55 protein-coding genes are annotated in these 54624 nt (G+C 71.8%); 26 read left to right on the top strand and 29 right to left on the bottom strand.

Annotated elements, in window-relative coordinates:
* Nucleotides 1-72 precede the first annotated feature (72 nt).
* Complete coding sequence (locus AB0B50_RS41495) at nt 73-501, bottom strand: SRPBCC family protein (RefSeq protein WP_362342226.1); 429 nt, start codon at nt 499-501, stop codon at nt 73-75.
* Between the two features lie 305 nt (nt 502-806).
* On the opposite strand from AB0B50_RS41495, the gene AB0B50_RS41490 reads away from it, so the two are divergent.
* Complete coding sequence (locus AB0B50_RS41490; protein WP_362342224.1) at nt 807-1649, top strand: putative protein N(5)-glutamine methyltransferase; 843 nt, start codon at nt 807-809, stop codon at nt 1647-1649.
* 82 nt (nt 1650-1731) lie between these two features.
* On the opposite strand, the gene AB0B50_RS41485 is transcribed toward AB0B50_RS41490, so the two are convergent.
* The gene (locus AB0B50_RS41485) at nt 1732-1920 is read right to left on the bottom strand and encodes a hypothetical protein (protein WP_362342221.1); all 189 of its coding nucleotides are present in this window, start codon (nt 1918-1920) and stop codon (nt 1732-1734) included.
* A gap of 189 nt (nt 1921-2109) precedes the next feature.
* Here AB0B50_RS41485 and AB0B50_RS41480 point away from each other — a divergent pair, with 189 nt between their 5' ends.
* The 3 genes from AB0B50_RS41480 to AB0B50_RS41470 all read left to right on the top strand — a co-directional run bounded on the left by AB0B50_RS41480 (nt 2110) and on the right by AB0B50_RS41470 (nt 5034).
* Nucleotides 2110-2691 (top strand): Clp protease N-terminal domain-containing protein, encoded by a 582-nt coding sequence (locus tag AB0B50_RS41480; protein ID WP_362342218.1) that lies wholly within the window; start codon nt 2110-2112, stop codon nt 2689-2691.
* Between the two features lie 108 nt (nt 2692-2799).
* A complete protein-coding gene (locus tag AB0B50_RS41475) occupies nt 2800-3822 on the top strand; it encodes an EamA family transporter (RefSeq protein ID WP_362342279.1) in 1023 nt (340 codons plus the stop codon).
* A 270-nt stretch (nt 3823-4092) separates the two neighbouring features.
* A complete protein-coding gene (locus tag AB0B50_RS41470) occupies nt 4093-5034 on the top strand; it encodes an EamA family transporter (protein WP_362342216.1) in 942 nt (313 codons plus the stop codon).
* Between the two features lie 125 nt (nt 5035-5159).
* Here the strand turns inward: AB0B50_RS41470 and AB0B50_RS41465 are convergent, their stop codons facing one another.
* Together AB0B50_RS41465 and AB0B50_RS41460 are read right to left on the bottom strand one after the other, a co-directional pair.
* On the bottom strand, nt 5160-5801 hold the full coding sequence (locus AB0B50_RS41465) for an FMN-binding negative transcriptional regulator (RefSeq protein ID WP_362342214.1): 642 nt from the start codon (nt 5799-5801) through the stop codon (nt 5160-5162).
* Nucleotides 5801-6529, bottom strand: a complete 729-nt coding sequence (locus AB0B50_RS41460; RefSeq protein ID WP_362342211.1) for a pyridoxamine 5'-phosphate oxidase family protein — start codon at nt 6527-6529, stop codon at nt 5801-5803. The genes AB0B50_RS41465 and AB0B50_RS41460 overlap by 1 nt, the downstream gene beginning before the upstream one ends.
* A gap of 110 nt (nt 6530-6639) precedes the next feature.
* Between AB0B50_RS41460 and AB0B50_RS41455 the strand changes: the two genes are divergently transcribed.
* Entirely contained in the window at nt 6640-7971 is a 1332-nt protein-coding gene (locus AB0B50_RS41455; RefSeq protein WP_362342208.1) for an aminotransferase class I/II-fold pyridoxal phosphate-dependent enzyme, read from the top strand.
* Between the two features lie 33 nt (nt 7972-8004).
* Here the strand turns inward: AB0B50_RS41455 and AB0B50_RS41450 are convergent, their stop codons facing one another.
* The gene (locus AB0B50_RS41450; RefSeq protein ID WP_362342205.1) at nt 8005-9006 is read right to left on the bottom strand and encodes a DMT family transporter; all 1002 of its coding nucleotides are present in this window, start codon (nt 9004-9006) and stop codon (nt 8005-8007) included.
* 95 nt (nt 9007-9101) lie between these two features.
* Here AB0B50_RS41450 and AB0B50_RS41445 point away from each other — a divergent pair, with 95 nt between their 5' ends.
* Complete coding sequence (locus AB0B50_RS41445; protein WP_362342203.1) at nt 9102-10004, top strand: LysR family transcriptional regulator; 903 nt, start codon at nt 9102-9104, stop codon at nt 10002-10004.
* A gap of 196 nt (nt 10005-10200) precedes the next feature.
* Here AB0B50_RS41445 and AB0B50_RS41440 read toward each other — a convergent pair whose 3' ends face one another.
* Nucleotides 10201-10668 carry a pyridoxamine 5'-phosphate oxidase family protein gene (locus tag AB0B50_RS41440; RefSeq protein WP_362342200.1) on the bottom strand — a complete coding sequence of 156 codons (468 nt, stop codon included), beginning with the start codon at nt 10666-10668 and terminating at the stop codon, nt 10201-10203.
* 181 nt (nt 10669-10849) lie between these two features.
* On the opposite strand from AB0B50_RS41440, the gene AB0B50_RS41435 reads away from it, so the two are divergent.
* Complete coding sequence (locus AB0B50_RS41435) at nt 10850-11494, top strand: cysteine hydrolase (RefSeq protein ID WP_362342197.1); 645 nt, start codon at nt 10850-10852, stop codon at nt 11492-11494.
* Here AB0B50_RS41435 and AB0B50_RS41430 read toward each other — a convergent pair.
* Together AB0B50_RS41430 and AB0B50_RS41425 are read right to left on the bottom strand one after the other, a co-directional pair.
* Nucleotides 11491-11967 carry a Rieske (2Fe-2S) protein gene (locus tag AB0B50_RS41430; protein WP_362342195.1) on the bottom strand — a complete coding sequence of 159 codons (477 nt, stop codon included), beginning with the start codon at nt 11965-11967 and terminating at the stop codon, nt 11491-11493. The two genes, AB0B50_RS41435 and AB0B50_RS41430, sit on opposite strands and share 4 nt — an antisense overlap.
* Before the next feature lie 32 nt (nt 11968-11999).
* On the bottom strand, nt 12000-14138 hold the full coding sequence (locus tag AB0B50_RS41425; protein WP_362342192.1) for a prolyl oligopeptidase family serine peptidase: 2139 nt from the start codon (nt 14136-14138) through the stop codon (nt 12000-12002).
* Nucleotides 14139-14217: 79 nt separating this feature from the next.
* Between AB0B50_RS41425 and AB0B50_RS41420 the strand changes: the two genes are divergently transcribed.
* The 6 genes from AB0B50_RS41420 (at nt 14218) to ung (ending at nt 19660) form a co-directional block, all read left to right on the top strand.
* A complete protein-coding gene (locus AB0B50_RS41420; protein WP_362342189.1) occupies nt 14218-15006 on the top strand; it encodes a HipA family kinase in 789 nt (262 codons plus the stop codon).
* Nucleotides 15007-15017: 11 nt separating this feature from the next.
* Complete coding sequence (locus AB0B50_RS41415; protein WP_362342276.1) at nt 15018-15401, top strand: DUF3037 domain-containing protein; 384 nt, start codon at nt 15018-15020, stop codon at nt 15399-15401.
* A gap of 148 nt (nt 15402-15549) precedes the next feature.
* Nucleotides 15550-16311 (top strand): 3-oxoacyl-ACP reductase FabG, encoded by a 762-nt coding sequence (gene fabG / locus AB0B50_RS41410; protein WP_362342186.1) that lies wholly within the window; start codon nt 15550-15552, stop codon nt 16309-16311.
* A 17-nt stretch (nt 16312-16328) separates the two neighbouring features.
* Entirely contained in the window at nt 16329-17084 is a 756-nt protein-coding gene (locus tag AB0B50_RS41405; protein ID WP_362342183.1) for an SDR family oxidoreductase, read from the top strand.
* A 182-nt stretch (nt 17085-17266) separates the two neighbouring features.
* The gene (locus tag AB0B50_RS41400; protein WP_362342180.1) at nt 17267-18841 is read left to right on the top strand and encodes an ABC transporter substrate-binding protein; all 1575 of its coding nucleotides are present in this window, start codon (nt 17267-17269) and stop codon (nt 18839-18841) included.
* A gap of 135 nt (nt 18842-18976) precedes the next feature.
* Nucleotides 18977-19660: a uracil-DNA glycosylase gene (ung, locus tag AB0B50_RS41395; RefSeq protein ID WP_362342177.1), complete on the top strand. Its 684-nt coding sequence runs from the start codon at nt 18977-18979 to the stop codon at nt 19658-19660.
* Between the two features lie 66 nt (nt 19661-19726).
* Here ung and AB0B50_RS41390 read toward each other — a convergent pair whose 3' ends face one another.
* Entirely contained in the window at nt 19727-20155 is a 429-nt protein-coding gene (locus tag AB0B50_RS41390) for a DUF3224 domain-containing protein (RefSeq protein WP_362342174.1), read from the bottom strand.
* Between the two features lie 101 nt (nt 20156-20256).
* Between AB0B50_RS41390 and AB0B50_RS41385 the strand changes: the two genes are divergently transcribed.
* Both AB0B50_RS41385 and AB0B50_RS41380 read left to right on the top strand, forming a co-directional pair.
* Entirely contained in the window at nt 20257-21219 is a 963-nt protein-coding gene (locus tag AB0B50_RS41385; protein ID WP_362342172.1) for a WYL domain-containing protein, read from the top strand.
* Between the two features lie 97 nt (nt 21220-21316).
* Complete coding sequence (locus AB0B50_RS41380; RefSeq protein WP_362342169.1) at nt 21317-21805, top strand: hypothetical protein; 489 nt, start codon at nt 21317-21319, stop codon at nt 21803-21805.
* Nucleotides 21806-21826: 21 nt separating this feature from the next.
* Here AB0B50_RS41380 and AB0B50_RS41375 read toward each other — a convergent pair whose 3' ends face one another.
* Both AB0B50_RS41375 and AB0B50_RS41370 read right to left on the bottom strand, forming a co-directional pair.
* On the bottom strand, nt 21827-22297 hold the full coding sequence (locus tag AB0B50_RS41375) for a hypothetical protein (RefSeq protein WP_362342166.1): 471 nt from the start codon (nt 22295-22297) through the stop codon (nt 21827-21829).
* A 183-nt stretch (nt 22298-22480) separates the two neighbouring features.
* Nucleotides 22481-23074, bottom strand: coding sequence for a TetR family transcriptional regulator (locus AB0B50_RS41370; RefSeq protein ID WP_362342163.1), 594 nt, complete (start codon nt 23072-23074; stop codon nt 22481-22483).
* Nucleotides 23075-23197: 123 nt separating this feature from the next.
* Here AB0B50_RS41370 and AB0B50_RS41365 point away from each other — a divergent pair, with 123 nt between their 5' ends.
* Together AB0B50_RS41365 and AB0B50_RS41360 are read left to right on the top strand one after the other, a co-directional pair.
* Nucleotides 23198-24442, top strand: a complete 1245-nt coding sequence (locus tag AB0B50_RS41365; protein WP_362342160.1) for an FAD-dependent monooxygenase — start codon at nt 23198-23200, stop codon at nt 24440-24442.
* Between the two features lie 31 nt (nt 24443-24473).
* Nucleotides 24474-25385, top strand: a complete 912-nt coding sequence (locus tag AB0B50_RS41360; RefSeq protein WP_362342157.1) for a Gfo/Idh/MocA family oxidoreductase — start codon at nt 24474-24476, stop codon at nt 25383-25385.
* On the opposite strand, the gene lnt is transcribed toward AB0B50_RS41360, so the two are convergent.
* The gene (lnt, locus tag AB0B50_RS41355) at nt 25303-26970 is read right to left on the bottom strand and encodes an apolipoprotein N-acyltransferase (protein WP_362342155.1); all 1668 of its coding nucleotides are present in this window, start codon (nt 26968-26970) and stop codon (nt 25303-25305) included. The two genes, AB0B50_RS41360 and lnt, sit on opposite strands and share 83 nt — an antisense overlap.
* Before the next feature lie 152 nt (nt 26971-27122).
* Nucleotides 27123-27623 (bottom strand): nuclear transport factor 2 family protein, encoded by a 501-nt coding sequence (locus AB0B50_RS41350; RefSeq protein ID WP_362342152.1) that lies wholly within the window; start codon nt 27621-27623, stop codon nt 27123-27125.
* A gap of 69 nt (nt 27624-27692) precedes the next feature.
* Between AB0B50_RS41350 and AB0B50_RS41345 the strand changes: the two genes are divergently transcribed.
* The gene (locus tag AB0B50_RS41345; protein ID WP_362342150.1) at nt 27693-28355 is read left to right on the top strand and encodes an HAD family phosphatase; all 663 of its coding nucleotides are present in this window, start codon (nt 27693-27695) and stop codon (nt 28353-28355) included.
* Between the two features lie 21 nt (nt 28356-28376).
* Here AB0B50_RS41345 and AB0B50_RS41340 read toward each other — a convergent pair whose 3' ends face one another.
* Nucleotides 28377-28556 carry a hypothetical protein gene (locus AB0B50_RS41340; RefSeq protein ID WP_362342147.1) on the bottom strand — a complete coding sequence of 60 codons (180 nt, stop codon included), beginning with the start codon at nt 28554-28556 and terminating at the stop codon, nt 28377-28379.
* Between the two features lie 355 nt (nt 28557-28911).
* Between AB0B50_RS41340 and AB0B50_RS41335 the strand changes: the two genes are divergently transcribed.
* A complete protein-coding gene (locus AB0B50_RS41335) occupies nt 28912-29874 on the top strand; it encodes a pentapeptide repeat-containing protein (RefSeq protein ID WP_362342144.1) in 963 nt (320 codons plus the stop codon).
* Nucleotides 29875-29880: 6 nt separating this feature from the next.
* On the opposite strand, the gene AB0B50_RS41330 is transcribed toward AB0B50_RS41335, so the two are convergent.
* Both AB0B50_RS41330 and AB0B50_RS41325 read right to left on the bottom strand, forming a co-directional pair.
* On the bottom strand, nt 29881-30753 hold the full coding sequence (locus AB0B50_RS41330; protein ID WP_362342141.1) for an undecaprenyl-diphosphate phosphatase: 873 nt from the start codon (nt 30751-30753) through the stop codon (nt 29881-29883).
* 132 nt (nt 30754-30885) lie between these two features.
* Nucleotides 30886-31356 (bottom strand): helix-turn-helix domain-containing protein, encoded by a 471-nt coding sequence (locus AB0B50_RS41325; RefSeq protein ID WP_362342138.1) that lies wholly within the window; start codon nt 31354-31356, stop codon nt 30886-30888.
* 104 nt (nt 31357-31460) lie between these two features.
* Between AB0B50_RS41325 and AB0B50_RS41320 the strand changes: the two genes are divergently transcribed.
* Entirely contained in the window at nt 31461-32630 is a 1170-nt protein-coding gene (locus AB0B50_RS41320; protein WP_362342135.1) for a thiolase family protein, read from the top strand.
* A 10-nt stretch (nt 32631-32640) separates the two neighbouring features.
* Here AB0B50_RS41320 and AB0B50_RS41315 read toward each other — a convergent pair whose 3' ends face one another.
* Nucleotides 32641-33345, bottom strand: a complete 705-nt coding sequence (locus tag AB0B50_RS41315) for a TVP38/TMEM64 family protein (RefSeq protein WP_362342132.1) — start codon at nt 33343-33345, stop codon at nt 32641-32643.
* 49 nt (nt 33346-33394) lie between these two features.
* Between AB0B50_RS41315 and AB0B50_RS41310 the strand changes: the two genes are divergently transcribed.
* A complete protein-coding gene (locus AB0B50_RS41310) occupies nt 33395-34093 on the top strand; it encodes a DNA alkylation repair protein (protein WP_362342129.1) in 699 nt (232 codons plus the stop codon).
* A 57-nt stretch (nt 34094-34150) separates the two neighbouring features.
* On the opposite strand, the gene AB0B50_RS41305 is transcribed toward AB0B50_RS41310, so the two are convergent.
* Entirely contained in the window at nt 34151-34546 is a 396-nt protein-coding gene (locus tag AB0B50_RS41305; RefSeq protein ID WP_362342127.1) for an SgcJ/EcaC family oxidoreductase, read from the bottom strand.
* Between the two features lie 334 nt (nt 34547-34880).
* Here AB0B50_RS41305 and tuf point away from each other — a divergent pair, with 334 nt between their 5' ends.
* Nucleotides 34881-36062 carry an elongation factor Tu gene (gene tuf, locus AB0B50_RS41300; RefSeq protein WP_362342124.1) on the top strand — a complete coding sequence of 394 codons (1182 nt, stop codon included), beginning with the start codon at nt 34881-34883 and terminating at the stop codon, nt 36060-36062.
* 359 nt (nt 36063-36421) lie between these two features.
* Here the strand turns inward: tuf and AB0B50_RS41295 are convergent, their stop codons facing one another.
* The 7 genes from AB0B50_RS41295 to AB0B50_RS41265 all read right to left on the bottom strand — a co-directional run bounded on the left by AB0B50_RS41295 (nt 36422) and on the right by AB0B50_RS41265 (nt 43186).
* Nucleotides 36422-37612: a thioester reductase domain-containing protein gene (locus AB0B50_RS41295; protein WP_362342121.1), complete on the bottom strand. Its 1191-nt coding sequence runs from the start codon at nt 37610-37612 to the stop codon at nt 36422-36424.
* Complete coding sequence (locus AB0B50_RS41290) at nt 37609-38469, bottom strand: SDR family oxidoreductase (RefSeq protein WP_362342118.1); 861 nt, start codon at nt 38467-38469, stop codon at nt 37609-37611. Before AB0B50_RS41290 ends, AB0B50_RS41295 begins: the two co-directional genes overlap by 4 nt.
* The gene (locus AB0B50_RS41285) at nt 38466-39746 is read right to left on the bottom strand and encodes a beta-ketoacyl-[acyl-carrier-protein] synthase family protein (protein WP_362342116.1); all 1281 of its coding nucleotides are present in this window, start codon (nt 39744-39746) and stop codon (nt 38466-38468) included. Before AB0B50_RS41285 ends, AB0B50_RS41290 begins: the two co-directional genes overlap by 4 nt.
* The gene (locus AB0B50_RS41280; RefSeq protein ID WP_362342114.1) at nt 39743-41002 is read right to left on the bottom strand and encodes a beta-ketoacyl-[acyl-carrier-protein] synthase family protein; all 1260 of its coding nucleotides are present in this window, start codon (nt 41000-41002) and stop codon (nt 39743-39745) included. The genes AB0B50_RS41285 and AB0B50_RS41280 overlap by 4 nt, the downstream gene beginning before the upstream one ends.
* A complete protein-coding gene (locus tag AB0B50_RS41275) occupies nt 41002-41298 on the bottom strand; it encodes a phosphopantetheine-binding protein (protein ID WP_362342112.1) in 297 nt (98 codons plus the stop codon). The genes AB0B50_RS41280 and AB0B50_RS41275 overlap by 1 nt, the downstream gene beginning before the upstream one ends.
* Before the next feature lie 152 nt (nt 41299-41450).
* Entirely contained in the window at nt 41451-42197 is a 747-nt protein-coding gene (locus tag AB0B50_RS41270; protein WP_362342109.1) for a 3-oxoacyl-ACP reductase family protein, read from the bottom strand.
* On the bottom strand, nt 42197-43186 hold the full coding sequence (locus AB0B50_RS41265; protein ID WP_362342106.1) for an ACP S-malonyltransferase: 990 nt from the start codon (nt 43184-43186) through the stop codon (nt 42197-42199). The genes AB0B50_RS41270 and AB0B50_RS41265 overlap by 1 nt, the downstream gene beginning before the upstream one ends.
* 524 nt (nt 43187-43710) lie before the next feature.
* Between AB0B50_RS41265 and AB0B50_RS41260 the strand changes: the two genes are divergently transcribed.
* Complete coding sequence (locus AB0B50_RS41260; RefSeq protein WP_362342273.1) at nt 43711-44535, top strand: fused MFS/spermidine synthase; 825 nt, start codon at nt 43711-43713, stop codon at nt 44533-44535.
* Here the strand turns inward: AB0B50_RS41260 and AB0B50_RS41255 are convergent.
* From AB0B50_RS41255 to AB0B50_RS41240, 4 genes are all read right to left on the bottom strand, one after another.
* Nucleotides 44497-45834, bottom strand: coding sequence for an MFS transporter (locus AB0B50_RS41255; protein WP_362342104.1), 1338 nt, complete (start codon nt 45832-45834; stop codon nt 44497-44499). The two genes, AB0B50_RS41260 and AB0B50_RS41255, sit on opposite strands and share 39 nt — an antisense overlap.
* A gap of 155 nt (nt 45835-45989) precedes the next feature.
* Nucleotides 45990-47084: a hypothetical protein gene (locus AB0B50_RS41250; RefSeq protein WP_362342102.1), complete on the bottom strand. Its 1095-nt coding sequence runs from the start codon at nt 47082-47084 to the stop codon at nt 45990-45992.
* Nucleotides 47085-47196: 112 nt separating this feature from the next.
* Nucleotides 47197-48246 (bottom strand): hypothetical protein, encoded by a 1050-nt coding sequence (locus AB0B50_RS41245; RefSeq protein WP_362342100.1) that lies wholly within the window; start codon nt 48244-48246, stop codon nt 47197-47199.
* Between the two features lie 80 nt (nt 48247-48326).
* On the bottom strand, nt 48327-49259 hold the full coding sequence (locus AB0B50_RS41240; protein ID WP_362342098.1) for a hypothetical protein: 933 nt from the start codon (nt 49257-49259) through the stop codon (nt 48327-48329).
* A gap of 104 nt (nt 49260-49363) precedes the next feature.
* On the opposite strand from AB0B50_RS41240, the gene AB0B50_RS41235 reads away from it, so the two are divergent.
* From AB0B50_RS41235 to AB0B50_RS41225, 3 genes are all read left to right on the top strand, one after another.
* A complete protein-coding gene (locus tag AB0B50_RS41235) occupies nt 49364-49816 on the top strand; it encodes a DUF4442 domain-containing protein (protein ID WP_362342095.1) in 453 nt (150 codons plus the stop codon).
* Between the two features lie 359 nt (nt 49817-50175).
* On the top strand, nt 50176-51447 hold the full coding sequence (locus tag AB0B50_RS41230; RefSeq protein WP_362342094.1) for a DUF5933 domain-containing protein: 1272 nt from the start codon (nt 50176-50178) through the stop codon (nt 51445-51447).
* 523 nt (nt 51448-51970) lie between these two features.
* Entirely contained in the window at nt 51971-54460 is a 2490-nt protein-coding gene (locus AB0B50_RS41225) for a glycoside hydrolase family 3 C-terminal domain-containing protein (RefSeq protein WP_362342091.1), read from the top strand.
* Nucleotides 54461-54624 lie beyond the last annotated feature (164 nt).

The raw sequence follows: 54624 nt of genomic DNA, 5'->3' as shown, positions 1-54624 counted from the left end.
GGCGCCTCGTTGCCTTCGTCGAGAGGTTGGGGGGCGAGAGGTCGAGCGGTGGGCTCCTCGGTGTCGGGAGCGTCAGGTCACCAGGCCGTCCAGTTTGCGTAGCGACTCGTTCAGGGCGGCGGTCGCCGAGTCCTTCAGCTTGCCCGCCATCAGGGACACGGCCGCGCCGGTGAACTCCCCCTCGATGCGGACCAGGGTGCCGGACCCGTCCGGAGAGAGGCTGTAGCGGGTCCCCACGTTCACGCCCATCGGGCCCTTGCCCGCGATCGCCAGGACGCGGGCGGCCTCCAGTTCCTCGATGGTCCAGTTGACCTCGGCGGGGAAGCCCATCAGCTTCATGTTCTCCACGAAGGTGCCGCCCACCTCCAGGGCGGTGGGGCCGCCCTTGGGAAAGCTGGTGTGCGTGGCGTTCCACTCGCCGTACGAGGCGAAGTCGGTGAGTTGGGCCCAGACCTTCTCGGCGGGTGCCTCGATCCGTGCTTCCGCGCTGACTTCGGCCATGCGGCCACCCCTTCCCGTCGGGTGCTGCGACAGCCGCAGCTACGGTGTCGCGGAACGTAGCCGCAGGGCCTGGAACATTCAATACTGATGAACCGTCAGATGTTGTGGAGGGCCGGGCCTTCGTCGGCCCTGGTGGGGGTGGGGTACTGTTCCCTTGCCCTGCGACCGGCGCAGGCGACGAATGCGGGGAGGTGAGACCCATTACCGCAGTGGCAGGTCGGGTGCTCTCCTCTCGCGACCGCGCGGTTCACCGGGCATAGGTGAGCCGGGGGAGCCCCATCGGGATCCCGGAAGGTTTTCTTCGCATGTCGGTTTCGCCCCTCTCAGGTTTCTCCTCTTTCTCCTCTTTCTCCTCTTCACATCGCTCCTCCGCCGTCACCGCGCTGCGCGCCGCCGGCTGTGTCTTCGCCGAGGACGAGGCGGAGTTGATCCTCTCCACCGCGCGCACCCCCTACGAGCTGGCCGCCATGGTGGAGCGCCGTGCCGGTGGGCTGCCGCTCGAACACGTCCTTGGCTGGGCCGAGTTCCGTGGGCTGCGCATCGCCGTCGACCCGGGGGTCTTCGTGCCGCGCAGGCGCACCGAGTTCCTCGTCGGGCAGGCCGCCGCGCTCGCCGGGGGCGAAGCCGTCGTCGTCGATCTGTGCTGCGGATCCGGGGCACTCGGGGCCGCGCTCGCCGCGGGGCTCGGGCGGGTCGAGCTGTACGCCGCCGACATCGACCCGGCGGCGGTCCGCTGCGCCCGCCGCAACGTCGCCGACGTCGGGGGCGAGGTGTACGAGGGCGACCTCTACGAACCGCTGCCCGGCGCGCTCCGGGGGCGTGTCGACATCCTGCTCGCCAACGTTCCCTACGTCCCCACCGAAGAGGTCGGCCTGCTGCCTGCCGAGGCCCGCGTCCACGAGGCGCTGGTGGCGCTCGACGGCGGTGCGGACGGGCTCGACGTACTGCGACGGGTGACCGAGGAGGCGCCGGTGTGGCTCGCGCCCGGTGGTCATCTGCTGTTCGAGACGAGCGAGGGTCAGGTGCCCGCGGCCGTCGCCGCCGTCGAGCGGGCCGGTCTGGTGGCGCGGGTGGTGGACGACGAGGAGATGTACGCGACGGTCGTCATCGGTACCCCGCCACAGGTGTACGACGGTGAGGCGGGGTAGACGTACGACTAGGTAGCGAAGACCGGAGTTTCGGCTGGGAGGGCCGGGTGCTCGCGTTCGCCGGGGCGTTCGTCGGGGAAGCTCAGCCGACCCGTCGTATCACCGCCGCGTCGAACAGGTCCGACGCCCTCGGGAACGGGCCCTCGTCGTGGCAGTGCCAGGCCTCCCAGAACAGGTCGGCGGGCAGCGCGTCGTCGGGTGCGTACACCCGGTACACGTACTGCCTGCCGTCGATCGCCGGCAGGGCGACCATCCAGCACCCGTTCTCCATGCCTGTGAGGGACGTGTGGCGATGCGTCGCGGTTGCGCACGGGGCGCGGAGCAAGGCGGCGCGCGCCCCCGGTGGAACTTCGGTCAGATCTCATCCGTAAGGAGGACAACCAGCGCGCGGATGCCCAACCTGTGTCGGACGCGGAAATGCTTCCCGCCGCCGATGCATATGCCGCTGGGGGTTGATGTGGTGGGAGATGTGCAGAGCCGTACCCCGCCGGGCGCCGAATCCGGTCCGACCCGAGCTGACCTCGACTCCCGACTCAGCGCAGAGCTGGCGTCGGTGGTCGCCGGCGCGCGCCGGCGTGCCGTGCGGGACGGGGACCGGCAGATCGACACCGCGCACCTGCTCCATTCGCTTCTGGAGAGCGACCCCGAGGTCCGTGCCGTCTTCGAGAGCGGCGCGCACGTGGTGCGGCTCCTCGGCTATCTCGTGCAGCGCAGCATCGGCTACGGCCTCCAGTGGCAGGGCACCGTCGAGGACTCCGGCGCCGTGCCGGTGGTGACGTCCGTGAAGGAGGCCGGCTGGTCGCCCGCCGCCACCACCGCGATGGAGGCGGCCCTGGAGCGCGCCGAACTGCGCGGCGAACCGCGGGCCCTCGGCATGGATCTGCTCGCGGGGCTCGTCGCCGACCCGGACTGCCGCGCCGTCGAGGTCCTCGCGCGGGCCGGGGTCGACGTCTCGACGCTGCTGCACCGCGTGGAGGCGGAGTGCGGGCAGTACGCGTCCGGGAGCCACGGGTACATCGGCGGCCAGGGCGCGGGCCACTGAGTACGGCCCCGGTCAGGGGCCCGGCGTCCGCCCGTTGAGACAGGCGCCATCCGGGGTGACGCTCATGACACTGCCTGCCATGATGTGCCGGTGCGAGCGTCTGACGGGATTCAGGAGAGCCGGGCGAGCCGGGGCGACGCGGGGGCTCAGGGGGAGCGGGGGAGCGGCGGCAAGGGTGTCGGGCTCGGGCTCGCCCTGGTGTCCGCGGTCGCCTTCGGTGGCTCCGGTGTGGCGGCGAAGCCGCTGATCGAAGCGGGACTCGACCCCCTGCACGTGGTGTGGCTGCGGGTCGCGGGCGCCGCCCTGGTGATGCTGCCCGTGGCCTGGCGCCACCGCGGACTGCTGCGGAGCAGGCCCGCGCTGCTCGCCGGGTTCGGCCTCCTCGCCGTCGCGGGCGTCCAGGCCTGCTACTTCGCCGCGCTCTCCCGTATCCCCGTCGGTGTCGCGCTCCTCATCGAGTACCTCGCGCCCGCGCTCGTCCTCGGCTGGGTGCGCTTCGTGCAGCGGCGGCCCGTGACGCGGGCGGCCGCGCTCGGCGTGGTGCTCGCGGTCGGCGGCCTCGCCTGTGTCGTCGAGGTGTGGGCGGGGCTGAGCTTCGACGCGGTGGGTCTGCTGCTCGCGCTCGGGGCCGCCTGCTGCCAGGTCGGCTACTTCGTCCTGTCCGACCAGGGCAGCGACGCGGGCGACGACGCTCCCGATCCGCTCGGCGTCATCGCGTACGGCCTGCTCGTCGGCACCGCCGTGCTGACCGTGGTCGCGCGGCCGTGGGGCATGGACTGGTCGGTGCTCGCGGGCGGTGCGGACCTGGACGGCTCGACCGTTCCCGCCTGGACCCTGCTCGCCTGGATCGTCCTCGTCGCGACCGTCGTCGCGTACGTCACCGGGGTGCTGTCCGTGCGCAGGCTCTCGCCCCAGGTCGCCGGTGTCGTGGCCTGCCTCGAAGCCGTCATCGCCACCGCGCTGGCCTGGGTGATCCTCGGCGAGCACCTCTCGGCGCCGCAGATCGTCGGTGGCGCCGTCGTGCTCGTGGGAGCGTTCATCGCACAGTCGTCGGCGCCGGCGGAGCCTGCGGCGCGGGACGAGATCCCGCGATCCGAAACGGAGTTGTCGCGCAGCGGGAGCCGGTCCTAGGGTGCCGATCATGGTTCCGCACGTGCTCGTTCTCTCGCCGCCGCCCGCCGCTTAGCGCGGGGCGCCCACGCATCATGCCCAGGCCGGTGGCCGGGCCGAGCGGTGCTGCCCGCAGACGGAGTCAGAGATCCTTCTCTTCTGCGGAGAACTCACGTGTCGAATGTTTCTGGTACTTCCAGTACTTCTGTTACTTCCGGTACTCCGGGCACTTCCAGTGCTTCTGGTACTTCCAGTACTCCGGGTACTTCCGGTGCTTCTGGCGTTTCTGGTGTGTCCACCGAGTCACCTGTGTCGGTCGCGCGGGGCCTGTTCTATCTGATCTGCGCCGGGACCGCCTGGGGCACCGCCGGTGCCGCCGCCGCGCTGGTGTTCCGGGCCGGTGACATGGGGCCGGTCAGTCTCTCCTTCTGGCGGTGCGCCGGCGGGTTCGTCCTGCTGCTCGCCGCGCGCCTGGTGCGGCCGCGCCGGGCGACGCCGCGGCCTCGCCGAGTCCGTCGGATCGTGGTGACGGGCGTGGCCCTCGCGGTGTTCCAGACCGCCTACTTCGCGGCCGTCGAGGAGACCGGGCTCGCGGTCGCCACCGTCGTCACCATGGGGTCGGGGCCCGTGCTCATCGCGCTCGGCGCGCGCCTGACCATGGGGGAACGGCTCGGGCGCGGCGGGGCCTTCGCGGTGCTCGGCGCGCTCGCCGGTCTGGTCGTGCTCGTCCTCGGCGACGGCGGCGGCGAGGCTGCCGTGTCGCCCGCGGGCGTCGCCTGGGCGCTCGCGTCGGCGGCCGCGTACGCCGTGATGACGCTGGTCACGCGCTGGTGGGGGCGGGACGGAGGGGCCGACGCGCCCGACACCACGATCTGGTCGTTCGCCGTCGTCTCGCTCTGCCTGTTGCCGCTCGCGGCGGTGGAGGGCCTGATGCCGCACGCCGCCGACCCCGTGCGTGTGGGTGCCTGTCTGCTGTACATCGCCGCCGTGCCGACGGCGCTCGCGTACGCGCTGTACTTTGCGGGGGCGGCCGTCGTGCGGTCCGCGACCGTCTCCGTGATCACGCTGCTCGAGCCGGTGGGCGCCGCCGTCATCGCGGTCGTGCTGCTGGGCGAGGAGCTGACGGCGGCGACCGTGGTGGGCACCGTGCTGATGCTGGCCGCCGTGACAGGTCTTGCGGTCGCGGAGGCGCGTGGTGTGGTGGCGGCGCGGCGGGAAGTGGCCGTGTCGTAGGGGGAGTTGGGGCGGGTGCGCGGCGTTTTCGTGCTGCGCACCCGTGGCTCGGAGCCGTGGTGTGCGTCTGTGGCTCGGAGTCGTGCCGTGCGCCCGTGGTCCGGAGTTGTGTTGCGCCCCGTGGATCAGGCCTCGCGGCGGCGCAGTTGGTGGGTGCGGGCCGATGCGTCCCGGGGCCCGCCCCGCTCGGCGAGGCCCGTGGCGATGCGGTCCTGCACCGCTTCCGGCTTGTGACTCGCGTACTTGAACTTCGCTCGTACGTCGGTGACTTCGAGGCACAGCGCGCGGATGCCGGAGAGCATGCGGCCGTAGGGGGCCTCGCCCACGGCCGCCCGTGCGGACCCCCCTTCCGGCTGGAAGTGGTCGACCTGGCGGTTCAGGAGGTCGGCCTTCTCGTCGGGGTCGTCGACGACGCGGGCGGTGCAGCGGAGCTGGACTGCGGCGTAGAAGCTGGTCGGCACGCCGTGCTCCGAGGGGGTGTCCGAAGCTGCCTGCCAGGGGCCCGGCACGTACACGTAGTCGTCGACGACGCTCAGCAGCACGTCGGGGTCGCTCTCCAGGGCGCGCCACAGAGGGTTGGGGCGCGCTAGATGGGCGAGGACCCGGCCGTGCGGTCCGTGCTCCGCCTCGTACGTGAAGTGGAGGGGCTGGACGTGCGGCGGCTCGCCCGGTAGGCCGTTGACCGCGAGCTGGCCGAAGTCGTGCGCGGCCAGCCACTGTTGCCACTCGGCCTCACTGCGGGGCGCGTCCCAGGGGTGGATCAGCATCACAACTCGACCAGGTAGTCGGGGACTTCGGTGCCGGGCGCCAGGTCGGCGGAGGGGATGAGGGGGTCGTGGCCCTTGCGGAGCGGGACCACGCCCGCCCAGTGCGGGAGGTCCATGTCCTCGGGTTCGTCGTTCGGGCCGCCGGTACGGGCCTTCGCCGACACCTCGGTCAGGTCGAGGCGGATCACGGCGGTCGCCGCGAGCTCCTTGGCGTTGGCGGGACGGGAGTCGGCGGAGCGGCCCGGCACGACGTGGTCGACCAGGGCGTCCAGTGCGGTGCGCTTCTCTTCCGGGTCCGTGACCTGGTGGGCGGTGCCGTGGATCACCACGGAGCGGTAGTTGATCGAGTGGTGGAAGGCCGAGCGGGCCAGGACGAGGCCGTCGACGTGGGTGACGGTCAGGCACACCTGCAGGCCTGGGTCCTCCTCCTGGCCCTGGGTCGATTCCTGGCCCTGGGCGGCGCCCGCCATGCGCAGCGGCCGGGAGCCCGTCGAGCCGTGGACGTAGAGGCGGTTGCCCACCCGTCCATAGAGCGTCGGCAGCACGACGGGGGCGCCGTCGCGCACGAAGCCGAGGTGGCAGACGTACGCCTCGTCGAGTATCGCGTGCACCGTCTCGTGGTCGTACGCGGCGCGTTCCCGCGAGCGGGTGGGGACGGTGCGGTCGGTCGGTGCGTAGGCGGCGCTGTCCGGCGTAGTGGTGTCGGTGGTGGTCGGCGTCGTCTGCATGGCCTCTCCTTGTACTGACTGAACTGAATCGATCTGTGCTGAATTGATCTGTGCTGGACTGGTCTGCGTGCCGCTTGCTGTCGCTATTGCACTAGTGCATAATCTGTTTTGTGCTAGGAGAGTATCCGATCGAAGGTCGGCGCGCAGCGGAGATTGCGGCGAGCGTGGAGCGAGCCGTGGGTGACGGTGGCCTCGAGCCGGGGCAACTGCTGCCGCCCATGCGTGAGTTGGCGGCCCGCCTCGGTGTGAATCCCAATACGGTCGCGGCCGCGTATCGCACGCTGCGCGAGCGTGGGGTCATCGAGACGGCGGGTCGGCGCGGCAGTCGCGTACGTCCGAAGCCCGCCACGACCGCGCGGGAGCTGATGCGGGCGGATGTGCCGCCCGGGGTGCGGGACGTCTCCAAGGGGAACCCCGATCCCGCCCTGCTGCCCGCGCTCACCGAGGCGTTCACGGCCGCCGCGGAGCAGTCCGACGAGGAACCCGTCCTCTACGGAGAGAGCTCCGTCGACCCGGAGCTCGAGCGGTACGCGCGCGTGGCCTTCGACGCGGACGGCATTCCCGCGGGGCCCGTCGCCGTGACCTCCGGATCGCTCGACGCCATCGAGCGGGTGCTCGCCGTCCACCTCAAGCCCGGCGACGCGGTGGCCGTCGAGGACCCGGGCTGGGGAAGTCTCCTCGATCTCGTGCCGGCGCTGGGGCTGCGCGTGGTGCCGGTCGGTGTGGACGACGAGGGGCCGCTGCCGGCCGATGTGGAGCGGGCGCTGGCGGGCGGGGTCCGCGCGGTGGTCGTGACGGACCGTGCGCAGAATCCCTGGGGTGCCGCCGTCACCGCTTCACGCGCGCGTGCCCTGCGGAAGGTGTTCGCCGCGCACATGGATGTGCTGCTCATCGAGGACGACCACGGCCACGGCATCGTCGACCTGCCGCTGCACCCGCTGGCCGGGGTGACGCGCAGCTGGGCCCTGGTCCGCTCGACCGCCAAGGCGTACGGCCCCGACCTGCGGCTCGCCGTGCTCACCGGGGACCCGGTCACCGTCGACCGGCTGCTGGGGCGCCAGCGGCTCGGGCCCGGCTGGGTGAGCCGGCTCGTGCAGCGTGCCGTGGTGCGGCTCTGGGCCGGTGGCGCGGTCGACGCGCGCGTGGTCGCCGCTTCCTACGGGCGACGGCGGGACGCGCTGATCGCGGCGCTGGCCGAGCGGGGCGTGCCCTCGTTCGGGCGCAGCGGCATGAACGTATGGGTGCCGGTGTCCGACGAGACCGGAGCGGTCGCGCGGCTGTTGCACGCCGGGTGGGCCGTCGCTCCGGGGGCGCGGTTCCGGATGAGCGCGCCTCCCGCGGTGCGGATCACCGTGGCCGCGCTCGCCGACGAGGAGATCGTGGCGGTGGCGGACGCCGTGGCCTCGGCGATCGGGCCCGCGCCGGCGCGGCGGTACGACTGACGGGATGGGGCCGGGTCCGGGCGCCCCGCGGGGTCACTTGCCCGCTGGGGCCGTCGATGGGCGCGGCCGGGACTGGGTGAGTGCCGCGCCCGCCAGGACGATCACCGCGCCGACCGGCGTCGACCAGCTCAGGGATTCGCCGAGCAGCGCGACGCCCGCCGCGGTCGCGATGACCGGAATGAAGTACGTGACCATCTGTGCGGTGGTCGGGCCGACCTCGGCGACCAGGGCGTACTGCAACAGGAACGCCAGGCCCGTGCCGAGGGCGCCGAGCGCCACGACCGCCAGCAGCGGGACGACGGGGAAGTGCGTCGGCAGCGAGGTGAACAGCGGTGTCACGACGGCCAGTTCCAGGGTCGCGACGAGCAGCTGGGCGCCGGACAGGGAGAGGTTCGAGTGACCGGAACCGGCCAGGGTGCGGCGTACGTAGATCCAGCCGATCGGGTAGCTCAGCGAGGCGAGCAGGGCCATCGCGGTGCCTCGGAGATCGAGTCCGCTGAAGCCCTGCCAGGCGCCGAGCACCGTGAGCACCCCGAAGAAGCCGATGCCCAGGCCCGCGACGCGGCGCCGGGTCGGCCGGTCCTCGGAGAGCGCGACGAGCGACAGGGCCATGCCCCACAGCGGTGACGTCGCGTTGCAGATTCCGGCGAGCGTGGACGGGATCGTCAGCTCCGCGTACGCGAAGAGCGAGAACGGCAGGGCGTTGAGCAGGAAGGCCGCCACCGTCAGGTGCAGCCAGGTCCGCGTCCCGCGGGGGAGGCGCTCACGCTTCACCACCAGCACGGCGGCGATCACGGCCGTGCCGAACACCAGCCTGCCCAGGGTGACTTGGAAGGGAGCGTACCCCTCCGTGCCCACCTTGATCAGCAGGAAGCTGAAGCCCCAGATCGCGGAGAGGATGCCGAAGCGGATGCGCCAGTCGAGGGTGGGGCGCTTGGGCGCGGCGGTGGCGGCGGTGGGGGTGGCTGTGGTCGCGGCGGTCGCGGTCGCGGGGGCGGGGGGCGTGGTGCGGGACGGCGGGGTGAGGGTGCTCATGCGTCTCACGATGAGGCCTTGCGATCTCTTAGCACAAGCGAGATTTCGTGCCCGGTATCGCGTAGCATCGCTTACATGTCGAACCTGGAGAGCCGATGCTGAACCTGGAGCGCCTGCGCACGCTCGACGCCCTCGCCCGGCACGGCTCGGTCAGCGGTGCCGCCGCGGGGCTGCACGTCACGACGTCGGCGGTCTCGCAGCAGATGACGAAGCTGGAGCGCGAGGTGGGCCAGCAACTCCTCGCCAAGAACGGCCGCGGCGTGCGCCTGACCGACGCGGGGCGCCTGCTCGCCGAGCACGCCGCGCGGATCCTCTCGCAGGTCGAGCTCGCCCAGGCCGACCTGGAGGAGCAGCGCGGCAAGGCGGTCGGGGAGCTGCGGATCTCGGCGTTCCCCACGGCCATGCGCGGCCTGATGCCCGCCACGCTGTCCGCGCTGCGCGCCGACCACCCCGGGCTGCGGGTCGGCTGCCAGGAGCTGGAGCCGACGCCGGCGGTGGCGGCCGTGGTGCGCGGCGACATCGACTTGGCGGTGGTCCTCGACTGGTACAACAAGCCGCTGCCGATCCCGGAAGGCCTGGCCAAGGCCCCGCTCCTCGACGACCCCGCCGATGTCGCGATGCCCGCGGCGCACCCCCTCGCCGACCGTGCCGAGGTGGACCTGGAGGAGTTCGCGGAGGACGAGTGGATCGCCTGGGCCGAGGGCGAGTTCTGCCATGAGTGGCTGATGTTCACGCTCCGCGGCAAGGGCATCGAGCCGCGCATCGCGCACCGCGCCGAGGAACACCACACCCAGCTCGCTCTCGTCGCCGCCGGTCTCGGGGTGTGCGTGGCACCGCAGTTGGGCCGCGACCCGATGCCCCCGGGGGTGCGTACGGTGCCGGTGCGGCATCGGGTGCGGCGCCATGTGTACGTGGTGTGGCGAGCGGACGCGGATCGCCGCCCGTCGATCCGGGCGGCCGTGGAAGCGCTGCAGGCGGCGGGGGCGGGGCTTCGGTAGTCGGCGGCGGTCGGACTCAGGGGGCAGGGGGCAGGGCCTGCCTCCGCAGTGATTCAGGGCCTGCTTCCTCGGAGGCGCGTTTCGGGCAGGCGGCGGGCGGGCGCCCCCCCCGAAAGCCGGCCACGCACGGCTTCGGGGGTCTGCCCCCCGAAGGCCGGCCACGCACGGCTTCGTCAGGCGTCGCGCAGGGAAGCCGTCACGCCGTCGCCAGTTTGCGGAAGTCCCAGGACGCCACCGCGTCCGGTGTCAGGCGGGCCCAGGCGTGGCGGCCGTCGTGCGGCATCTCGGGCAGGCCGAAGTTCTTGCGGGCGAACAGCCGCTCAGGGGCGTCGAGTTCGGGGCACATCTCGCCCGTGCGCGGTGCCTCGCCGACGAACTCCACGGTGCCTGACAGCTCGACGCCGCGCAGCTCGCCGTACTCCTCACCGGCGTCCACCACCACCGCGATCCTGCCGTCCTTGCGCAGGTCGGCCCAGCGCTTGCTGCGGGTGATCGAGTACAGCCACAGCGAGGTGCCGTCCCAGGCGAACCAGAGCGTGCTGACGTGCGGGGCGCCGTCGGGGGACACGGTCGCCACCCGGCAGGTGCGCTCCGTGGCGAGGAACGCGTCGAGCTCTTCCGGCGTCATCATGATCCTGCGGCCCCGGCGTTGAGTGACGGCCATGTGTGGTCCTCCCGAGTGGCATCCCCGTGTCCGGCTGCGCCGGCCCGACTGTCTGACTGTGCGTCAGGAGAAGGATGGGGGGTCTTCCTTCGTGGCGCAATGGTCGTTAGCCTCGCGCGAATTCCGGGCGCCGACCGTCCCGGAGCACCGACCGTCCCGGACGTCCGCGACAGGGGGAGCCATGCCGTCGTACGAACAGCTCAGGGAACTCCTCGACCCCACCACCACCGTCCTGCTCACCGTCGAGTGCCAACAGGGCGTCGTGGGCACCGAGAGCGCGCTGCCCGAACTCGCCCAGGAGGCAAGGGCGTCGGGAGCCCTCGCCAATGTCGCGCGGCTGGTGTCCGCGGCCCACGGGAGTGGCGTCCAGGTGCTGCACGCCGTCGCCGAGCGGCGGCCCGACGGGCGCGGGGCCAACCACAACGCACGCCTCTTCCGCGCCGCCGCCCGCCTGCCCGTGCAGCAGCTCTCGGGCACCACCGCCGTACGGATCGCGCCGCCGATCGAGGTGGCCGAGGAGGACTTCGTCGTACGCCGTCTGCACGGCCTCTCGCCCCTCGCGGGCACCGATGTCGACCCTCTGCTGCGCAACCTGGGCTGCCGCACGCTGCTGGTCACGGGCGTCTCGGCCAACGTCGCGATACCGAACGCGGTGTTCGACGCCGTGAACCTCGGCTACACCGCCTGCGTGCCCGCCGACGCCATCGCGGGAGTGCCCGCCGACTACACACCCGCCATGGTCCGCAACACCCTCGCGCTCGTCGCCACCGTCACCACGACCCAGGACGTGCTCGGCGCCTGGAAGCGGGCGGGCCGCGCGGATTAGGTCAGCTTGATCGAGCCGCCCGTCACGGTGATGTCGGCCGCGGGCAGTGGCTGCGGCGCGGGGCCGCCGCGCACGCTGCCGTCGGCGATGTCGAACTTGCTGCCGTGGCAGGGGCAGTTGACCGTGCCGCCCTCGACGCTCGTCACCGGGCACTGCTTGTGGGTGCAGCGGTTGGAGAACGCCTTGAACTCGCCCTCGGTGGGCTGGGTGACCACCACCTCCTGATCCTTGAAGATCTTGCCGCCGCCCACGGGGACGTCCGACGTCTTGGCCAGCACGGTCCCGCCCGCACCGCCGCCGTCGCCGGGCGACTGCGCGCCCGCGGGTTCGGAGGTGTCCTTGTCGTCGCCACCGCCGCCGCAGGCGGTGAGGGCGGCGGCGAGGCCCGCGGCACCGATCGTGGCCACGACGGTACGGCGGCAGGGCGCGGAGACGGTCTCGTCGGCGGAGACGGTCTCTTCAGAAGTCGTCATGTCCAGAGGTACGGAGCCGAGGCGCGCCGTGTTCAAACGCTCAAGGATTTCCTCAGAAAGTCGAGTTCGAGCCGCAGCAGGTTCGCCGCCACCTCCTCCTGGGCGACCAGATGGCTCGCGCCGGGCAGCGGCAGCACGGTGTGCGGGCGACCCGCCGCCAGCAGCGCCGCGGAGAACCGCAGCATGTGGACGGGCAGGACGTTGTCGTCCGCGAGCCCGTGCACCAGCATCAGCGGCCGCTCCAGGAGATGCGCGTGCGCGACCAGCGAGTTGCGCTCGTACTGCTCGGGCTGGGCGTCGGGATGGCCCAGATAGCGCTCCTTCCAGTGCGTGTCGTACAGCCGCAGGTCCGTGGGTGCGGCGCCCGCCACCGCGGCGTGGAAGACGTCCGGACGGTGCAGCACCGCGCCCGCCGCGAGAAAGCCCCCGAAGGACCAGCCGCGGATGCCCACGCGCTTCAAATCCAGGTCGGGGAACCGCTCGGCCGCGGCGTGCAGCGCGTCCACCTGGTCGTCGATCACCGGCGTCAACTGGTCGCCGTGCACTGCCTTCTCCCAGTCCTCGCCGCGCCCGGGGGTGCCGCGCCCGTCCGTGATCAGCACCGCGAACCCCTGCTCGGCGAACCACTGCGCCACGACCGTCCACCACGCGCGCGCGTGGACCACGAGTTGGAGTCCTGGACCCGCATAGGGACAGAGCAGTACCGGCAGCTTTCCGGAGCCCGGCTCGTGCCAGGACGGCAGATACAGCGTGCCGCGCAACTCCCGGCGGCCGAGGGTGAGACGGCGGGGCCTTGGCGTCACCACCGGCTCCTCGGCGAACACCGCGATCCGCCCGGCGGGTTCGCCGCCGCGCAGCACGGTCACCGTCTGCCCCTCGGGTGTCCTGCTGTCGAGGACCACCGTGTCGCCGCCCACGGCCGCGGTGTGCACGCCCGGCCCCTCGCTGATCCGTCGCGGGGTGCCGTTGCGTAGTTCGGGGACGGGCTCGTCGTCCTGGTGGTCGAACGACCAGACGTGGACCTGGGTGGGGTCCTCGGGCGACGCGGTGAACCACACCCGCTCGCCGACCGAGCCCAGGACCTCCCGCACCTGCAGGCCGCGAGGCGTCCCGGTGTTGCCGACCCGTAGACCGCGCGTGCCGCCGAGCACGTTCCAGGGCCGCACGAGCCGACCGCTCGCCAGGCGCAGGGGCGTTCCCGGCATCAACTCCAGCCAGGCGGTGTCCCGTCGGTGCGAGACCATCCGCGTCTCGCCGGACTTCGGGTCCACCTCCATGATGTACATCGAGCGCTGGTCGCGGGTCTGGAGCGTGATCAGGGGGCCATGGGCGTCCCAGCACACCGTGGGGACGTACTCGAAGGTGCCGTCCGTCCACTCTCCAAAGAAGTGGTACTCGGACACGTGCTCCGGGGTGCGCACCGCGACCCGCTTCCCGTCCATGCCCAGGACGTGCAGCGACGTCTCGGCATTGGCGGTGCCCGCCGCCGGATAGCGCACCGCGCGCGGCGGCAGATCGGGCCGCGCGGGGTCGGAGATCCACCACCGCTGCACCCGCGAGGCGTTCACGCGCGCGACGATCAGCGCATCGCTCTGCGGAGACCACCAGAACCCCCGCTGCCGGCCCATGGACTCGGCGGCCGCGTGATCGGCGAGCCCGTACGTGACGTCGTCGTCCTCGGGCTCGGCGAGCGCCCGGTCGCCCGTGCCGTCGGTGCCGATGACGCGCAGGGCGCCGCCAGTGGCGTACGCGATGTGAGTCCCGTCGGGCGAAGGGCGCGGGTCGACCACGGGGCCGGCCGTGGCGATCCGGCGCGGTGCACCGCCGCCCGTGTCCACCACCCACAGCGCGCCGCCCAGGGAGAAGACCACCACGCGCGCGTGGTGGTCGGTCGCGAAGGCCACGACTCCATGTGACGCCTCTCGCGCGCGTTCCCTGCGGACGCGTTCGGCCTCCGGCAGCGGACCCGTCTCGCCGAGGCCGAGCGGATCGGCGAGCATGCGCTCGGCCCCGTCCTCGAACAACCACAGCCTGCTGACGGGGTCGTCGCCCGCGGTGGAGCGGACGAACAGCACCCGCTCGCCGTCGGCGGAGACCGCGAAACCGCGCGGCACGCCCAGGGAGAAGCGGCGCGTGCGCGCGAACTGACCAGGAAGATCAAGGGAGTCCATGCCGGGCACTGTAGGCAGGCGGGCGAGCGCTCGAACAGAGCGTGATCGAACAGCGCGGGACCGGCAGTAATCTGGGGCCATGCTCAGCGAAGTCACCGCGGTCCGCTACGTCACGCCCCTGCGGGAGGGCGGCTCGCTGCCCGGGGTCGTCGAGGTCGACGACCACGGCACGTACGCGACGTACGTCATCAAGTTCACCGGCGCGGGACAGGGCCGCAAGACACTCGTCGCCGAGGTGGTCTGCGGTGAGCTGGCGCGCAGACTCGGTCTGCGGATGCCGCGGCTCGTACAGATCGCGCTCGACCCGGTCCTCGGCCTCGGCGAGCCCGACGAGCGCGTGCAGCAGCTGCTCAAGGCGAGCGGCGGACTCAACCTCGGCATGGACTTCCTGTCGGGCGCCCTCGGCTTCGACCCGCTGGCCCACGAGGTGGACCCGGCGGAGGCGGGACGCGTCGTCTGGTTCGACGCGCTGATCAACAACGTGGACCGCTCCTGGCGCAACCCCAACCTGCTCCTGTGGCGGGGCGACCTGTGGCTCATCGACCACGGCGCCAGCATGATCTGGCACCACAACTGGCGCACCGCTCGGACCGCGTCCGCCAAGCCGTACGACGCCTCGGACCACGTCCTCGCCCCCTACGGCCCCGACGTGGCGGCGGCCGCCGCCGAGCTCGCCCCGCTCGTCACCGAGGACCTGCTCACCGAGGTCGTGGCCGAGGTGCCCGACGCGTGGCTGGCCGACGAGCCGGGCTTCGCCGACGCGGACGAGGTGCGCCGCGCGTACGTGGCGGCGCTGCTGCCGCGTGCCAAGACCATCCACGAGCGGATCACCCTGCCGGGGACCGAGCCGAAGGGTGCCACCAAGTGAGCGAGCAGTCCGTGCCCGTACGGGACGTCTTCGAGTACGCACTGGTGCGCGTCGTGCCGCGCGTGGAGCGGGGCGAGCAGTTCAACGCGGGCGTGGTGGTCTACTGCCGCGCCAAGTCCTTCGTGGCCGCCCGCACCCACCTCGACGAGGGCAAGCTCCTCGCCCTCGACCCGGCCGCCGACGTGCGCGGCATCGAGGCCGCGCTCGGCGCCGTCGAGCGGATCTGCGAGGGCGGAGCGGCCGCGGGCCAGGCCGAGGGCGACGACGCGGGGCGGCGCTTTCGCTGGCTCATCGCGCCGCGCTCCACGGTGGTGCAGCCGGGGCCGGTGCACACGGGCCTGACGGCGGATCCCGCGGCCGAGGTCGACCGTCTCCTCGACCTGCTGGTGAGGTAAAGAAGCACAGCCCTCCTGTGTGCCGTTGACACCCGGTGCCAGGGCTTCTAGCGTCTCGTCCAGCTGAAGGTACTAAGCGGTCGCTCACCATCGGGGCGTACCGTGGACCGCACCCCATGAGCCGTATCCAAGGGCGAGGAGAACCAGCATGTCCACCACTGAGCAGCGCGTCGCTGTCGTGACCGGAGCAGCGCGAGGCATCGGCGCGGCCACCGCCGTACGGCTCGCCGCCGAGGGCCGCGCCGTGGCCGTCCTCGACCTCGACGAGGCCGCCTGTAAGGACACCGTCGCGCAGATCGCCGCGGCCGGTGGCAAGGCGATCGCCGTCGGCTGCGACGTGTCCGACGAGGCCCAGGTCGAGGCCGCCGTCGCCCGCATCGCCCAGGAGCTCGGCGCGCCGACCATCCTCGTCAACAACGCCGGTGTGCTCCGCGACAACCTCCTCTTCAAGATGAGCGCGAGCGACTGGGACACGGTCATGAACGTGCACCTGCGCGGCGCCTTCCTGATGTCGAAGGCCTGCCAGGCGCACATGGTCGACGCGGGCTTCGGCCGCATCGTCAACCTCTCCTCGTCCTCCGCCCTCGGCAACCGCGGCCAGGTCAACTACGCCGCCGCCAAGGCCGGCCTGCAGGGCTTCACCAAGACCCTCGCCAAGGAGCTCGGCAAGTTCGGCGTCACCGCCAACTCCGTCGCCCCCGGCTTCATCGTCACCGAGATGACCAAGGCCACCGCGGACCGCGTCGGCATGGGCTTCGAGGAGTTCCAGGCCGCGGCCGCCACGCAGATCCCGGTGCAGCGCGTGGGCCGCCCCGAGGACATCGCCAACGCCATCGCCTTCTTCACGGGCGACGCCGCGGGCTTCGTCTCCGGCCAGGTCATGTACGTCGCCGGCGGCCCGCTCAACTGACCCGGAAGGCAAGGATCATGGCTGTGCAGGACAGTGGGAAGGCCGCGCTCGTCACGGGCGCGAGCCGCGGCATCGGATACGGCATCGCCGAGGCCCTGGTCGCCCGCGGCGACCGCGTCTGCATCACCGGACGCAACGAGGACGCCCTCAAGGAAGCCGTCGAGAGGCTCGGCTCCGACCGGGTCATCGGCGTCGCGGGCAAGGCCCACGACGAGGCGCACCAGGCGGTCGCCGTGGAGCGCGCCATGGAGGCGTTCGGCCGCGTCGACTTCCTGGTCAACAACGCCGGTACGAACCCGGTGTTCGGGCCGATGGCCGAGCTCGACCTCAACGTGGCGCGCAAGGTGTTCGAGACCAACGTCATCTCGGCGCTCGGCTTCGCCCAGCAGACCTGGCGGGCCTGGCAGAGCGAGCACGGTGGCGCGATCGTGAACATCGCCTCCATCGCCGGCGTCTCCGCCTCGCCGTTCATCGGGGCGTACGGGATGAGCAAGGCCGCCATGGTCAACCTCACCCTGCAGCTGGCGCACGAGTTCGCGCCGAAGGTGCGCGTGAACTCCATCGCGCCCGCGGTCGTCAAGACCAAGTTCGCCCAGGCGCTCTACGAGGGCCGCGAGGCGGAGGCGGCGGCCTCCTACCCGCTCGGCCGGCTCGGTGTGCCCGAGGACATCGGCGGCGCGGCCGCGTTCCTCACCTCCGCCCAGTCGGACTGGATCACGGGCCAGACACTCGTGGTCGATGGCGGCATCTTCCTCAATGCGGGCGTCGGCTGACGAAGGCCGCACAACCGCTGAGTACGCCGTCAAAAGCGACGTTTACCCGCATCAAGTGCCCCGTCGGCGCAATGAGTTGGCCCGGCGGGGCACTGCGATATGGTCTCCCGACCCCATGGCATGGCCGAACGAGGAGCGTGCGCGTGTTCAGTGAAGTTCCCCTTGCGAAGCGGAAGAGGGGTATGCGCCAACTGGCGGCGCTCACGTCCATATCCCTGCTCGCTGGTTGCGGGGTGCTGTCCTCCGAAGGGTCGGACGAGGAACAGCAGATCACCGTCGGCACGATGAGTGCGCCCAGCACCCTGGACCCGGCCAAGGCCTGGGACAGCTCCTGGGAGCTCTACAGAAACGTTTTCCAGACGCTGCTCAGCTTCCCTTCGGGGGCGACCGAGCCCGAGCCGGACGCCGCGGAGTCCTGCGAGTTCACTGACGCCTCCAGCAAGGTCTTCACCTGCGAACTGCGCGAGGGCCTGAAGTTCTCCGACGGCGACCCGCTGGACGCGGCGGCCGTGAAGTACTCCTTCGACCGCATGCGGACGCTGGACGAGAAGGGCGTCGTCAAGGGCGGCCCCATGGGTCTGCTCGGCTCGCTCGACAGGGTCGGGACGAAGGGCGAAAGGACCGTCGTCTTCCACCTCAAGAAGCCGGACGCGACCTTCCCGTTCGTCCTCGCCACCCCGGCCATGTCGATCGTCGACCCCAAGGAGTACCCGGCCGACAAGCTCCGCGAGGGCAACGAGGTCACGGGGTCCGGGCCGTACACGCTCAAGTCGTACGCGCGCAACGAGAAGGCCGAGCTCCTCAAGAACGACAGCTACAAGGGCGCGGCCGACGTCAAGAACGACGGCGTGACCATCCGCTACTTCAAGAAGTCGTCGGCGATGGTCGACGCCCTCAAGGCCAAGCAGATCGACGTGACCTTCCGAGGTCTCGCCTCCGAGGACATCCTCGCCATGCAGGGCAAGGGCAGGCGCGAGCAGGACATCCAGCTCGTCGAGGGCTCGGGCACCGAGATCCGTTACCTGGTCTTCAACACCAAGGACCCCTGGGCGCGCAAGCTGCCGGTCCGGCGGGCGTTCGCGCAGGTCGTCGACCGCGGGGCCATCGCCCACAAGATCTACAAGGACACCGTCGAACCGCTGTACTCGATGGTCCCCAGGGGGCTCACGGGCCACGCCACCGGGTTCTTCGACGACTACGGAAACCCCAGCGCGGCCAAGGCCAGGAAGATCCTCACCGACGCCGGCATCAACGAGCCGGTGCCGCTGACCCTCTGGTTCACCTCCGACCGCTACGGATCCGCGACCGCGCTGGAGTTCGCCGAGCTCAAGCGGCAGCTGGAGGCGTCGGGCCTGTTCAAGATCACGCTCAAGAGCCGCCCCTGGACCGAGTTCCAGGAGGGCTACAGCAAGGGCGAGTACCCCGTCTTCGGGCGCGGCTGGTTCCCGGACTTCCCCGACGCGGACAATTTCATCGCGCCGTTCGTCGGCCCCAAGAACGTGCTCAACACGCCCTATCCCTCCAAGGAGATCACCGACGAGGTGCTGCCGCGCGAGCGCAGGGAGACCGATCGGGGCGCGGTCATCGACCAGTTCGAGCGGGCCCAGGAGATCCTCGTCGACGACGTGCGGCTGCTGCCGCTGTGGCAGGGCAAGCAGTACATCATGTCCAGCGAGGAGATCGCGGGCGGCGAGCGCGCCCTCGATCCCTCGGCGATCATGATGATGTGGGAGCTGCAGCGCAAGACGAGCTGGTAGTGGCGCGGGCGGGCGGCGTGGGGGTGCGGGCCGGGCGAGCGTCGAGCGGGGCGCGGGCCGGGCGGGCGGGTCGATTGTCAGCGGTCGCCGGTAGGTTCTGTGGTGAGAAGTGACCGCACACCGGAGGTTGTTGACGTGACCGACATCGCCATGCTGCCCGCGTCCTGGCGCGGAGTCCTCGGCGAGGAACTGCAGAAGCCCTACTTCAAGGAGCTCACCGAGTTCGTCGAGGACGAGCGGTCGAAGGGTCCCGTCTACCCTCCGCGTGACGAGGTCTTCGCCGCCCTCGACGCGACGCCGTACGACCAGGTGAAGGTCCTGGTCCTCGGCCAGGACCCGTACCACGGCGAGGGGCAGGGCCACGGCCTCTGCTTCTCCGTGCGCCCCGGTGTGAAGACCCCGCCCTCGCTGCGGAACATCTACAAGGAGATGAAGGAGGAGCTCGGCCACCCCGTGCCGGACAACGGCTATCTGATGCCGTGGGCCCAGCAGGGCGTCCTCCTGCTGAACGCGGTCCTGACGGTCCGCGCGGGCGAGGCCAACTCCCACAAGGGCAAGGGCTGGGAGAAGTTCACGGACGCGGTGATCCGCGCGGTGGCCGACCGCCCCGACCCGGCCGTCTTCGTGCTCTGGGGGAACTACGCCCAGAAGAAGCTCCCCCTGATCGACGAGGAGCGGCACGTGGTCGTGAAGGGCGCGCACCCCTCGCCGCTGTCCGCGAAGAAGTTCTTCGGCTCGCACCCCTTCACGCAGATCAATGAAGCGGTGGCCGCGCAGGGGCACGAGCCGATCGACTGGCGGATCCCGGACCTCGGCTGACGCCGGAGTCCTCAAGGTGTACGTCAGCGCGGCGTGTCAGCATGGCGTATGTCACCAAGGCGTATGTCAGCCCTCAAGGGTGTACGTCAGGGAGTACGGCGTGGTGTGCTGCCCGCCCCGCGCCGTGAACGAACCGGTGCCGGTGAGCCCCGCGAGCTCACCGGTCGCCGAGCCGGGGAGCACGGCGAAGGAGCACTCGATGACGCCGTCGGCGCCGAAGGAACCGCGCTGCTCGATGACGAACGAGCCCTTGCGCCCGTCGAGCGTGCCGTCGATGAACTCGTGGCCGACGAAGGCGCCGACCGTCTCGCTCGTGTACGCGATGGAGTACTCGCAGGAGGTGCCCGCCGCCTCGATGGCGCCGGCGTAGTCGTTGGCGACGGCGGCGTGTGCGATGCGGGCCCCGCCGTCCGCGCCCGCGACGGGCTTCTCGTCCCAGTGGGCGAAGGTGAAGGTGCCGGTCGTCTCGTCGGTCGTGGTGATCTGGTCGGTCATGGGGTCCTCTCGGTGTCGAGGGCCCCGGCGGGCCGCTCTGGAGAAGATGCTGACAGGGGTACCTGACACCTTCTGTCAGGTACCGAGGCAGACTTGGGCGCATGCGCGCCGACCGGCTCCTGGCCCTTCTCCTGCTGCTCCAGAACCGCGGACGCATGACCGGGCCCGAGCTCGCCGAGGAGCTGGAGGTCTCGGTCAGGACCGTCTACCGGGACGCCGAGGCGCTCGCCGCCTCCGGAGTGCCCGTCTACGCCGAGCGCGGACCGACGGGCGGCTTCCGGCTCCTCGACGGCTACCGGACCCGGCTGACGGGCCTCACCGACGACGAGGCCGACTCCCTCGCGCTCGCCGGTATGCCGGGGGCCGCCGCCGACCTGGGTCTCGGCGCGGAACTGGCCACCGCTCAGCTGAAGTTGGCCGCCGCGCTGCCCGCCGGGCTCGGTGAGCGGTCGCGGCGCATCCAGGAGCGCTTCCACCTGGATGCGGCCGCGTGGTTCCGCGCCGCGGACCCGGCGCCGCTGCTCGACGTGGTCGCCGATGCCGTCTGGCGGCAGCGGGTCCTGCGGGCGCACTACCGGCGCTGGGGCGGCGAAGTCCGGCGCGAGCTGCACCCGTTGGGTCTCGTGCTCAAGGCCGGCAACTGGTACCTCGTGGCGTCCGTCGACAGCGACGTACGTACGTATCGGGTGTCGCGGTTCCTGGCGGCGACCGTGGCGGAGGAGCCCTGCGGCCGCCCCGACGGCTTCGACCTCGCGGCGTACTGGGAGGAGGCCTCGCGCGGCCTGGAGGCGCGGGTGCTGCGGGGCACGGCGCGGCTCAGGGTGTCCCCGGCGGGGCGGCGGCTGCTGCCCGTGATGTTCGGGGCGGCGGGGGTGCGCGCCGTGGACGGGGCGGGGGTGCCGGACGCGGACGGCTGGACGGAGCTGGATCTCGACGTGGAGGAGCTGCCGGTGGCGGTGGCCGACATCCTCCGCCTCGGCCTGGAGGCGGAGGTGCTCGGGCCGCCCGAGCTCCGTGCCGAAGTGGCCAGGAGCGTCACCGGGCTGGCCCAGCGGTACGCGTGAGCGGCCCGCCCGTGAACGTGCCTGACCGGGATTGTCAGTGGCGGCGGCTAGCGTCGTCAGGGATGGGGGAGTCGGCCGCACGACCACGGAGGACCCGGTGACGGAGCAGCAGGAGCAGACGGCGGAGGACGCGATGATGACCCGGATCGGGCAAGCGGTCATGCTGCATCACGGCGGTGACCGCGAGGAGGCGCAGGACCGCTTCCTCGGTCTGTGGGGGGAGATCGGCGAGGACGGCGACCCGCTGCACCGCTGCACGCTCGCGCACTACATGGCGGACACCCAGGAGGACCCCTCGGACGAACTGGCGTGGGACCTGCGGGCGTTGTCGGCGGCGGACGAGCTCACCGACCAGCGGCTGAACGAACACCACAGGTCGCTCGCGGTGCGCGGCTTCTACCCCTCCCTGCACCTCAACCTGGCCGCGGACTACGTGAAACTGGGCCGCCCGGAGGCCGCCCGTAGCCATCTGCGCCGGGCCCGGGGCGCGGTGGGCTCCTTGGAGGACGACGGGTACGGAAACGGGATCAAGGCGGCCATCGCCCGCCTTGAGCGGGAGGTGGGGGAGGGGAGCGAGGAGGAGTGAGGGCGGGGCGGGGGCATCGGCTCAACGCCCGTACGTCTCACGGCAGATGACGGCCTGAGGGCTGTCCGGCCGCCAGTTGCCGTACGCCTCACCCAGTGCGCACACGTCCGTGCCGGGAGCCGCGCTCGTGGGGGAAGGGGCGGGGCGGGTGGCGCCCGCGTCCGGTCGTGACGCGGCGGGCCTGCGCGCCGGTGGGGGCGTGGGGCGCGAGGGGCGCGACGGCGCGAGGGCCGGGTGGGGCTCGGTCTCTGCGGCGGCCCTGCTCGGCGGTGCGGAGTGACGGCGGGGCGGGCCCATGCGCTCCAGGGCCTCGCGGGCCGGGGCCTGCACGATCTGCGGCCGGTTCTTCCCCTCGGCGCGGGGTCCGGGAGGGGGTGCGGTGACGGCCGCGGGGCGGGCCCCGTCGGGCCGCTCGACGCTCACACAGCCGGAGACGGTGGCCGAGACGGCCACGGAGACGAGGAGCGCGGTGGCGGTCGTCGATCGATGCACCCGTACAACTCTGCGGTGTGCGTGGGCCTTTGGCGCCGGAACACGGTGACGTTGCCCCGCATGGGTGACGGGACATGGGTGACGGGGCATGGGGGCGGGCAGCCTCACACCCGGTCACCCGGTCACCCGGTCACCCGGTCACCCGGCCGCCCGGTCACCCAGCCACCCGAGCCCGGCCCCCGCTCACCCCTCCAGCATCCCCCGCAACAGTTCCCCCACGCTCCTCCGCAGTTCCTCCTCGGTCGGGACCGTGGCGTGGTACGAACCCGCCACGCACGAGAACATCAGGCCGTCGCACCACGCCACCAGGGAGAGCGTGTGGCGCTCTGGTTCGCGGGAGCCCGCGGCGCGGAGCAGGGCCACCAGGGGCTCGCGGAACTGGGCGCCCGTCGCGTCGTAGAAGCTGCGCAGCTCCGGCCTGCGGGTCGCCTCCATCGCCAACTCGTAGCGGGAAACGAGCAGTTGGCGGTAGTCGCCGGTCAGGTAGCGGTGCAGGGCCAGGGCGAGGCCCGCGGCCAGTGCCTCCAGGCCGGCCGCCGGGTCCGGCATCCCGGCGGGGTCGAGGACCTCGCTCTCCCGCTCGGCCTGCCGCCGCACCGCCGCCTCCAGGAGGGCGAGCCGGGTGCGCGCGTGGTTGGACGTAGAGCCCTGCGGCAGCCCCGCCGCCTCGTCGACGGCCCGGTGGGTGAGGCCGCGCATGCCGCGCTCGGCGAGCAGGGCGAGGGCGGCGTCGGCGATGACTCGGGTGCGGGGGGCTCCCGCGCTGCGTACGGACATGGCGGAAACCTTACCGGGCTCACTACAGGTGTAGTACGGTCATCGCATCGCTCACTACAGCTGTAGTGAAGGGGTGGGCGACGAGCACGCGGCAACCGCGTGCGGCACCGCAGAGGAGGAGCCATGAAGCAGCAGCCCCACGCAGTCGTCATCGGCGGCGGCATCGGCGGGCTCACCGCGGCCATCGGCCTGCACGAGTCCGGGTGGAGCGTCACGGTCCTGGAGCGTGCCGCCTCCCTGGAGCCGGTCGGCGCGGGCATCGGTCTCGCCCCCAACTCCCAGCGCGCCCTGGACGTCCTCGGCCTCGGCAACGAGGTCCGCGCGCTGGCGGCCTGGCAGGGCGACGGCGGGATGCGCGCCCAGAACGGTCGCTGGCTGGTACGCACGAGCGCGGCCGAGGCCGAGGCGGCGTACGGCGGCTCCCTGGTCATGCTGCATCGCGCGACCCTCGTCGACCTGCTGGTCTCCGCGCTGCCCGAGGGGGCTCTGCGCACCGGCACACGGGCCCGCCTCACGGACCCCGGTGGCACCGACCGCCCCGCCGTCGTCGCCACGGACGACGGCGACACCGAGGCGGACCTCGTCGTCGGCGCGGACGGCATCGACTCCGCCGTGCGCACGGCGCTCTTCCCGGCCCACCCCGGGACCGTGTACGCCGGATTCACCGCATGGCGGTTCGTCATCCCCGCGCCGGACCGGGCCTTCGCGCCGCACGAGACCTGGGGCCGCGGCGGCGTATGGGGTACCCAGCCGCTCAAGGACGGCCGGGTGTACGCGTACGCCACGGCCCGGCTGCCCGAGGGCGGCAGGGCGCCCGACGACGAGAAGGCCGAGCTGGAGCGCCGCTTCTCCGGCTGGCACGAACCGATCCCCGAGATGATCGCCGCCGTCCGTGCGGAGGACGTCCTGCGCAACGACGTCCGCTACCTGCCGACGCCGCTCGCCCGCTTCCACCGGGGCCGCGTCGCCCTCGTGGGGGACGCCGCGCACGCCATGACGCCGAGCCTCGGCCAGGGCGGCAACCAGGCCATCGAGGACGGCGTCGTCCTCGCCCACCACGCGGCGCCCGGCAACGATCTCGCCGCGGGCCTCGCCGCGTACAGCGCGGACCGCGTCCCGCGCACTACGGAGATCGTCCGGCGCGCCGCGCGTGCCTCCCGCGTCACGCACCTCACCGGCGCCCCGCTCATCGCCGTACGCAACACCCTTGTCTCCGCGGCGTCGCGGCTCGGCCCGAACTTCATCATGCGCGGCTTCGCCTCCATCGCCGACTGGCGTCCTCCGCGGGCCCCGTATGCTGCGGGAACGGCGACCGGAGCCCCCGAGCCAAGCACGGAGGCGGCGGATCGCGAGCCAGTACAGAGGTAGGCCAGTGGTAGTGGTCGGTAGGGAGACAAAGGTGAAGATCGGCTGCATCGGACTCGGTGACATCGCGCAGAAGGCGTACCTGCCCGTCCTCACCACCCTGCCCGGCGTCGAACTGCACCTGCAGACGCGTACGCCCGCGACCCTCGCCCGGGTCGCAGGCGTCCACCACATCCCCGAGGAGCGCTGCCACACCGACCTGGACGCGCTGCTCGCCCAGGGGCTCGACGCGGCCTTCGTGCACGCGCCGACCGCCGTGCACCCGGAGATCGTCACCCGCCTCGTCGAAGCGGGCGTGCCGACCTATGTCGACAAGCCCATCGCGTACGAACTCGCCGACTCCGAGCGGCTCGTGAGCCTCGCGGAGGAGCGCGGCGTCAGCCTCGCCGTCGGCTTCAACCGCCGCTACGCGCCCGGGTACGCGCAGTGCGTGGAGCACCCGCGCGAGGTGATCCTGATGCAGAAGAACCGTGTCGGGCTGCCGGAGGACCCGCGCACGCTCGTGCTCGACGACTTCATCCACGTCGTGGACACGCTGCGGTTCCTGGCGCCGGGGCCCGTCGACGACGTCACCGTGCGCGCCCGCGTCGAGGACGGGCTCATGCACCACGTGGTGCTCCAGCTGGCCGGTGACGGGTTCGTCGCGATCGGCATGATGAACCGGCTCAGCGGCTCCACCGAGGAGATCCTGGAGGTCTCGGGCCAGGACACCAAGCGGCAGGTGGTCAACCTCGCCGAGGTCGTCGACCACAAGGGCCAGCCCAGTGTGCGGCGGCGCGGCGACTGGGTGCCGGTGGCCCGCCAGCGCGGCATCGAACAGGTGGTGCTCGCCTTCCTCGACGCCGTGCGCGCGGGCAAGGTGCTCAGCGCCCGGGACGCGCTGGCGACCCATGAGCTGTGCGAGCGTGTGGTCCGTGCCGTTCAGGAGCAGGTGCGGGGCGCCTGAGAGCGCGCACGCCCTCCGTCGCGCACAGGGCGGCGAGCACGAGCAGCGCGGCGTGCACGGGCCACTCGCCCCACCTCACGTACGCCGTGGTGCCCTTGGCCAGCGGTACGTCGTACACCTCCGCGGCGCTCGCCGACGTACCGAGCGGGGTGCCGACGCGCGAGCCGTCCGGGGCGTGCACCGCCGAGACCCCGGTCAGCGTGGCGTGCACCATCGGGCGGCCCGTCTCGGCGGCCCGCAGCGCCGCGAGCGAGGCGTGCTGCCGCGGCGCCCAGCTGTCCTGGAACGACGACGTGGCGGACTGGGCGACGAGCACCTGGGCGCCGTCACGCGTGAGCTGACGACTCATGTCGGGGAACGCCGACTCGAAGCAGACCAGCGGGCCGACGCGCAGGCCGTCCCCCGCGTCCATGACCACCTGCCGGTCGCCGCGCCTGCGGTCCTCGCCCGCGGCCTTGCCGACCGACGTGGCCCAGCCGAGCAGGGAGCGCGCGGGGATGTACTCGCCGAAGGGGACGAGCCGCATCTTGTCGTAGCGGTCGCCGGTCGGGCCCTGCGGGCCGACCAGGACGGAGCTCTTGAAGATGCCGGGTCGGTCGGAGCGGCGCGCGTCGACGTTCACCAGGATGTCCGCGCCGACCTCGCGGGACAGCGCGGCGATCCGGCGCGCGACGTCGGGCCTGTCGGCCAGGTCGAAGCCGACGCTGCTCTCGCCCCAGACGACGAGGTCCAGATCCTGGCCCGCCAGTTCGCGGGTCAGCGCCTCCTCGCGGGCAAAGCGCTTGTCGGCGCCCGAGATGCCGTTGATGACGCCGGGCTGGACGACGGCGATCCGGGTGTGCCCCGCAGATTCGGGGCGCGGCGCCCACGTCCAGGCGGCCGTCGTCGCGGCGGCCACGGCGAGCAGGCCCGCCAGGGCGGGGGCGGCCGAAGCGCCCGCGGAGGGCCGAGGGGCCGAGGCGGTGCGCGTGGTCGTGGCGGTGCGCTCGGCCAGGGCTGCGACCAGCAGCGCGACCGCGGTGTTCATGACCACGACCAGCGCACTGACCAGCCACACCCCGCCCAGCGATGCGAGCCGCAGCGCCGGCTCCACCTGCCACTGGCTGGACCCGAGCAGGCCCCACGGACCGCCCAACCCCTCCCAGGACCTGACCAGTTCGACCATCAGCCAGGCCGAGGGCAGCACCACGAGCGCGGCCGCGGCCCGCCCTCGGGTCGGCACACCGCTCAGGTGGCGCCGCACCAGCCAGCCCCAGGGCATCCACAGCAGACCGAGCAGTGCCGCGATGACGACCGTGAACACATGCAGGCTCGGCACCAGCCAGTGGTGCACGGCCAGCATGAAGCCGAGGCCGCCGAGCCAGCCGTCGAGAGCGGCCCGCCGCCCGGTCGGAGCCGACCTCACGAGCAGGATCCAGGGGACCAGTGCGACGTACGCGAACCACCACAGCGACGGGGCGGGGAAGGCCAGGGCGGGCAGCGCCCCGGCCGCGACGGCGATGGCCCCGCGCCACCAGCGCGAGGCGAGCAGCGGCACGGCGCGCCGCCTGAGCCGCCCCCACCGGTCGTCGCCGAAAAGATCCATGCAGCGCCTCCCTCGGTCCCCGACGCCCGGTCGTGCTTCCAGTGTGCGCGTCGTCGACGATCTAGGACAGTGGGCGTTCGTTCATGCGTCGGAGGTTACGGGGCAGGGGTCATGCGTCGGAGGTTATGCGCCAGTGGTCATGCGTTCAGTGGTCATGCGTCTGAGGTCGTTTCCCGTCGGCGTTCGCCCTGCTGCCGTTCGTCGGCCGTGCGGCGCCACTTCTCCGTGACGACCACGTGGCGCAGCCGCCAGCCACTGTGCGTACGCAGGAGCGCGAAGGAGTAGCGGCCGCCGCAGACGAAGTCCGGTGCCGTGCTCGTGGCGGTGTCGAAGCGCATGGGGTTCACGTAGTCGGCCTGCACGTGCGCGGTGTCGCCGATGTCCTGGTCGCGCGTTCCGAAGTCCAACTTGCGGTTGGCTATCAGGTGTTGGCGCATCGGGAACAGCCGCATCGTCTCCGCGAGCCATGCGGCGATCTCGTCGACTCCTCCTTCGATGCCGCCCGCGGAGCGGTAGTCGGCGCGTCCGCCGGGGGTGAAGAGCTGTCGGTAGCCGTCCCAGTCGCCGTCGTCGACGGTCACGGCGTAGTCGGTGATGAGGGCGTCGATCGCCAACCTGTCGATCACGGCTGCGAGTTCCACACGCTGCGTCATCGGCTCAGTGTTGGGCACGGGCGGTGCCGAGCCAAGGGGCGTGCAGGGAAGAAGAGTTAGCGTGGGGGAGTGAGGACCAAGGGTGTGCTGATGGATGTCGGCGGAGTGCTGGTCCGGGAGTACCTGCCGGCCGCGGCGCGGGAGTGGGGCGCGCGGCTCGGGATCTCGGCGAGGGCCTTCCTGGCGGCGCTCTATGAAGGCAACGACTCCGGTGTCCTGATCGGTGTCGTCACCGAGGACGCGTGGTGGCACACGGTCGGGCGGCGGCTGGGGATCGGCCCGGAGCTGGTCGCCGAGGTGCGGCGGGACCTGGCGGCGCGGGAGACGTGGGACGAGCAACTCGTGGGGCGGCTGAGGGAGTTGAGGGGGCCGCGGGGCGAGCGGGTCACGCGGCGCTCCCTGGACCGGCAGGGCCTCGCCGAACGGACGGAACGCGTCGCGACCGCCGTCGTCAGCAATACGTGGCCGAGCCTGCGTACGAGGATGACAGAGGCCCGGCTCCTCGACATCGCCGACCACCTGGTCCTGTCCTGCGAGGTGGGCTGCGCCAAGCCGGACCTCCGCATCTACGAGATCGCCCTGCGGCGGACGGGCACGGAGCCCGAGCGGACGCTGTTCGTCGACGACACCGCCGAGAACGTCGAGGCGGCGCGGATGCTCGGAATGGCCGGTCACGTCCACACGGGCGTGGAGGACACGCTGGGCAGGATCGACGCCTTCTTGCGGTCCTAGGTCGCGCTTGCCCTCGCGGTTCTAGGCCGCCTTCACCACCTCTTCGCGGACCGCGGCAGCCCACTCCGTCACCAACTGCTCGTACTCCCTGCGCTGTTCGGCGGTGAGCCGGCCGCCGGCGCGCAGCCACAGGCCGCGGATCCGCTCGTTGAGTTCGACGGAAGATCGCACGGAACCATGGGGTGGTGGGGTTAAGGGCATGGCGTCAAGCCTAGGGGATGGCTACGACAATCGGAACTGTCAGCTACCACACACCTCCACCATGTGATCGTCCCGTCCGGTCGCCGTGCCCAGAACGGTATGGAACGGTATTAATCGGAAGGAAGATTGCATCCCCTACCGGAAGGGTTGGTGGCGCCATGTCCTCGAAGCGACGCCGCAAGAAGAAGGCCCGCCGCAAGCATGCGGCCAACCACGGCCGACGGCCGCAGTCCTGACGGGCGCGGCGTGGGCGGCCCCTTCGCATGCGACACCTCGAACGTGACATCTCGAACGTGACACCTCGAATGTGACAAAGGGGCGCTGAGGCGCCCCTGCGCCGTACATGATGCCGGGCATGGAGGATTCCGCGAAGAGACTCAGTCCGTGGCAGTGGACGGCGGTCGTCGTTCTGGTCGTCGTCGCCGCGGGGGCGATGGTGACCGCCGTCGTCCAGGTGCCCTGGCTGGTGGAGGGCGACCGGGTCAAGGACGGGAACGGCGACCTCGTCCCCGCGGCCGGCATCATCATCACGGGACTCCGCACCGCGCTGATCGCCATCGTCGCCGGAGCCATCGCCGCGCTCGGCCTCTGGTACACGCACAAGAAGCACGCGCTGGACCGGCGGCAACTGCAGCAGGCGCAGGAGCAGTTCCAGTTGGCCCAGCGCCAATTCGAGCACGCGCAGGAACAGTTCGCCCACACGCAGGCCAAGGACCGCGAACAAGCCGACCTCGCCCGCGAGGCGCAGGTGACCGACCGCTACGTAGAAGCGATCAAGCTCCTCAGCTCGGGCGACGACACGCAACGTCTGGGCGGCATCTACAGCCTCGAACGGACGATGCGCGACAGCGAGAAGGACCACGCGACGATCGTGGCGGTCCTGGCCGCGTTCATCAGGCAACACGCACCCGTGGAGGGCTTCCTGCCGCGCCCGGACGAGGTGGTGCAGGCGGCTGTGACGGTCCTGGGGCGCCGCCCTGTACGGGAGGAGGCGACCCGACTGGACCTGAGACGCACCAACCTCGCGTCCCTGGACCTGTCCCACGGCAACTTCACCCGGGCCCGCCTGGCGGGCGCGAACCTACGTGAGGCTGACCTCCAGCACGCGGACTTCTCCCGGGCCTGGGCCCCCAAGGCCGACTTCAGGCGAAGCTACGCGATCTCGACGAAGTTCCACGGGGCCTATCTGCGCAAGGCCCGCTTCTCGATGGAGCAAGTACCGGTGGGAATGTCGGAGTTCAACGAGGTCGTCACCGACCCGGACGCGGGCACGAACAACGCTCCCGAACGGGAGAGTTCGCCGCAGGGCCCCCACTGACCCGCGTCACCCCGCCGATTCCCCCGCATGCGGGCTCAACGCCCCCGTCGCCACCAGCACGACCAGGACGATGCCGAGCAGGATGCGGTAGTAGACGAACGGCATGAAGCTCTTGGTCGTGATGAACTTCATGAACCACGCGATGACCGCGTAACCGACGACGAAGGCGATGATCGTGGCGAAGATCGTCGGGCCCCAGGAGACGTGGCCCTCGCCCGCGTCCTTCAGTTCGTAGGCGCCGGAGGCGAGGACGGCGGGGATGGCGAGGAGGAAGGAGTAGCGGGCCGCGGCCTCGCGGGTGTAGCCCATGAGGAGGCCGCCGCTGATCGTGGCGCCCGAGCGGGAGACGCCGGGGATCAGGGCCATGGCCTGGCAGATGCCGAAGATCAGGCCGTCCTTGACGCCCAGTTCCTTGAGGTCCTTGCGGTGGCGTACGGCGCGGTGCTTGCCGCCCGTCTCGTCGCGGGCCGCCAGGCGGTCGGCGATGCCGAGGACGATGCCCATCACGATCAGCGTGGTGGCGATCAGGCGCAGGTCGCGGAAGGGGCCCTCGATCTGGTCCTTGAGCGTGACGCCGAGGACGCCGATCGGGATGGAGCCCACGATGACCAGCCAGCCCATCTGCGCGTCGTGGTCCGAGCGCGGCACCTTGCCGAACAGCGAGCCGAACCACGCCGAGATGATGCGGGCGATGTCCTTGCGGAAGTAGATCAGCACGGCGGTCTCGGTGCCGATCTGTGTGATCGCCGTGAACGCCGCCCCCGGGTCGTGCCAGCCCGCGAAGGCCGCGGTCAGCCGCAGATGTGCGCTGGAGGAGATCGGGAGGAACTCGGTCAGTCCCTGGACGAGCCCGAGGATGAAGGATTCAAGCCAAGACATGAAAGCTGCGCCGTCCAAGTAACTGTGGTGTGACTGAGGCGGAATGCCGGGGCACGAGGGGTGATCATGTCCCTCGTCGTGGGGGCAGCGTAGCGGGCTTGGGTTACGAGACCGTGGGAGGGCCGACCCGGATCACTTGACCGGCGTCGCGGACGGGCCCGCCGCCGTCCATCCCGGCGTCTGGGGGTGCGCCGTCAGGTCGTCGTGGCGGACCGCCTCGCCACAGGCCGAACACGTCACCACCGGGGCCAGTTCGTGGCCGCAGGAGTGTTCGAGAACCATCGGGCGGTCGTCGTCGCCCCGCAGGTGGCGGTCGCCCCACGCCATGAGGGTCATCAGGACGGGTTCCAGTTCGAGGCCGGCGCGCGTCGGCCGGTACAGGAAGCGCTGCGGGCGCTCGCTGTAGGCCACCTTCTCCAGGATGCCCGCCTCCACCAGGCGGCGAAGGCGCGTCGCGAGGATGTCGCGGGGCGCGCCGATGTTGCGGACCAGCTGGTCGAAGCGCTCATTGCCGAGGCACACCTCGCGCAGCACGAGCAGGGAGTACTTCTCGCCGACCAGGGCGAGGGCGTCGGCGATGGAGCAGGGGCGCGGATCCTTCATGCGCGCAGTCTAGGGGGCGGAGGGGTGAGGGTTTGATTTTCCAACCCGCCTCGCTATGGTGAGTTTGGTTTTCCTACTCACTGGTAGTCGAAAGAGGCCGCACCATGCGTGACGCCGTCGTCGTCGAAGCCGTACGCACCCCCGTAGGCAAGGGCAAGCCCAACGGCGCCCTCGCCTCCGTCCACCCGGTCGAGCTCCTCGCCCACACCCTGCGCACCCTCGTCGAACGCACCGGAATAGACCCGGCCCTGGTCGACGACGTGATCGGCGGCACCGTCGACCAGGTCGCCGAGCAGGCCATGAACACCACCCGCTACGCCGTCCTGTCGGCCGGCTTCCCCGAGTCCGTGCCCGCCACCACCGTCGACCGCCAGTGCGGCTCCTCGCAGCAGGCCGTGCACTTCGCCGCGCAGGGCGTCATGTCGGGCGCGTACGACATGGTCGTGGCCTGTGGCGTGGAGTCGATGAGCCGCGTACCGATGTGGTCGAACGTGCCCGCGGGCGCCGACCCCTTCGGCCCCGGCGTCGCCGCGCGCTATCCGGAAGGCCTGGTCCCGCAGGGCATCAGCGCCGAGCTCATCGCCGCCAAGTGGTCCATCGGGCGCGAGCGCATGGACGAGTTCGCCACGACCTCGCACCAGCGGGCCGCGCGTGCCTGGGACGCCGGTCTCCTCGACGCCGAGACCGCGCCGATCGCGGGCCTCACGCACGACGAGTCCGTACGTCCCGCCACCACTCCCGAGGTCCTCGCGGGGCTCAAGCCCGCTTACTACGACCCGAACTTCGGCGAGCGCTTCCCGCAGATCGACTGGTCCGTGACGGCCGGCAACTCCAGCCCCATCAACGACGGGGCCTCCGCCGTCCTCATCACCACCAGCGAGAACGCCGCCCGCCTCGGTTTGCGCCCGCTCGCCAGGCTGCACAGCTTCGCCGTCACCGGATCCGACCCGCTCCTCATGCTCACCGGCATCCTGCCCGCCACCGAGAAGGTGCTGCGCAAGGCCTCACTGACTCTCGACGACATCGACCTCTTCGAGGTCAACGAGGCCTTCGCGAGCGTCGTCCTTGCCTGGCTGCAGGAGACCGGCGCCGATCCGGCGAAGGTCAACGTGCACGGCGGCGCCATCGCGCTCGGCCACCCGCTGGGCGCCAGCGGCACCCGTCTGATGACCACGCTCGTCCACGCCATGCGGGCCCGCGGCGCGCGCTACGCCCTGCAGACCATGTGCGAGGCGGGCGGCCTCGCCAACGCGACTGTCCTGGAGGCGCTGTGAGGCGTTGACCTCAGCGGCCGCGCAGGTGGTGGCGCTTGAACCACGCCACCGCCACCCCGCCCAGACCCGTCACCGCGATGAACCCCATCGCGATCAGGAAGGCGGGAGACGTCGGCGTCGACGCGCGGGCGCCCGCGATGACGTACGCGGCCGTGTTGGGGATCGACCCCAGGCCCGTGGCGATCAGGAACGGCGGCCAGCCCATCCGGGACACCGCCGCGCAGTAGTTCGCCGCGGCGAACGGCACACCGGGAAAGAGCCGCACCGCCAGCATCGAACGGAAGCCGTGCCGGCTGAGCTGGCCGTCCGCGGCCTTCAGCCAGCGGCCCCGCAGCAGTGGCCGCAGCGCGTCCTGGCCGAGCATCCGGCCGAGCCCGAAGGCGATCCCCGCGCCGAGCACCGTGCCCGCGACCGCCGCGACGAGACCCGCCTGCGAGCCGAAGAGCGCGCCCGCCGCCAGATTCAGCAGCGGACGCGGCACGAACGCGGCGGTGCACGCTCCGTACGCCACGGCGTACAGGGCGACCGCCGTGGCGCCGCCCAGCTGCGCGGGCCACCCGCCGGACAGGATCCGCTGCGGTTCGAAGAGCAGCACGCACGTCCCGGCCGCGGCGAGCAGCACCACGAGCAAGGACAGCCGCGACCACGGCGACAGCAGAGCCCTGGTGCAGCGCACGGCGAAGCCCTGCGGACGGGCGGTTGCGGTCTCGAGCATCCGGGAAGACTAACCGGCTCATGTGTCTGATCGCCGTATGGTGCGTCTCATGAGCGTCACAGTCCCGAGAAGTGACCTGGCCGACACGGTCGTCGAACGGCTCGTCGCGAGCTACTCCGCGGCGGCCGATCCGGAGCGGGCCGCGCAGATGAAGGCGTACATGAAGGACGTCGCCCCCTTCCTCGGCCTGACCTCGCCCGAGCGCCGTGACCTGGCCCGCGCCGTCCTCGCCGGGACCCCGCGTCCGGACGAGGCGGACTGCGCGGCTCTCGCGCTGCGCTGCTGGGAGCTGCCCGAGCGCGAGTACGCGTACTTCGCCGTCGACTATCTGCGCCGCCACGTGAAGCGCTGCTCGTCCGGCTTCCTGCCCGTCGCCCGGCACCTCGTGACGACGCACTCCTGGTGGGACACGGTCGACCTGCTCGCCGCGCACGTCGTCGGCGGCCTGGTCGCCGCCGATCCCGAGCTGCGGTCCGTCATGGACGAGTGGATCGAGGACGACAACCTGTGGGTGGCCCGCACCGCCCTCCTCCACCAGCTCCGCCACAAGACGGCCACCGACACCGACCGGCTCTTCGCCTACTGCGTACGCCAGTCCGGGCACCCCGACTTCTTCATCCGCAAAGCGATCGGCTGGTGCCTTCGGGAGTACGCCAAGACCGACCCGGACGCGGTGCGCGCCTTCGTCGAAGCGGAGCGGGGCAGGCTCGCGCCGCTGTCGGTGCGGGAGGCTCTGAAAAACCTCTGAAGAACCGCGGAGCCGTGCCGGAAACCGTTGAGCGAGCCGTGCCTTCGACGGCACGCCTCAGCCCGTCGGGAACGAGTGGTGCTCGTGCGCCACGACCCAGCGGCCCCGCTCCTTGCGCAGCCCGAGCGTGAGGCGCAGCCGGCTGTCGGGCCGCTCGGCGAGTTCCTGCGGGGTCCCGCAGCGCAGCAGGGCGTGCGCGTACGCGACGTCCTCGCCCGCCGTCACGTCGAGGGAGACGATCTCGAACGAGGCGCCCTGCGCCTGCCACGTGAAGAAGGGCGGCCACACCGCGCGGTAGGCGTCGATGCCGCGGACGCCGTCCTGGGGCGGCGGCACGTCGAACATCACGATGTCGGCGGCGTGATCGGCGACGACCGTGTCGAGGTCGCCCGTGTGCACGGCGTCGGCCCAGCGTTCGATCAGGGCCCGGATCTCCGCGGTGTCGTCGGCCATGGCGCGCACCTTCCCTTCGTAGCAGTCGTACGACGGTCCGTCCCGACCGCAACTCATCGGCACAGGCGCGCCGTTCAGGGCCGAAATTCATTCGACGCGCCCGCGTCCATCGGCAATGATCGGCGTCATGTTCCGGCACGCCTTCCTCACATATTCGCCCGCAGTCGCGGGCGCGGTGAAGGCTGCCGTCCTCCCCGTCGCCGCATTCGACGGCGCCCGAAGCTGACCCTCTCCGGACATTCCGGCGGACCCCACAGGGGGAGGGTCGGCGCGGTACCGGGGTCCCCGCCTCATCCAAGGAGGCCATCACTCTTTGTTCCTGGAAGGAACAGCCATGCCCAAGACGGCATACGTACGCACCAAGCCCCACCTGAACATCGGCACCATGGGCCACGTCGACCACGGCAAGACCACCCTGACCGCCGCCATCACCAAGGTCCTCAGCGAGCGCGGCACCGGCACGTTCGTGCCCTTCGACCGCATCGACCGCGCGCCGGAGGAGGCGCAGCGCGGCATCACCATCAACATCGCCCACGTCGAGTACGAGACGGACACCCGGCACTACGCGCACGTGGACATGCCCGGCCACGCGGACTACGTCAAGAACATGGTCACCGGCGCGGCCCAGCTCGACGGGGCGATCCTCGTCGTATCCGCGCTGGACGGGATCATGCCGCAGACCTCGGAGCACGTGCTGCTCGCCCGCCAGGTCGGCGTCGACCACATCGTCGTCGCCCTCAACAAGGCCGATGCCGTCGCCGACGGCGAGGACGCTGCGCTTGCCGACCTCGTCGAGCTGGAGGTCCGCGACCTGCTCTCCTCGCACGGGTACGGAGGCGACTCGGTCCCCGTCGTACGCGTCTCCGGCCTCAAGGCCCTGGAGGGCGACCCGCGGTGGACGGCCGCCATCGAGGCGCTGCTCGACGCCGTGGACACGTACGTGCCGATGCCCGAGCGGTATCTCGACGCGCCCTTTCTGCTGCCCGTCGAGAACGTGCTCACCATCACCGGGCGCGGCACCGTCGTCACCGGTGCCGTCGAGCGCGGCACGGTCCGCCTCGGCGACCGCGTGGAGGTCCTCGGCGCGGACACCGAGACGGTGGTCACCGGCCTGGAGACCTTCGGCAAGCCCATGGAGGAGGCGCAGGCGGGCGACAACGTCGCGCTGCTGCTGCGCGGTCTGCCACGCGACGCCGTACGACGCGGCCATGTCGTCGCGGCGCCCGGCAGTGTCAGTCCGAGCAGGCGCTTCACCGCGCAGGTGTACGTCCTCTCGGCCCGGGAGGGCGGCCGCACGACGCCGATCGCCACCGGGTACCGGCCGCAGTTCTACATCCGCACCGCGGACGTGGTCGGCGACGTGGACCTCGGCGAAGCGGCCGTCGCCCGCCCCGGCGACACGGTCACGATGACGGTCGAACTCGGCCGTGACGTACCGCTGGAGACGGGCCTCGGCTTCGCGATCCGCGAGGGCGGCCGCACGGTCGGCGCGGGCACGGTGACGGGCCTCGCCTGACGGGCCGGGCCCGGCCCTCGCCGCCGCCACGTCGTCCGGAGCCCTTCCCGGTCCGGTCCGGTCCGGTCCGGTCTGGTCCGGTCCGGGTTCGGTTCCTTCGGCTCTGCTCGGTGTGCGCTACGTACGAATTCGACGCACACCGAGCAGACGGGGAAGACGGGGGAGACGGGGCAGACAGGGCAGCGGCGTACTCCTGCGCGGCGCGGAGCAGGTCCTCGCGGGGGACGACGCGGGGCGGGAACCAGCTGATGCCGCCGTGCTCACGCTGAGGGCGTTGGCGTGCGCCCGGTCGTCCAGGGGCACCGTGGCCTCGGGGCCGTCCAGTTCCAGGTGTACGGGGCCTTCGGCCGGTGCCGTCGTCAGCTCCCTTCCCGGGGGAACATCCAGCCGACGAGCCTGGCCAGGTACGCCTCGTCCATGACGGGGGCGGTGATCCCCTCGTCGGCGAGCAGGGCCGGGACACGGGACGGGGCGAGGGCGGGCAGCCGGTGCCCGGGAGTCGCCCGCACCAGGTAAGGGAGCATGTCGAACATCGCGTACAACGAACGGGCGGGCCGGACACGGCGGTTGGCCGCCAGCAGGTCCAGCCACGCGGCGACCGGAATCGACGCGATCTCGTGCCCTGCCCGACGCAGGGCATCGACCGCTTCGCCGAGCGGGAACGGGGCCGGGTCGTGCAGGTTGAACACCTGTGGCTGTCGTGTCCGTGCCGCGCCCCGGGACAGGGCTGCGATGGTGCGGCCCGCGTGATCGACGGCACAGACCGGCACGTGGGGGAGCGCCTCGGGTGCGGCGCGGAGCTGGACGCACACCCGCAAGAGGGTGCTGAGCGGTTCGCCCGCGGCGATCATGCCCGTGCGGCTGTCCCCGAGGACGAACGGCGGGCGGTAGATCGCGGCGGGCAGGCCGCGGGCGGCGGCCTGCCGCACCAACTCCTCGGCCACGAACTTTGATGCCGGGTATCCGAACGTGCCCGAGTACGCGAGCGACGGCGTGCTGCGGTCGTCGACGACATGGGTCCCGCAGGCACGCGAGGAGATGAACACCGCCATGGTCGAGACGTGGTGCACGGCTTTGACGGGCCCGAACGCGGCGAAGCGCAGCACCTCGACCGTTCCCCGGACGTTGGGGAACCGCGCCAGTTGGTAGGGGTCGTTCATGTTCACCGACGCACCGCAGTGATGGACGGTGCCGGTCACCTCGGCGAGCGCCTGGTAGCGGTGGTCGTCGAGGCCGAGGCGCGGCTGGGTGAAGTCGCCCGCGACGGCGACCACTTGTTCGGCGGGGACGCCCAACTCGGCGCACCGCTCGGCCAGTCGCGCGGACGCCGCCCCGTCGTCGGCCGCGCGGACCAGGCACCGGACCGTGCCTTCGGTGACGCCGTGCAGCTCTCGCAGCAGGTACGCGCCCAGATAGCCGGTCGCCCCCGTGAGCAGGACGTCCGGCGAAGAGGCCTGCTCCGGCGAGGAGTCCGGACTGATGTCGTCCGGGAGCCGGAGGTCGGTGGCCGGTACGGAGAGGGCGGCAGGGGCGGTGGAGCCGTGGGTCATGGCAGGCGCTTCCTCTCGTGTCCTTCTCCGCGCACCTCGTGTCCTGCATCTGGCGCTCGGTGTCCTTCTCCTCGCGCCGCCATCGACGCGTATGCGGGGTGGGTGATCGACAGGCCGCCGTCGGCGTGCAGGACCTGTCCGGTGATCCAGCTCGCGGCGGGGGACGCGAGGAACAGCACCACCTGGGCGAGTTCCTCGGGGGTGCCGATCCGGCGGAGCGGGGTGCAGGCGCGGGCGGCGGATTCCAGGTGGTCGTTGCCGGGCATCCCGGCTCGGGCGTCTCCCTCGATCAGCCCGCCCGCGGCGGCGTTGACCCGGATCCCGGCCGGTCCGTACTCGACGGCCAGATAGCGGGTGAGCGCTTCGAGCGCGGCCTTGGAGGCACCCGTGCTCGTATAGGCGGGCAGCACGGCACCCGCGCCTGACGAGGAGACGTTCACGATCGCCGGCCACCGGGCCAGCTCCAGCAGGGGGCGGGCCGCCTGTGAACACCACAGGGAGCCGGCCGCGTTGGTGGAAAGGGCACGGAGCCAGTCCCGTTCGCGGACCGCGTCCAGCGCGCTGAACCGGCCCGACGCGGCGTTGTTGACCAGGACGTCCAGGCGGCCGTGGCGTTCGCCGATTTCGTCGAACAGGGCGACGACCGCGCCGCGGTCGGCGACGTTGCCGGGGAGCAGGTGCGCCTTGCCCCCGCTGTCCAGCACCTCGTCGACGGTGTGCCGGGCGGCTTCGGGGTCGCGGAAGCAGTTGACGACGACGTGCGCGCCCTCGCGCGCGAACGCCCGCGTGATGTGGCGGCCGATTCCGCGTCCGCCGCCGGTGACGAGGACCACCTCGTCCGTGAACCTTCCCGTCATGCCGGTGCCCTCCATCCGGGCGGGGCCAGGACGATGCACGAGTTCTGCCCGCCGAGGCCGAAGGAGTTGGACAGCACCGGCCTGCGTCCGGTGTCCCGCGGCTCTCCGCTCACCACGTCCAACCCCTCGCAGTCGTCGGCGAGTCTGCCGTGGCCCGCGGTCGGCGGGACGAGACCGCGGTGCGCGGTGAGGGCGGCGACGGCGGCCTCCGCCGCGCCCGATGCCCCCATCAGATGGCCCAGGACGCTCTTGGAGCTGGTGACCGGCGGAGGAGTGCCGTGGAAGGTGGCGAGCAGGGCGCGGGTCTCCATCGCGTCGCCGAGCGGGGTGGACGGGCCGTGCGCGTTGACCGATCCGATGTCGGCGGGAGTGAGCCCGGCGTCGGCGAGGGCGCTGTTCATGCAGGCGGTGACCCATCTCCCGGTGGGATGGGGCGCGGTGAGGTGGTGACTGTCGGTGCTCTGCGCGGCGCCGGCGACCTCGGCGTAGACCGTCGCCTCCCGGGCGAGCGCCGCGTCGAGGGGCTCCAGGGTCAGGAAGGCCGCGCCCTCGCCCATGACGTAGCCGTCGCGACCGACCGAGAACGGCCGGGAGGCGGTGGCGAGGTCGTCGTTGCGGGTCGACAGCGCGTCGGACTGGCAGAAGGCCGCCATCATCAGCCGGGTCACTCCGGCGGAGTCGGCGGCTCCGGCGAGGACGAGATCGCAGCGTCCGTCACGGATCAGGCCGACCCCGGTGCTGATCGCGTCGATCCCTGACGCGCAGGCGGTGGACAGGGTGGTGGAGGGGCCGTGCCAGTCCAGCTTCAGGCCGATGAACGCGGCGGCGGAGTTGGGGATCAGCAGGGTGGTCGTGAGCGGGCTGACCTCTTCGGGGCCCCTGTCGTGGCAGTTGAGCGCCTGAAGGGTGTACGAGTGGGCCCCTCCGAAGGAGGAGCCGCAGACGATGCCGCTCCGAAAGGAGTCGCACGGGGGAGCTCCGGCGTCGGCGAGGGCGTCCAGCGCGGCGCAGAGGGCGTACTGGGCGAACAGGTCCGCACGGCGGAGCTCCTTGCCGGACAGATACCGGTCGGGGTGGAAGTCGCCGACCTGGCAGGCGAATCGGGTGGGAAGACCGGTCGGGTCGAACCGTGTGATGGGTCCGGCGGTCGGCCTGCCCGCCATGACCGTGTCCGTGAACGTGCTGAGGTCGCAGCCGGCCGGGGTGGTGACCCCGATGCCGGTGACGACGACCCGACGACGGCCCAAGTGGTCGAGGAGCTGCCGGTGTTGTCTCATGGCCGCTCCGGTGTCGGGGGCGTGGGAGTGATGAGCAGGGCGGCGTTGTGGCCGCCGAAGCCGAACGAGTTGGAGAGGACCGGGCCCGGCGACAGCGCCCGGGGGCGGCCCATGACCAGGTCGATCTCCAGGGCGTCGTCGAGCGTGAGGGTGTTGGCGGTGGGGGGTGCCACCGCGTGGGCGAGGGTGAGCAGGGAGGCGACCACCTCCGCTGTCCCCGAGGCGGCGATCATGTGGCCGGTGACGCCCTTGTTGGCGGTGACCGGCACCCGGTGGGGACCGAACACCGCGACGATCGCCTGGGCTTCGGCCGCGTCCCCGACCGGGGTCGAGGTGGCGTGGGCATTGACGTGTGAGACGTCCGCCGCGTCGACGCGGGCATCGGCCAGAGCGGCGCGCATGCACTCCGCCGCCCCCTCGCCTCCCGGGCTGGGACTGGTCAGGTGGTGGGCGTCGCAGTTGGTCGCGTAGCCGCTGATGCGGCCGTACTCCCGGGCCTCTCGACGGGCGGCGTGCCCAAGGCCTTCGAGCACCACGAACGCCGCCCCTTCCGAAGCGACGGTTCCGTCCCTGTCGGCGTCGAACGGCCGTGCGGAGCGCCGTGGTTCGTGGGACCGCCCTGACAGGGCGCCGCTGGCTCCGATCCCGGCCAGCGATCTCTCGGTGAGCAGCTCGGCCCCGCCCGCGACGACGACGTCGGCGACACCGTCACGGATGAGCCGTACGCCTTCGCCGACGGCCACCGCACCGGTCGCGCAGGCGGCGCTGACCGCCAGCGATGGGCCGGTGAAACCGGCGGCCAGACTGATCGTGGCGGGCAGGGCGTTGTGCATGGCCATCGGCACGAAGAAGGTGCCTCGCTCCGGCGCCTCCACGGTGGTGGAGGCGCCGAACGCCGTCCCCGCGACCACCGCGAACCGGCCGGTGGCGGCTCGCCCCGTGCCGGGCGGACGGTCGGTCAGACCGGCGTCGGCGAGGGCGTCGAGCGCCGTGGACACGCCCAGCCGGGTGGCCGGGTCGAGTCGCCGCCCCAACTTGCCGAGGCCGAGGGCGGGTTGGTGGCCGGTGGCGCCGGCCGGCACGCGGCAGGCGAAACCCGGGATTCCGCGGTGCTCGTCCGGATCCCCGAACGCACGGGCCAAAGTGCCCTCGGCGGCGAGGAGGCCGCTCCACAGGTCGGCGGTACGGAACCCGGCCGGTGTGGTGGTGGCCATCCCGGTGACCGCCACCGCCCGACCGCTGAGCCGTGTGCCCATCAGGCGGGCTCGGACGGCGAGTCGACGAGCGCGATGAGGTCGGCCACCGTCGAGGCCCGAGCCTTGACGTCGGCCTTGTCCACGACGAACCCACGGGCCGCGAGCGCCGCCGTGATCTCGGAGAGGTCCAGCGAATCGGCGTCCAGGTCGTCGGCGAGTCGGGATTCGGGCGTCACGTCCTCCTCGGACACCGAGAGGATGCGCATCAGGACCTCGGTGACGGCGTCGGAGACCTGGGTGTCGGTCCGGGGGCTGACCGGGGTGTCGATCCGGGCGTCGGGCTGGGCGTCGGTCATGAGCGAGTACTCCTTCGGTACGGGGCGCGGGCGCGCCGCATGGCACGGTCCGGTGAGGGAAGGTGGTGCGGGAGGGTGGTGCGGGGTGCGGGGTGCGGGGTGTGGGTGTGGGTGTGGGGTGCTCGGGTGAAAGCGGCCGGGCGGGGTCGGGCTCAGTGGCCCATGGACATTCCGCCGTCGACGGGCAGCAGGGCGCCCGTGATGAAGCCGGCCTCCCGCGAGCACAGGAAGGCGATGGCGGAGGCCACTTCGGTGACGGTCCCGAACCTCTTGAACGGGATCATGTCGGCCAGTTGACGTCGGCGTTTGTCGGTCAGGTGGTTGATCATCGCGGTGTCCACGGGGCCGGGCGCGACGACGTTGCAGGTGGTGTGCGGCGCCAGCTCGCGGGCGAGTGACCTGGTCAGGCCGACCAGTCCCGCCTTGGCCGCCGCGTAGTTCGTCTGTCCGGCCGAGCCGAGCACACCCGCGGCCGATCCGACGGTGACGATCCGGCCCCACCGCGCGGCGGCCATGCCCGCGGCGGCCCGGGACGAACAGAGGAAGGGCCCGGTGAGGTTCACGTCCAGCGCCGTCTGCCACTGGGCGGTGGTCATCTCGCCGACCAGCGCGTCGGACAGCAGCCCCGCGCAGTTGACCAGGATCTGCACGTCCGAGCCGAAGTGCTCGCCCACCTCGTGGAACAGGGCGTCGACCTGCGCCGGATCGGTGACGTCGGCGCGCACCGCGAGACAGCCGGTCTCCGCGGCGGCCTCGGCGGCCGCGGCCCGGTCCCGGGAGTAGGCGATCGCGACCCGGTGGCCCCGCCCGGCCAGTGCGGCCGTCACGGCGGCGCCGATGCCCCGCGATCCGCCGGTGACCAGCGCGACTTCGGCGGTCGTCCCGCCGTCCCCCGGCATCAGGAGGTGCCCGTCGCGCGAGACGGTGACGGGCCGCCGCGGTCGGGCGCCCGCACCAGTGCCGCGAGGGAGCGGCACACCTCCGGCGACGTCGCGTTGTGGAGTCGCACGCGTCCCAGCGTGCGCTTGGCCAGGCCCGTGAGCGTACGGCCGTAGCCCGCTTCGACGACGGCGTCGGCCCCGAGCCGGGCGAGCGCGTGCTGGGTGTCACGCCACCGGACCGGAGTGGTGAGATCGGCCGCGACGAGTTCACGCCACGTATCGGGGCCGGTGGCACCGGGCAGGTGCGTCCGTCCGTTGTGGACGACCACCGACTGCGCCCTGTTGAACGGGATGGCGCGCAACCCCGCCAGGAACTCCGCGGACGCCCGGTGCATCAGCGGTGTGTGGAAGGGGCCGGCGACGTCGAGCGGGATGATGTCGTCCGCCCCCAGCGCGGCGGCGGCCGCCGCCGCGGTCCGCAGGCTCGTGAGTTTCCCCGAAATGACGGTCTGCGTGGGCGCGTTGTCGTTGGCGACCCAGCATCCGGGGACGTCGGCGCATGCTTCCGCGGCTCCGTCGACGCCCAGCAGCAGTGCCGTCATACCGCCCGATCCGTCGCATGCGTCCTCGGTGAGACGGGCCCGCAGCGCCACGACCCGTGCGGTGTCCCCGGCCGTGAGGACCCCCGCGGCGTGCAGCGCGGAGATCAGCCCCAGCGAATGGCCGGCCAGCAGGGGCCTGGCGCCCTTCTCCCGGCCGAAGGCGGGCGCCAGCACCTTCCAGGACATCATCGAGCACAGCACCACCGACAACTGCGTGTCCGTGGTGGAGGCAGGGGCTGCCGCCGTCTCCAGGAGTATCGGTTCGAGCGTGTGCTGGAGGATGCTCTCCGCTTCCTCGACGACCGCCCACGCGGGATCGTTTCGCCAGGCGATCCCCATGCCGGTGCCCTGCGAACCCTGCCCGGGAAACAGCACGGCGGGAGATGCCAAGGGGGCCATGTTCATGGGTCGTGCTCCTCACTTCGCCCGCACGGTCTCCTACGACCGGTGGCGGTGGTGACGACGGTGACGACGGTGACGAAGGTGACGGCGACGTCCGCGTAGGTGAGTCGGCTCGATGTGCTCGGACTTGTTCGTGACGTCGACTGCGGGGGCTCGGGACGGGCGAAGTCCGGAAGCGGCGACGGGCGGGGCGTCGGCGAGAAGACGCAGCCTCAGGAGGGCCGCGGATCAATGATGACCGCCGTCGGTGATCTCCGTCAGGCGCACGTCGCATGGGCGGGAGCACCCGGACCGGCGGGACGTGCGCCGTAGCACGCCTCGCACCTGCACACACTGGGGGCGCGGCACGGCCCCGGGGCGCCGATCACGGCTCACCGCCCAGCCGCGCTCCAAGAGCCCGCGCTCCGGCGCACGTGCCGTGGCTCTTCCGCGGGGCGGGCACAATGGAGGGTGTGGACGAGCATGAGTTCGAGGGGCAGGGCGGGAGCGAGGCCGAGAGCGAGGCCGGAGCCGAAGCCGTGCCCGTGATGCGGGAAGTCGACCACGGCACCGCCAAGTTGATGCCCGACGTCGACCGGCCGAGGGCCTGGCTCCTGACCGTGGACGGGGCCCCTCAGTCGTACGTGGATCTGGACGCGCCCACGCATCTGGAGTTCGAGTACGCCCAGCGGCTCGCCCATGTCCTGGACACCGCGGCCGAGCCGGGGCGCCCGCTCGACGTCGTCCACCTCGGCGGGGGAGCCCTCACGCTGCCCCGCTATCTCGCCGCCACCCGCCCCGGCTCCCGGCAGGACGTCGTCGAGGCGGACCGCGGGCTGCTGCGACTGGTCACCGAGCGGCTGCCGTTGGCGGAGGGGAGCGGCATCGCCGTGCACGGGACCGATGCGCGGGCCTGGCTGGACTCCGCGCCCGACGACAGCGCCGACATCCTGGTCGCCGACGTCTTCGGCGGCTCACGCGTGCCCGCGCACCTCACCACGGTCGCGTACGCGAGGACGGCCGAGCGCGTGCTGCGCCCCGGCGGGCACTACACCGCGAACCTCGCCGACGGTGCGCCGTTCGCCTTCCTCCGTTCCCAACTGGCCACCTTCGCCCAGGTCTTCGAGGAGCTCGCGCTGATCGCCGAGCCGTCGGTGCTGCGGGGCCGCCGGTTCGGGAACGCGGTGCTCGTCGCCTCGCACGCGCCGATCGACGTCGTGGCACTGGCCCGGCGCACGGCGTCCGACGCCTTCCCCGCGCGCGTCGAGCACGGCGACGCGCTGCGGCGGCTCATCGGGGACGCGCAGGCCGTCCGTGACGAGGACGCGGTGCCCTCACCCGAGCCGCCCGACGGGGCCTTCAGCATCGGCTGAGGCGGTACCGGCTGAGCCAGCGTCGGCTGAGGCGGTCCGGGCGTCGCTTCCGCCCGTAGTCGTCGCTTCCTTCGTGCGCCGCGTCAGGTTGCGTACGTCGGGGACGAACAGGACGGCAGCGGTCACCACGACCACCAGCACCGCGCAGCCCCACAGCGAGGGCGTGCGGCCGAACGCCGACTCCGCGGGGCCCGCGAGCGCCGTCGCCACGGGCACCATCGCGATCGAGCCGAACCAGTCGTAAGCGGCGACGCGCGACAGCTTCTCCTCCGGGATCTCCTGGTGCATCGCGGTCATCCAGGAGACGCCGAACACCTCGATCGCCACCCCGCTGACGAACATCACCGCGGCGAGCCCCGCGATCGGCAGCGGCACCGCGAGCGCGGCCGAGGGGGCGGCCAGCGGGAAGACACAGAGGGTGCCCGCGAGCAGCAGCCGCCGCGGCTTCCACCGCATCATCAGGAGCGCGCCGCCGACCGTGCCCGCGCCGAACGCACCGAGCGCGAGGCCGAACGGCCCCGCGCCGCCCAGTTCGTCGCGCGCCACCAACGGCCCGAACACCGACTCGGCGGCGCCCACCACCGCGACCACCACCGAGAACTGCAGCACGATCGACCACAGCCAGGGCCGCCCGGTGAACTCCCGCCAGCCGTCCCGCAGATCGGCGAGGAGCCCGCCGCCGGGGGCGCGCTCGGGGATGTGGCTGACGTCGAGGAAGGAGCGCAGTGCCCCGGCGGCCGCGAACGCCGCGGCGTCCACGGCGAGCACCCAGCCGGGCCCGATCGCCGCGACCAGCAGACCGCCGAGCGCGGCGCCGCCCAGGCCCGCGCCCTGCATCGCCATCCGGTACATCGCGAAGGCCCGGCTGACCTGTTCGCCGCTGACCGACGACATCAGCATGCCTTCGGCCGCGGGCCCGAAGAAGGCCTGGCCGACGCCGCCGAGGCCGGTGAGCAGCATCATCTGCCACAGCTGCGGCTCGCCCGCGATGACGAGCACGGCGAACGCCGCCTGGGAGACGCAGTTGAGGGCGTTGGCGGCGACCATGACGTGGTGGCGCGGCAGCCGGTCGGCGACGGCGCCGCCGATGAGCAGGAAGAGGACCAGCGGCAGTGTGCGCGCGGCGGCCACCAGACCGACGTCACCGCCGTCCCCGCCCGCGTCCAGAACCGCGAACGCCGCCGCGATCAACGCCCCGTGGCTTCCGAGGTTCGTCACGATCGCGGCAGCGGTCAGCAGTGTGTAGTTGCGGCCCGCCCAGGCGGGGCGGCGGCGCGGCGGGGAGGCGTGAGTCGTCACCCCGGGACTATCCCCGGCGGGAACCCCACTTGCCAAACCGTTTTGCCCAGTGGATTCAGGGCCCGTCGTGGCTCAGAACGGATGCCGCCGTCGCCGGGACGGATGTGGCCCCTCCCTCGGGAGGGACGTTTCCCTCGGGAGGGACGTTCCGTCGCTCAGGACTCGTCGGCCGCCTCGCTCCACCGCACGGTGTTCAGGATCTTCTTCACCGTGTCGTCGGAGACCTCCTCCTTGACGCCCTTGGCGCCGTAGAGGGTCCAGGCCACGTACTCACCGCCCTCGTTCTTGAAGGCGAACGTGGTGGCCTTGCCCTCGGAGTCGCACTTGCCCGAGGTGGCGGCGCCGGACGTCGTGGACGTCGCGAGGCTGCCCTTGATGCCGGACTTGGTGGTGTAGTCCTCGATCTTGCCGATCTTGATCTTCTTCTTGTCGGCCTTCGTCTGCTCGGTGTAGCCGCCGTAGACCCACCAGGCGGAGTCGTTGCGCGCGACGTCCTTGGTGTTCTTGGCGCCGTTCTGCCCCTTGGTGCCGACCGCGGCGAGCGAGGTGTCCTCCTTCTCACCGTCCTTGTCGCCGTCGTCGGAGCACCACTTCTCTTTGTAGATCGCGGGCGCGGACATGATGATGATCGACTTCGCGCCCTCGTCCTTGCGGTCGTCGAAACCGATGAGGGTGTCCGGCGTCTCGACCTTCCAGTCGGGCGGTACGTCGAAGGCGGTGCCCCACTTGGGGTTCACCACGACCTGCCAGCCGGGGATCGTGGCCTTGTCCACGCCGCCCTCGCCGCGGGCGTTCCCGTCGTCGCTCGCCGTCGGGCTCGGCTCCTTCGACACGGACTTCGAGGGCTTGGCCGGGCCCGCCTCGTCGTCCTTCTTGTCGTCGCCACCGCTGAAGACCAGGAAGCCGGTGACGCCGGCCGCCACCACCACGGCGAGCGACGCGACGATGGCGGTGATCTTCGTCTTGTTGTCGCCGCCACCGCTCTGGCCGCCGCCGGACAGCTGCTGCGTCGGCATGGGCGGCGGCGTCGGGGCCGCCCACTGCGACTGCTCGGGCTGTGAGAAGCCGCCCTGCTGCGGCTGCTGATAGCCGCCCGCCGGGGGCTGCTGGTAGCCGCCCTGCTGCGGCTGCTGCTGGTATCCCGGCTGCTGATAGGGATTCGGCTGCTGGTACCCCGGCTGCTGGTACGGGTTCTGACTCTGGTCCTGCGGGTTCTGCTCGCCCCCGGGCGGCTGCTGTTCTGGCCACATGGCCAGTAACCATAGAGGTGCCGGGGGGCCGGGTGCCACGGGCGCCCCCGGTGGGGCGGGGTGCCGGACCGCCGGGGGCGTGGGGAACGTACGGAGAAAGCGGCCGAAAGCATCAGGATTCCGTGGGCTCGCCGTGGGTGCGCACCGTGCTGAGGATCTTCATCACCGTCGCCTCGGGGATCTCGTCCTTCACTCCGGTGGCGCCGTAGAGGCTCCAGGCCACGTAGTCGCCCGCGGAGTTCTTGAAGCCGAAGGTGATCGCCTTGCCGTCCGTGGCGCACTTGCCCTGCATGGGCGTGTTCTTGGACCTGGCCCGGGCGATGCTGCCCTTGATGCCGGACTTCGTGGTGAACGGCTCGGCCTTCTCGTCGGAGGTGAAGCTCTTCTTGTCCGGCTGCGTGTAGGCGGCGTAGATCCACCATCCGACCTGGTTGACCGCGACCTCGTCGGTGTTCTTCGCGCCCTTGGCGCCCTTGGTCCCCACGGCCGCGAGCTCGTGGTCCTCGGTCCTGCCGTCCTTGTTGTCGTCGGCGGTGCACCACTTGGACTTCAGATACGCGGGCGCCGACATGGTCATCATCGGCTTGCCGGTCTTGTTGTCCTCGAAGGCGATCGCCGAGCCGGGGTTCTGGATCTCCCACTCGGGCGGTACGTCGAAGGCGGTGCCCCACTTGGGGTTCACCACGACCTTCCAGCCCTTGACGGTCGGCCGCAGGCCGCTGTCCGTGCCGCGCTCACTGTCGTCGCCGTCATCCTCGCCGCCGTCCGCGGGGGCGCTCGGCTTCTTGGCGTCGGGCTGCGCCGGGGACTCGGCCTTGGTGTCCTTGTCGTCGCTGCCGCCGAGCACCAGGAAGCCGGTCACTCCCGCGGCCACGACCACGGCCGCCGCCGTCACGATCGAGATGATCTTGACCTTGCCGCCGCCCTTGCCGCTTCCGCCGCCCGTGGGCGAGGCCTGCGGCACGCCCGCGGGGGCGGTCGGCGCGCTCCACTGCCCCGGCTGTCCCTGCTGCCCGGCCGCGGGCTGCTGGTAGGGGTTGGGTGCCTGGTATCCCGGCTGCTGATAGGGATTCGGCTGCTGGTACCCCGGCTGCTGGTACGGGTTCTGACTCTGGTCCTGCGGGTTCTGCTCGCCCCCGGGCGGCTGCTGTCCTGGCCACATGGCGGGACACGATACGGGGAGTGATCACACAAGATCACAGCCGCCCCTGGGGAGCGGAACGCGCCGCTCCCCAGGGCCCGTCAGTTCTCGGGGACCTCGTACTCGCGCACCGTCGCGAGGATCTTCCGCACGGTGGCGTCCGGGAGTTCGTCCGCGACGCCCTTGGCGCCGTGGAAGGACCAGGAGGCGAACTCGCCGTCCGAGTCCTTGAAGGCGAAGACCGTGGCCTTGCCGTCGGAGTCGCACTTGTCCCGCTTCGCGACACCGTTCGAACTGGCGCTCACCAGGCTGCCCTTGAGACCCGACTTGGTGGTGTACGGCTCGACGGGGCCGGTGGTGACCTTGTTCTTGTCGGGCTGTGTGTACGCGCCGTAGACCCAGCCGGTCGCGTCCTTGCGGGCGGCCTCCTCGGGGCTCTTGGCGCCCCGGTTGCCGCGGGTGCCCGCGGAGGCCAGCGAGGTGTAGTCCTTCTCGCCGTCCTTGTCGTCGTCGCTCGCGCACCACTTCTCCTTGAAGTGCGCGGGGGCGGCGTACGCGGCGAGGAACTCCGCGTTCTCGTCCTCGGAGTCCTCGGCCGCGACGACGCCGCCCGCCCAGTCCCTCGACTCCAGGGACCACTCGGCGGGCACATCGAACGCGATGCCGCGCTTGGGGTTCACGACGACCTTCCAGCCGGGCACGGTCGGCTCGGGCATCCCGTCCCCGGTACGGGGATTGGCGTCGTCGGAGGCGGTCGGGCCGGGCGAGGCGGAGGACCTGGCCGGGTCGGGCTTCGCGGTGTCGTCCTTGTCGCCGCCGAGGAGCAGGAAGCCGGTGACGCCCGCGGCGACCACGACGGCGCCGGCCGCGACGACGGCGATCAGCCTGGTCCTGTTGCCGCCCCCGCCGTCTCCGCCACGCGGAGGTTCGGGCACGGCGCCCTGCGGGGCACCGGGCACCGTCGGGGCGTTCCATGGAGCCTGCTGCGCATAGGGGTTGGGCTGCTGGTTGCCCGACTGCTGTCCTTGCCACATGGGCGTCAACGATAGGTGACGGCGATCTTCGCGGCGGAAGGTCCCGGATCTCCGCGGAGGGCGGCCCTGGCCAAGGAACGCTACCCGTGGGTAACATCGCTGCCATGAGCGCAGACCAGATGTCGATCGGCGAGATGCTCGCCGCCACGGTTCCGATGGCCAGGACGCTGAACCTCGAGTTCCGTGAGACCGCGCCGGAGCGGGCCGTGGTGGCCCTGCCCGACCAGAGCGACTACCACAACCACGTCGGCGGCCCGCACGCCGGCGCCATGTTCACGCTGGGCGAGTCCGCGAGCGGGGCCATCGTCCTCGCCGCGTTCGGGGCCGAACTCTCGCGCGCCGTCCCGCTCGCCGTCAGCGCCGAGATCTCGTACAAGAAGCTCGCCATGGGGCCCGTGACGGCCACGGCGACGCTCGGCCGCCCGGCCGCCGAGGTCATCGCGGAACTGGACGAGGGGAAGCGCCCCGAATTCCCGGTCGCCGTCGCGATCCAGCGCGCGGACGGCGCGGTGACCGGCGAAATGACCGTGGTGTGGACGCTGCGTCCCAATGGCTGAGCGAATTCCCTGTAACTGAGCGAATTCGCCGGGAGGGATTTCGCTTCCTGGTTCGCATCGCATCCCGTATGGGTGATGCAAAAGGCGCCGTGGTCATGCCGCGGCGCTTTTTCTTTTTCCCTGCACCGGGTGATCGGTCAACCACGTACGGTCACTCCATCGAGGGTGTCGCCGGTGACCGGCGAAGTCCGCCCGCGGCGCTCCGTTAGCATGTCCGGACTTACGCCGAGCGGCGCAAAGAGTGACTTAGTTAACTAACACCGGACAAAACGACCAAGAAAACGAGATCTATAGTGTCGCGGGTGCTTTCGCGAATAAACTGCAGAACTGCGTTCGCCGCGTGGCGTCAGCCACGGGTGATGCTGTGGACCGCGGCCGGTGTGGTGGCCCTCGCCTTCTTCATCGCGTTGGAGATCGCCGCCCGTCACTACGGCATGCCCGGGCCGATCACCAACCAGGCGCGCGAGGTGATCTTCGCCCCCAAGTCGGGCCCGCTGTTGTACGCCAGCATGGGCCTGATGCTGGTGGTGCTCACCTGGCGGCAGCGGTTCATCGCGATCGGCGTCGCCGTCGGCATCGACCTCGTCTTCTTCTTGGTGCGCTGGATCGTCGACGCCAAGATGATGTTCGGCAACGGCGCCCTGTGGGTGATCATCGGCGTCGCGGTCATCGCCGTCACGCGCCGCACCGGCAACGAGCGCGTCCTGCTGCTGAAGGGCGTCGGCCTCGGCCTGCTCCTCGTGGCCGGCCGCAAGACCGGTGACGCCTGGCTGCTCATCACCTCGAAGACCCGCCCCATGGTCCTGGACCAGTACGTGGCGACCGCCGACCACGCGCTGGGCAACCCCTCGTGGGTGGCGGGCAAGATCGTCGAGGCCACCGGTTCGGTCGGCGCGCACGTCCTCGACTGGGTCTACATCCAGCTCGCGGTGGCCGCGGTCGCCGTCGCGCTCTACCAGCTGCGCAACGTGGCGAAGGATCGCGCCTTCCCCGTCCACCACCTGGTGCGCACGTTCCTGGTGATCGGCCTGCTCGGCCCCGGCATTTACATGATCTTCCCGGTGGTCGGGCCGATCTTCGCCTACGGAGCCGACGGCACCCACTGGGCGGTGGCCCACCTGTGGCCGGACACGGCGCCCGCGCTCGTCACTCCGCAGCACATGCCGTTCGACGAGATCACCCCGCGCAACTGCATGCCCAGCCTGCACACGGCATGGGCGACCGCGATCTTCATCCACTCCCGCAAGGGTCCGCGCCTGCTGCGCTACGGCGGTGTGTTCTGGCTGATCACCACGCTCGGCGCCACGCTGGGATTCGGTTACCACTACGGCGCGGACATCATTTCGGGCGTGGTCTTCACGCTCACGATCGACGCTGCCCTGCGTGCGTACGACCGCGGTTGGGACCGGTCGGGAATTCAGTTGGTCGCGTACGGTGCGGCGGTCTTCACCGCGATGCTGCTTTCCTATCGCTTCATTCCGATGGAAATGGCCAGGATTCCGTGGTTGTTCGGACCGCTGCTCGTTCTGGCGATGGTCTCGGTCATCTACGGCTACATGCGGACCATGCGCATGTGGCAGCCGAAGGCCGTGCCGGTGCCGAAGCCGGAACCGGCGCCCGAACTGGTCTGAGCGCACATGTGAACGCCTCGGGGGCGGCACCGTCCGGTGCCGCCCCCGAGGCGTTGCGCGTCCTCAGGACTGGGGACGGCTGCCGTGGTTCGCGCCGTTCTTGCGGCGGGCCTTCTTCTTGCGGCGTCGCTTCGAGGACATCGCTACCTCCTTGGTGCTGGTGTTGCTCCCGGGCGGACCCGGGCGATCACGCGCCGCCTACCCAGGACGATGCGGCGAGATGTCGTGGCCTACGTCACTCCGGGCGCGGTCGGCCGACACCTCGGGCGTGGGCGTCGGCCGCCTCGGGCGTGGGCGTCGGCCGCTGTCGGCCGCCCGCGCGTGTCTTGTTCAACTCATTGACACGAGTCATCGCTGGTCGTAGTTTTCCCGCCGCCACTCGTGGTGTCTAACGGTGTGTCAAGTCCGTCTTGTCGCATAGTGCGTTCAAAGGCCGAACGACGACCCGCCATTGGCACGTGTACACGCTTCGCTTCGCAAGGCCGTGTCCGCGCACAGAAGGCACAGAAGGAAGTGACGGCTCATGTCCGACTCCGTGTCCCGGCGCTCCGCCCTCGGGCTGCTCGGCGGCGCGATCGCCGTGGCCGCCGCGGCCACCGCCGGTCTCGCGGCGCCCTCGCACGCGGCCGCCCGCGCGAGACAGGGCCCCGGCGCGGGCCCCCGCGTCGAGTCCCTGCTCGGCAAGCTCACCCTCGACGAGAAGATCTCGCTGCTGCACGGCGCGACGGACCCGAAGCACCTCGGCCAGGCCGGCTACGTCCCCGGAGTGCCGCGCCTGGGCATTCCGCCGCTGCGGCTCGCCGACGGACCCGCGGGCGTCCGCGTCACCGCCCACGCCACCGCCCTGCCCGCGCCCGTCCTGCTCGCCTCCGCCTTCGACCCCGCGCTCGCCCGCCGCTACGGCGCGTGCATCGGCCGCGAGGGACGCGCCCTGGAGCAGGACGTGCTGCTCTCGCCGATGGTCAACCTCATCCGCACCCCGTACGCGGGCCGCAACTTCGAGACCTTCGGCGAGGACCCGCTGCTCGCCGCCGACCTGGTCGCCGAGGAGATCAAGGGCATCCAGGGCGAGGGCCTCATCGCCACCGTCAAGCACTTCGCCCTGAACAACCAGGAGAAGGACCGCATGTCCATCGACGTGCGGGCCGACGAGCGGACGATGCACGAGACGGAGCTGCGCGGCTTCGAGGCCGCCGTCGCCGCGGGCACCGGCGCCGTGATGGGCGCGTACAACAAGGTCAACTCCACCTTCGCCTGCGAGAACAAGGCGCTGCTCGACGACGTCCTGCGCGAACGCTGGGGCTTTTCGGGCTGGGTGATGACCGACTGGTTCGCGCAGCACAGCACCGCCGCATCCCTCGCCGCGGGGCTCGACATGGAGATGCCGGGCGACCTCTACTTCGGCGGCGCCCTGAAGCGGGCCGTCAAGGACGGCAGCGTTCCCGAGGCGCACGTCGACCGCTCCGTGCGGCGGATCCTCGGCGTCATGGAGCGGTTCGGGCTGCTCGAAGGCGAGCCGCCGCGGCGCCCGGAGCGCGACCCCGAGGCCGGTGCCGCCGTCGCCCTCGACGTCGCCAAGGCGGGCGCCACCCTGCTGCGCAACGCGGAGCGGGCCCTGCCGCTCACCGGCCGCGCCGCCCGCGACATCGCCGTCGTCGGGCCCACCGGCCGCCACCCGTTCGTCAGCGGCGGCGGCAGCGCCCACGTCGTCCCCGACCGCGCGGAGAGCCCGCTCGACGCCATCACCGCCCGCGCCGGGCGCGGCGCCCGGGTGACGTACGCACTGGGCGAGGACCTCTACGGAAAGGCGATCCCCGAGCAAGCCCTCAGTACCGGCTTCGACCCGGAGGGTCAGCAGGTCGCCGCGGGCAAGGAGTGGACGTACGAAGGGACCCTGACGCTGGATGAGTCCGACGAGTGGACGTTCGTCATCCACTACTCGGGCGAGCGGCCCAAGGTCGAACTGGACGGCGGCGAGCTCTTCCCGGCGGTGCCCGGCATCGGCGAGTTCTTCTCCGGCGGCCTCGTCTCCACCGCGCCCGACGGGCTGCACGTGCGCCGCGCCACCGAGGCCCTCACCAGCGGCGAGCACCGGCTGACGATCAAGGCGAAGGGCGGCGACCACGGCCAGACGTTCCGGATCCGTCGCGTCACCGGCGCCACGCGCGCGGCGGACGTCGCCGAGGCGGTGCGGGCGGCGCGCGGCGCGCACAGCGTCGTCCTGTTCGCGTACGAGGACGCCACCGAGGGCCAGGACCGCACCCGCCTCGCGCTGCCCGGCCACCAGGAGGCGCTGATCAGGGCGGTTGCCGCCGCCAACCCGCGCACCACCGTGGTCCTGAACACCTCGTCGGCCACCTCCATGCCGTGGCTGGAGCGGACCGCCGCCGTGCTGCAGATGTACTACCCCGGACAGGAGGGCGCGGCCGCCACCGCCGCGGTCCTGTTCGGGGACTGCGACCCGGGAGGACGGCTCACCCAGTCCTTCCCGGTGGACGACGAGCGCCATCCGACGGCAGGGGACCCGCGACGCTATCCGGGAGTCGACGGCGTCGAGGAGTACTCGGAGGGTATCCACATCGGCTACCGCTGGTACGACGCCGAAGGGGTGCGGCCGCTCTTCCCCTTCGGGCACGGATTGTCGTACACCACCTTCGCCTACACGGATCTGACGGTGCGTCGTGTCTCCGGGCCCGGTGTGGACGTGAGCTTCGTCGTGCGCAACACGGGCGTGCGCGACGGGGTGAGCGTCGCGCAGGTGTACCTCGGTCCTTCTCCCGATCTGCGGATGAAGCAGGCGCGGCGGGTGCTCGCCGGATACCGGCGGATCGCGCTGCGGGCGGGGGAGCGGCGGCGCATCACCGTGCGCGTCGACGAGCGGACCCTGTCGGCGTGGGACGTGAAACTCCATGGCTGGGTGCTCGGCACCGGCCGTCGAACCATCCAAGTGGGCACATCCGCACGTGACGTGATCCTCTCCGCGACCATCGACATCAAGGGAGCCGGTTCATGAGGAGAAGCAGGGCGAGCAGAGGGAGAAGGGCCGGCGCGGGACGAGGCAGGAGCCGGATACGCCGCGCCGCGTCGGTCGCCGCCGTCCTGGCGGCGACCGCCCCGGCCGCGCGCGCCCCGCAGCCAGCGGGGGGCGACAGTGCAGCGGCCGCCGCGGACGGGAGT

The organism is Streptomyces sp. NPDC041068 (assembly GCF_040647455.1).
In the GTDB taxonomy this organism is placed as follows: Bacteria; Actinomycetota; Actinomycetes; order Streptomycetales; family Streptomycetaceae; genus Streptomyces.
The sequence above is the reverse complement of the archived record's forward strand: the minus strand, read 5'-3'. Positions and strand labels throughout refer to the sequence as shown.

Coding starts and splice junctions, on each gene's coding strand:
- AB0B50_RS41435 (WP_362342197.1), top strand. CDS start 10,850: ATGCCGTCGTACGAACAGCTCAGGGAACTCCTCGACCCCACCACCACC.
- AB0B50_RS41425 (WP_362342192.1), bottom strand. CDS start 14,138: ATGGACTCCCTTGATCTTCCTGGTCAGTTCGCGCGCACGCGCCGCTTC.
- AB0B50_RS41295 (WP_362342121.1), bottom strand. CDS start 37,612: ATGACCCACGGCTCCACCGCCCCTGCCGCCCTCTCCGTACCGGCCACC.
- AB0B50_RS41335 (WP_362342144.1), top strand. CDS start 28,912: ATGGAGGATTCCGCGAAGAGACTCAGTCCGTGGCAGTGGACGGCGGTC.
- AB0B50_RS41440 (WP_362342200.1), bottom strand. CDS start 10,668: ATGGCCGTCACTCAACGCCGGGGCCGCAGGATCATGATGACGCCGGAA.
- AB0B50_RS41370 (WP_362342163.1), bottom strand. CDS start 23,074: ATGTCCGTACGCAGCGCGGGAGCCCCCCGCACCCGAGTCATCGCCGAC.
- AB0B50_RS41465 (WP_362342214.1), bottom strand. CDS start 5,801: ATGCTGATCCACCCCTGGGACGCGCCCCGCAGTGAGGCCGAGTGGCAA.
- AB0B50_RS41450 (WP_362342205.1), bottom strand. CDS start 9,006: ATGAGCACCCTCACCCCGCCGTCCCGCACCACGCCCCCCGCCCCCGCG.
- AB0B50_RS41420 (WP_362342189.1), top strand. CDS start 14,218: ATGCTCAGCGAAGTCACCGCGGTCCGCTACGTCACGCCCCTGCGGGAG.
- AB0B50_RS41390 (WP_362342174.1), bottom strand. CDS start 20,155: ATGACCGACCAGATCACCACGACCGACGAGACGACCGGCACCTTCACC.
- AB0B50_RS41330 (WP_362342141.1), bottom strand. CDS start 30,753: ATGTCTTGGCTTGAATCCTTCATCCTCGGGCTCGTCCAGGGACTGACC.
- AB0B50_RS41400 (WP_362342180.1), top strand. CDS start 17,267: ATGCGCCAACTGGCGGCGCTCACGTCCATATCCCTGCTCGCTGGTTGC.
- AB0B50_RS41350 (WP_362342152.1), bottom strand. CDS start 27,623: ATGACGCAGCGTGTGGAACTCGCAGCCGTGATCGACAGGTTGGCGATC.
- AB0B50_RS41430 (WP_362342195.1), bottom strand. CDS start 11,967: ATGACGACTTCTGAAGAGACCGTCTCCGCCGACGAGACCGTCTCCGCG.
- AB0B50_RS41315 (WP_362342132.1), bottom strand. CDS start 33,345: ATGCTCGAGACCGCAACCGCCCGTCCGCAGGGCTTCGCCGTGCGCTGC.
- AB0B50_RS41485 (WP_362342221.1), bottom strand. CDS start 1,920: ATGGAGAACGGGTGCTGGATGGTCGCCCTGCCGGCGATCGACGGCAGG.
- AB0B50_RS41385 (WP_362342172.1), top strand. CDS start 20,257: ATGCGCGCCGACCGGCTCCTGGCCCTTCTCCTGCTGCTCCAGAACCGC.
- AB0B50_RS41230 (WP_362342094.1), top strand. CDS start 50,176: ATGCTGTGGACCGCGGCCGGTGTGGTGGCCCTCGCCTTCTTCATCGCG.
- lnt (WP_362342155.1), bottom strand. CDS start 26,970: ATGGATCTTTTCGGCGACGACCGGTGGGGGCGGCTCAGGCGGCGCGCC.
- AB0B50_RS41340 (WP_362342147.1), bottom strand. CDS start 28,556: ATGCCCTTAACCCCACCACCCCATGGTTCCGTGCGATCTTCCGTCGAA.
- AB0B50_RS41325 (WP_362342138.1), bottom strand. CDS start 31,356: ATGAAGGATCCGCGCCCCTGCTCCATCGCCGACGCCCTCGCCCTGGTC.
- AB0B50_RS41280 (WP_362342114.1), bottom strand. CDS start 41,002: ATGGGCACACGGCTCAGCGGTCGGGCGGTGGCGGTCACCGGGATGGCC.
- AB0B50_RS41245 (WP_362342100.1), bottom strand. CDS start 48,246: ATGTGGCCAGGACAGCAGCCGCCCGGGGGCGAGCAGAACCCGCAGGAC.
- AB0B50_RS41495 (WP_362342226.1), bottom strand. CDS start 501: ATGGCCGAAGTCAGCGCGGAAGCACGGATCGAGGCACCCGCCGAGAAG.
- AB0B50_RS41445 (WP_362342203.1), top strand. CDS start 9,102: ATGCTGAACCTGGAGCGCCTGCGCACGCTCGACGCCCTCGCCCGGCAC.
- AB0B50_RS41235 (WP_362342095.1), top strand. CDS start 49,364: ATGAGCGCAGACCAGATGTCGATCGGCGAGATGCTCGCCGCCACGGTT.
- tuf (WP_362342124.1), top strand. CDS start 34,881: ATGCCCAAGACGGCATACGTACGCACCAAGCCCCACCTGAACATCGGC.
- AB0B50_RS41260 (WP_362342273.1), top strand. CDS start 43,711: ATGCGGGAAGTCGACCACGGCACCGCCAAGTTGATGCCCGACGTCGAC.
- AB0B50_RS41275 (WP_362342112.1), bottom strand. CDS start 41,298: ATGACCGACGCCCAGCCCGACGCCCGGATCGACACCCCGGTCAGCCCC.
- AB0B50_RS41290 (WP_362342118.1), bottom strand. CDS start 38,469: ATGACGGGAAGGTTCACGGACGAGGTGGTCCTCGTCACCGGCGGCGGA.
- fabG (WP_362342186.1), top strand. CDS start 15,550: ATGTCCACCACTGAGCAGCGCGTCGCTGTCGTGACCGGAGCAGCGCGA.
- AB0B50_RS41240 (WP_362342098.1), bottom strand. CDS start 49,259: ATGTGGCAAGGACAGCAGTCGGGCAACCAGCAGCCCAACCCCTATGCG.
- AB0B50_RS41460 (WP_362342211.1), bottom strand. CDS start 6,529: ATGCAGACGACGCCGACCACCACCGACACCACTACGCCGGACAGCGCC.
- AB0B50_RS41270 (WP_362342109.1), bottom strand. CDS start 42,197: ATGCCGGGGGACGGCGGGACGACCGCCGAAGTCGCGCTGGTCACCGGC.
- AB0B50_RS41285 (WP_362342116.1), bottom strand. CDS start 39,746: ATGAGACAACACCGGCAGCTCCTCGACCACTTGGGCCGTCGTCGGGTC.
- AB0B50_RS41250 (WP_362342102.1), bottom strand. CDS start 47,084: ATGTGGCCAGAACAGCAGCCGCCCGGGGGCGAGCAGAACCCGCAGGAC.
- AB0B50_RS41320 (WP_362342135.1), top strand. CDS start 31,461: ATGCGTGACGCCGTCGTCGTCGAAGCCGTACGCACCCCCGTAGGCAAG.
- AB0B50_RS41405 (WP_362342183.1), top strand. CDS start 16,329: ATGGCTGTGCAGGACAGTGGGAAGGCCGCGCTCGTCACGGGCGCGAGC.
- AB0B50_RS41365 (WP_362342160.1), top strand. CDS start 23,198: ATGAAGCAGCAGCCCCACGCAGTCGTCATCGGCGGCGGCATCGGCGGG.
- AB0B50_RS41225 (WP_362342091.1), top strand. CDS start 51,971: ATGTCCGACTCCGTGTCCCGGCGCTCCGCCCTCGGGCTGCTCGGCGGC.
- AB0B50_RS41310 (WP_362342129.1), top strand. CDS start 33,395: ATGAGCGTCACAGTCCCGAGAAGTGACCTGGCCGACACGGTCGTCGAA.
- AB0B50_RS41490 (WP_362342224.1), top strand. CDS start 807: ATGTCGGTTTCGCCCCTCTCAGGTTTCTCCTCTTTCTCCTCTTTCTCC.
- AB0B50_RS41265 (WP_362342106.1), bottom strand. CDS start 43,186: ATGAACATGGCCCCCTTGGCATCTCCCGCCGTGCTGTTTCCCGGGCAG.
- AB0B50_RS41305 (WP_362342127.1), bottom strand. CDS start 34,546: ATGGCCGACGACACCGCGGAGATCCGGGCCCTGATCGAACGCTGGGCC.